The 57,671-nt window shown below is 62.6% G+C and carries 48 protein-coding genes (2 of these 48 cut by a window edge); 31 read left to right on the top strand and 17 right to left on the bottom strand.

Annotation, left to right across the window (positions count from 1 at the left end; translation table 11 throughout):
- Positions 1 to 669, bottom strand: partial view of a sensor histidine kinase gene (locus GYH35_RS03055; RefSeq protein ID WP_161827614.1) — the beginning only. It extends 678 nt beyond the left edge of the window; the window shows 669 of its 1,347 coding nt (coding positions 1–669); its start codon is at positions 667 to 669; its stop codon lies beyond the left edge, outside the window.
- A gap of 150 nt (positions 670 to 819) precedes the next feature.
- On the opposite strand from GYH35_RS03055, the gene pqqA reads away from it, so the two are divergent.
- From pqqA to pqqE, 5 genes are read left to right on the top strand one after another with little or no spacing between them, the layout of a single operon-like run.
- Complete coding sequence (pqqA, locus tag GYH35_RS35350) at positions 820 to 894, top strand: pyrroloquinoline quinone precursor peptide PqqA (protein WP_129645968.1); 75 nt, start codon at positions 820 to 822, stop codon at positions 892 to 894.
- Between the two features lie 51 nt (positions 895 to 945).
- Positions 946 to 1,854: a pyrroloquinoline quinone biosynthesis protein PqqB gene (gene pqqB / locus GYH35_RS03045; RefSeq protein WP_161827613.1), complete on the top strand. Its 909-nt coding sequence runs from the start codon at positions 946 to 948 to the stop codon at positions 1,852 to 1,854.
- The gene (gene pqqC / locus GYH35_RS03040) at positions 1,851 to 2,558 is read left to right on the top strand and encodes a pyrroloquinoline-quinone synthase PqqC (protein ID WP_161813644.1); all 708 of its coding nucleotides are present in this window, start codon (positions 1,851 to 1,853) and stop codon (positions 2,556 to 2,558) included. The genes pqqB and pqqC overlap by 4 nt, the downstream gene beginning before the upstream one ends.
- A complete protein-coding gene (pqqD, locus tag GYH35_RS03035) occupies positions 2,555 to 2,827 on the top strand; it encodes a pyrroloquinoline quinone biosynthesis peptide chaperone PqqD (RefSeq protein ID WP_161827612.1) in 273 nt (90 codons plus the stop codon). Before pqqC ends, pqqD begins: the two co-directional genes overlap by 4 nt.
- Positions 2,824 to 3,951, top strand: a complete 1,128-nt coding sequence (pqqE, locus tag GYH35_RS03030; protein ID WP_161827611.1) for a pyrroloquinoline quinone biosynthesis protein PqqE — start codon at positions 2,824 to 2,826, stop codon at positions 3,949 to 3,951. Before pqqD ends, pqqE begins: the two co-directional genes overlap by 4 nt.
- Here the strand turns inward: pqqE and GYH35_RS03025 are convergent.
- The 5 genes from GYH35_RS03025 to GYH35_RS03005 form a co-directional block, all read right to left on the bottom strand.
- Entirely contained in the window at positions 3,948 to 5,387 is a 1,440-nt protein-coding gene (locus GYH35_RS03025; RefSeq protein WP_202624046.1) for an efflux transporter outer membrane subunit, read from the bottom strand. The genes pqqE and GYH35_RS03025 overlap by 4 nt on opposite strands.
- Complete coding sequence (locus GYH35_RS03020; RefSeq protein WP_161827610.1) at positions 5,380 to 8,553, bottom strand: efflux RND transporter permease subunit; 3,174 nt, start codon at positions 8,551 to 8,553, stop codon at positions 5,380 to 5,382. The genes GYH35_RS03025 and GYH35_RS03020 overlap by 8 nt, the downstream gene beginning before the upstream one ends.
- A 3-nt stretch (positions 8,554 to 8,556) precedes the next feature.
- The gene (locus GYH35_RS03015; RefSeq protein WP_161813648.1) at positions 8,557 to 9,708 is read right to left on the bottom strand and encodes an efflux RND transporter periplasmic adaptor subunit; all 1,152 of its coding nucleotides are present in this window, start codon (positions 9,706 to 9,708) and stop codon (positions 8,557 to 8,559) included.
- A gap of 223 nt (positions 9,709 to 9,931) precedes the next feature.
- Positions 9,932 to 12,424 carry a TonB-dependent receptor gene (locus GYH35_RS03010; protein ID WP_161827609.1) on the bottom strand — a complete coding sequence of 831 codons (2,493 nt, stop codon included), beginning with the start codon at positions 12,422 to 12,424 and terminating at the stop codon, positions 9,932 to 9,934.
- 36 nt (positions 12,425 to 12,460) lie between these two features.
- Complete coding sequence (locus GYH35_RS03005) at positions 12,461 to 14,446, bottom strand: sigma-54-dependent Fis family transcriptional regulator (RefSeq protein ID WP_161813650.1); 1,986 nt, start codon at positions 14,444 to 14,446, stop codon at positions 12,461 to 12,463.
- A gap of 217 nt (positions 14,447 to 14,663) precedes the next feature.
- Between GYH35_RS03005 and GYH35_RS03000 the strand changes: the two genes are divergently transcribed.
- The gene (locus tag GYH35_RS03000) at positions 14,664 to 15,734 is read left to right on the top strand and encodes a beta-propeller fold lactonase family protein (protein WP_161827608.1); all 1,071 of its coding nucleotides are present in this window, start codon (positions 14,664 to 14,666) and stop codon (positions 15,732 to 15,734) included.
- 6 nt (positions 15,735 to 15,740) lie between these two features.
- Here GYH35_RS03000 and GYH35_RS02995 read toward each other — a convergent pair whose 3' ends face one another.
- On the bottom strand, positions 15,741 to 16,127 hold the full coding sequence (locus GYH35_RS02995; RefSeq protein ID WP_202624045.1) for a hypothetical protein: 387 nt from the start codon (positions 16,125 to 16,127) through the stop codon (positions 15,741 to 15,743).
- A gap of 104 nt (positions 16,128 to 16,231) precedes the next feature.
- Between GYH35_RS02995 and GYH35_RS02990 the strand changes: the two genes are divergently transcribed.
- From GYH35_RS02990 to gfa, 5 genes are all read left to right on the top strand, one after another.
- The gene (locus tag GYH35_RS02990; RefSeq protein ID WP_161813652.1) at positions 16,232 to 18,058 is read left to right on the top strand and encodes a methanol/ethanol family PQQ-dependent dehydrogenase; all 1,827 of its coding nucleotides are present in this window, start codon (positions 16,232 to 16,234) and stop codon (positions 18,056 to 18,058) included.
- Between the two features lie 62 nt (positions 18,059 to 18,120).
- Complete coding sequence (locus GYH35_RS02985) at positions 18,121 to 18,489, top strand: c-type cytochrome (RefSeq protein ID WP_161813653.1); 369 nt, start codon at positions 18,121 to 18,123, stop codon at positions 18,487 to 18,489.
- Complete coding sequence (locus tag GYH35_RS02980) at positions 18,449 to 19,351, top strand: quinoprotein dehydrogenase-associated putative ABC transporter substrate-binding protein (RefSeq protein ID WP_161827607.1); 903 nt, start codon at positions 18,449 to 18,451, stop codon at positions 19,349 to 19,351. The genes GYH35_RS02985 and GYH35_RS02980 overlap by 41 nt, the downstream gene beginning before the upstream one ends.
- A 19-nt stretch (positions 19,352 to 19,370) precedes the next feature.
- Positions 19,371 to 20,480: an S-(hydroxymethyl)glutathione dehydrogenase/class III alcohol dehydrogenase gene (locus GYH35_RS02975; RefSeq protein ID WP_161813655.1), complete on the top strand. Its 1,110-nt coding sequence runs from the start codon at positions 19,371 to 19,373 to the stop codon at positions 20,478 to 20,480.
- Positions 20,481 to 20,512: 32 nt separating this feature from the next.
- On the top strand, positions 20,513 to 21,091 hold the full coding sequence (gfa, locus tag GYH35_RS02970) for an S-(hydroxymethyl)glutathione synthase (protein WP_161813656.1): 579 nt from the start codon (positions 20,513 to 20,515) through the stop codon (positions 21,089 to 21,091).
- A gap of 2 nt (positions 21,092 to 21,093) precedes the next feature.
- Here gfa and GYH35_RS02965 read toward each other — a convergent pair whose 3' ends face one another.
- Entirely contained in the window at positions 21,094 to 22,086 is a 993-nt protein-coding gene (locus tag GYH35_RS02965) for an aldo/keto reductase (protein WP_161827606.1), read from the bottom strand.
- Between the two features lie 62 nt (positions 22,087 to 22,148).
- The gene (locus GYH35_RS02960; RefSeq protein WP_161827605.1) at positions 22,149 to 24,965 is read right to left on the bottom strand and encodes a CARDB domain-containing protein; all 2,817 of its coding nucleotides are present in this window, start codon (positions 24,963 to 24,965) and stop codon (positions 22,149 to 22,151) included.
- Between the two features lie 125 nt (positions 24,966 to 25,090).
- Between GYH35_RS02960 and GYH35_RS02955 the strand changes: the two genes are divergently transcribed.
- Genes GYH35_RS02955 through GYH35_RS02935 form a run of 5 tightly spaced genes read left to right on the top strand, consistent with a single transcriptional unit; the run spans position 25,091 to position 30,254 of the window.
- Positions 25,091 to 26,005, top strand: a complete 915-nt coding sequence (locus GYH35_RS02955) for a c-type cytochrome (protein ID WP_161827604.1) — start codon at positions 25,091 to 25,093, stop codon at positions 26,003 to 26,005.
- Positions 26,006 to 26,009: 4 nt separating this feature from the next.
- Entirely contained in the window at positions 26,010 to 26,375 is a 366-nt protein-coding gene (locus GYH35_RS02950) for a c-type cytochrome (protein WP_202624044.1), read from the top strand.
- A gap of 2 nt (positions 26,376 to 26,377) precedes the next feature.
- Positions 26,378 to 27,379, top strand: coding sequence for a cytochrome c oxidase subunit II (locus GYH35_RS02945; protein WP_161827603.1), 1,002 nt, complete (start codon positions 26,378 to 26,380; stop codon positions 27,377 to 27,379).
- The gene (gene ctaD, locus GYH35_RS02940) at positions 27,376 to 29,895 is read left to right on the top strand and encodes a cytochrome c oxidase subunit I (protein WP_161827602.1); all 2,520 of its coding nucleotides are present in this window, start codon (positions 27,376 to 27,378) and stop codon (positions 29,893 to 29,895) included. Before GYH35_RS02945 ends, ctaD begins: the two co-directional genes overlap by 4 nt.
- 2 nt (positions 29,896 to 29,897) lie before the next feature.
- A complete protein-coding gene (locus tag GYH35_RS02935; protein ID WP_161827601.1) occupies positions 29,898 to 30,254 on the top strand; it encodes a hypothetical protein in 357 nt (118 codons plus the stop codon).
- A gap of 13 nt (positions 30,255 to 30,267) precedes the next feature.
- On the opposite strand, the gene GYH35_RS02930 is transcribed toward GYH35_RS02935, so the two are convergent.
- From GYH35_RS02930 to GYH35_RS02915, 4 genes are all read right to left on the bottom strand, one after another.
- The gene (locus GYH35_RS02930; RefSeq protein WP_161827600.1) at positions 30,268 to 31,278 is read right to left on the bottom strand and encodes a YihY/virulence factor BrkB family protein; all 1,011 of its coding nucleotides are present in this window, start codon (positions 31,276 to 31,278) and stop codon (positions 30,268 to 30,270) included.
- Between the two features lie 72 nt (positions 31,279 to 31,350).
- Positions 31,351 to 32,775, bottom strand: a complete 1,425-nt coding sequence (locus GYH35_RS02925) for a glycosyltransferase family 39 protein (RefSeq protein ID WP_161827599.1) — start codon at positions 32,773 to 32,775, stop codon at positions 31,351 to 31,353.
- Complete coding sequence (locus tag GYH35_RS02920) at positions 32,747 to 33,523, bottom strand: D-alanyl-D-alanine carboxypeptidase family protein (RefSeq protein ID WP_161827598.1); 777 nt, start codon at positions 33,521 to 33,523, stop codon at positions 32,747 to 32,749. Before GYH35_RS02920 ends, GYH35_RS02925 begins: the two co-directional genes overlap by 29 nt.
- Before the next feature lie 55 nt (positions 33,524 to 33,578).
- On the bottom strand, positions 33,579 to 34,622 hold the full coding sequence (locus GYH35_RS02915) for a DUF3617 domain-containing protein (protein ID WP_161813666.1): 1,044 nt from the start codon (positions 34,620 to 34,622) through the stop codon (positions 33,579 to 33,581).
- Between the two features lie 199 nt (positions 34,623 to 34,821).
- On the opposite strand from GYH35_RS02915, the gene GYH35_RS02910 reads away from it, so the two are divergent.
- The 7 genes from GYH35_RS02910 (at position 34,822) to GYH35_RS02880 (ending at position 44,920) form a co-directional block, all read left to right on the top strand.
- Complete coding sequence (locus GYH35_RS02910; RefSeq protein WP_161813667.1) at positions 34,822 to 35,175, top strand: DUF1428 domain-containing protein; 354 nt, start codon at positions 34,822 to 34,824, stop codon at positions 35,173 to 35,175.
- 32 nt (positions 35,176 to 35,207) lie between these two features.
- Positions 35,208 to 35,483 (top strand): DUF2277 domain-containing protein, encoded by a 276-nt coding sequence (locus GYH35_RS02905; RefSeq protein WP_161813668.1) that lies wholly within the window; start codon positions 35,208 to 35,210, stop codon positions 35,481 to 35,483.
- Positions 35,484 to 35,721: 238 nt separating this feature from the next.
- Positions 35,722 to 37,335, top strand: a complete 1,614-nt coding sequence (locus tag GYH35_RS02900; protein ID WP_202624043.1) for a GH35 family beta-galactosidase — start codon at positions 35,722 to 35,724, stop codon at positions 37,333 to 37,335.
- 99 nt (positions 37,336 to 37,434) lie between these two features.
- The gene (locus GYH35_RS02895; RefSeq protein ID WP_161827597.1) at positions 37,435 to 40,326 is read left to right on the top strand and encodes a TonB-dependent receptor; all 2,892 of its coding nucleotides are present in this window, start codon (positions 37,435 to 37,437) and stop codon (positions 40,324 to 40,326) included.
- Positions 40,327 to 40,397: 71 nt separating this feature from the next.
- On the top strand, positions 40,398 to 42,059 hold the full coding sequence (locus GYH35_RS02890; RefSeq protein WP_161827596.1) for a glycoside hydrolase family 43 protein: 1,662 nt from the start codon (positions 40,398 to 40,400) through the stop codon (positions 42,057 to 42,059).
- Between the two features lie 70 nt (positions 42,060 to 42,129).
- The gene (locus tag GYH35_RS02885; protein WP_161827595.1) at positions 42,130 to 42,936 is read left to right on the top strand and encodes a DNA-formamidopyrimidine glycosylase family protein; all 807 of its coding nucleotides are present in this window, start codon (positions 42,130 to 42,132) and stop codon (positions 42,934 to 42,936) included.
- Between the two features lie 88 nt (positions 42,937 to 43,024).
- Positions 43,025 to 44,920, top strand: coding sequence for a SurA N-terminal domain-containing protein (locus GYH35_RS02880; protein ID WP_161813673.1), 1,896 nt, complete (start codon positions 43,025 to 43,027; stop codon positions 44,918 to 44,920).
- 79 nt (positions 44,921 to 44,999) lie between these two features.
- On the opposite strand, the gene GYH35_RS02875 is transcribed toward GYH35_RS02880, so the two are convergent.
- The 3 genes from GYH35_RS02875 to gloB form a co-directional block, all read right to left on the bottom strand.
- Entirely contained in the window at positions 45,000 to 45,788 is a 789-nt protein-coding gene (locus GYH35_RS02875) for an enoyl-ACP reductase FabI (protein ID WP_161813674.1), read from the bottom strand.
- Positions 45,789 to 45,877: 89 nt separating this feature from the next.
- Positions 45,878 to 47,560 (bottom strand): LysM peptidoglycan-binding domain-containing protein, encoded by a 1,683-nt coding sequence (locus GYH35_RS02870; RefSeq protein ID WP_161813675.1) that lies wholly within the window; start codon positions 47,558 to 47,560, stop codon positions 45,878 to 45,880.
- Positions 47,561 to 47,733: 173 nt separating this feature from the next.
- A complete protein-coding gene (gene gloB / locus GYH35_RS02865) occupies positions 47,734 to 48,513 on the bottom strand; it encodes a hydroxyacylglutathione hydrolase (RefSeq protein ID WP_161813676.1) in 780 nt (259 codons plus the stop codon).
- A gap of 189 nt (positions 48,514 to 48,702) precedes the next feature.
- Here gloB and GYH35_RS02860 point away from each other — a divergent pair, with 189 nt between their 5' ends.
- The 6 genes from GYH35_RS02860 to tviB all read left to right on the top strand — a co-directional run bounded on the left by GYH35_RS02860 (position 48,703) and on the right by tviB (position 54,805).
- Complete coding sequence (locus GYH35_RS02860) at positions 48,703 to 49,449, top strand: class I SAM-dependent methyltransferase (protein ID WP_161813677.1); 747 nt, start codon at positions 48,703 to 48,705, stop codon at positions 49,447 to 49,449.
- 20 nt (positions 49,450 to 49,469) lie between these two features.
- Positions 49,470 to 49,922: a ribonuclease HI gene (gene rnhA, locus GYH35_RS02855; RefSeq protein WP_161813678.1), complete on the top strand. Its 453-nt coding sequence runs from the start codon at positions 49,470 to 49,472 to the stop codon at positions 49,920 to 49,922.
- An 80-nt stretch (positions 49,923 to 50,002) separates the two neighbouring features.
- Positions 50,003 to 51,127 carry a DegT/DnrJ/EryC1/StrS family aminotransferase gene (locus GYH35_RS02850; RefSeq protein WP_161813679.1) on the top strand — a complete coding sequence of 375 codons (1,125 nt, stop codon included), beginning with the start codon at positions 50,003 to 50,005 and terminating at the stop codon, positions 51,125 to 51,127.
- 6 nt (positions 51,128 to 51,133) lie between these two features.
- On the top strand, positions 51,134 to 51,901 hold the full coding sequence (gene dnaQ, locus GYH35_RS02845; RefSeq protein ID WP_161813680.1) for a DNA polymerase III subunit epsilon: 768 nt from the start codon (positions 51,134 to 51,136) through the stop codon (positions 51,899 to 51,901).
- Between the two features lie 10 nt (positions 51,902 to 51,911).
- Complete coding sequence (gene nhaB, locus GYH35_RS02840; RefSeq protein WP_161813681.1) at positions 51,912 to 53,411, top strand: sodium/proton antiporter NhaB; 1,500 nt, start codon at positions 51,912 to 51,914, stop codon at positions 53,409 to 53,411.
- Positions 53,412 to 53,521: 110 nt separating this feature from the next.
- Complete coding sequence (gene tviB / locus GYH35_RS02835; protein WP_161813682.1) at positions 53,522 to 54,805, top strand: Vi polysaccharide biosynthesis UDP-N-acetylglucosamine C-6 dehydrogenase TviB; 1,284 nt, start codon at positions 53,522 to 53,524, stop codon at positions 54,803 to 54,805.
- A 7-nt stretch (positions 54,806 to 54,812) separates the two neighbouring features.
- Here tviB and GYH35_RS02830 read toward each other — a convergent pair whose 3' ends face one another.
- Complete coding sequence (locus tag GYH35_RS02830) at positions 54,813 to 55,211, bottom strand: four helix bundle protein (protein WP_161813683.1); 399 nt, start codon at positions 55,209 to 55,211, stop codon at positions 54,813 to 54,815.
- 104 nt (positions 55,212 to 55,315) lie between these two features.
- On the opposite strand from GYH35_RS02830, the gene GYH35_RS02825 reads away from it, so the two are divergent.
- Together GYH35_RS02825 and pgi are read left to right on the top strand one after the other, a co-directional pair.
- On the top strand, positions 55,316 to 56,323 hold the full coding sequence (locus GYH35_RS02825) for an NAD-dependent epimerase (RefSeq protein WP_161827594.1): 1,008 nt from the start codon (positions 55,316 to 55,318) through the stop codon (positions 56,321 to 56,323).
- Between the two features lie 101 nt (positions 56,324 to 56,424).
- On the top strand, positions 56,425 to 57,671 hold the 5' portion of the coding sequence (gene pgi / locus GYH35_RS02820) for a glucose-6-phosphate isomerase (RefSeq protein WP_161813685.1). Its footprint extends 400 nt past the window's final position; 1,247 of the gene's 1,647 nt are visible here — the first part of the coding sequence; its start codon is at positions 56,425 to 56,427; its stop codon lies beyond the right edge, outside the window.

Raw genomic sequence — 57,671 nt, 5'->3', positions numbered from 1 at the left:
GCGATCGCTGAGTTGTTTCTCTTCGAGCGAGGCTGCCATGCGGTTGAAGGTCGAGCCGATCATATTGGCTTCGTGGCCTTTCAACTCCGGCAGCCGATGCCGCAGATCGCCTTGCTCGATGCGCGTGAGTCCGTCGACGATGACCGGCCAGGGCGCAACCGCACGGCCGACCAGCCAGAACACCGCAGCGTTGAGCACCGCGAACGCGATGCCGCCGACGATCATCAAATGCACGAAATCATCCCAGCCGTCGAGCGTGGCGCGGGTCGCATTCGCCTCGATCCGAACTTCCGAGCCATTCGCGAGGGTAAAGATGTGCACCGGGGTGGTCGGCAGAATGAAAGAGGAATACCACCCCGGGGCTTCGCGTCCCGCCTTGTAGGGCGAGGGCGGGGACGCATAGATCGTTTGCCCGTTGGCGTTGCGCACCGAGATCTCGTGGGCTCGCACCCGGCCGAGGTGCTGCAGGAAGGTCAGCAACGCGTCGTTGTCGGGTTGATCGTAAGTGACCAGGATCCGCGTCAGCAGCTGGGTGGCAATGACGTTCGCTCCAGCGATTTCTTCGCGCACGGCCCGTCGGGTGCCATCGAATTGCAGCCACGCGGCCAGGATGACGAAGGCCGCGCTCAGGCTGGCGACGATCAGGTTGACGTGGGTGCGAAGTTTCAAAGTCCATCCTTCGGGTGGGGCGGGCAAATTATGGCCGACGCCGCGCTCATGAAAATCATGAGTCGCGAATCATGATTGTCGCGTAGCGGCGGGCGAGGGGATGGCGTCATGGTGCGGCTGGGACACGTTTAGTCCCTACAAGGAGTCGCCATGATCTGGGAAACCCCTGTGGCCATCGATCTGCGTCTGGGCATGGAAATCACCATGTATGCCGAGCATCGTTGATCGTTGAATGAGGGCGGGGCTGCCGGGGCGGCCCGGAGCCTCGCCTTGCCGATGCACATACGAATTCTAGGCGCTGCCGCGGGCGGTGGCTTTCCTCAATGGAACTGCAACTGCCCCAATTGTGGAGGCGTGCGTCGGGAGGAGCTGAACGCCCGCCCGCGCACCCAATCGTCCATCGCAATCCGCGGCGCGGATGAAACCGCCTGGACGCTGGTCAATGCCTCGCCGGATATCCTGGCGCAACTGCATGCCAATCCTCAATTGCAGCCGGGCCGCGCGTATCGCGATACCGGCATCCGCAATATCGTCCTGACCGACTCGCAGATCGACCACACCACCGGCCTGTACATGCTCCGCGAGGCGACCAAGCCGTGGCCGCTATGGTGTACCGATAGCGCTTTCGACGATCTGACGACGGCCAATCCCATCCTGCAGGTCTTGCGGCGCTACTGCGGTGTGGACCGGCGGCGGATCGATGTGGCAGGCGAATGGTTCGCGGTCGAAGGTAGCGAAGACTTGCGATGGCAGGCGATCGCGTTGCCCGGCAAGCCGCCGCCGTACTCGGCACGTACTCCTCAGCCGGGCGATGTTATTGGGTTGCTGGTCGAGGATCTGCGCACCGAGCGGCGGCTGTGTTACGCGCCCGGCGTCGCCCACATCGATTCGGGGCTGTTCGAGTTGATGTGCAGTTCTCAATGCGTGCTGGTGGACGGCACGTTCTGGACCGACGATGAACTCGTGAGGTTGGGCGTGTCGCACAAGCGCGCGGCCGACATGGGCCATCTGTCGCAGACCGGCGGAATGATCAAGTGGCTCGATCGGCTGCCGGCGACGACGCGTCGCGTCCTGATTCACATCAACAACACCAATCCGATTCTGGTCGAGGACTCGCCGGAGCGCGCGCTGTTGAGCTCGCACAGTATCGAAGTGGCCTACGACGGTATGGAGATCGTGCTGTGAGCAGCGACGTTGCCGCCCCTTGGAACCCGACGGAGTTCGAGCAGCAGCTGCGAGAGCAGGGGCGGGCGTATCACATCTATCACCCGTTCAATGTGATGTTGAACTCGGGCCAGGCGACGCGCGAGCAGATCCAGGGCTGGGTCGCCAATCGTTTCTATTATCAGATCAGCATCCCGCGCAAGGACGCCGCGATCATCGCGAACTGTCCGGATCGGGACGTGCGGCGCCGCTGGGTCGAGCGCATTCTGGATCACGACGGTCATGGCGACGATCCGGGCGGCATCGAGGCCTGGTTACGCCTGGCCGAAGCCGTTGGCTTGGAGCGAGCCGAAGTCGAAGGGCTGACTCGCCTGATTCCGGGCGTGCGCTTCGCCGTCGATGCGTATGTGAATTTCGCCCGTCAGGCGCCGTGGCAGGAAGCGGTGTGCTCGTCGCTCACGGAATTGTTTGCACCGGCCATTCATCGTCAACGACTTTCGTCGTGGCCCGAGCACTATCCGTGGATCGAACAGGACGGCCTGCAATACTTTCGCAGCCGCGTCTCGCTGGCCCAACGCGATGTAAATCACGGGCTCGCGGTGACGCTGGCTTATTTCAAGACTCGCGAGCAGCAGCAGCGGGCGCTGCAGGTGTTGAAGTTCAAGCTCGACATCCTGTGGGCCATGAACGACGCCATGGCCCAGCACTACGGAGTCCAGTCATGACCCAAGCGGACCGCCCTAGCATTCGCCCGGGCATCCGGCTGCAATGGGAAGCGGTGCAGAACGCGTATGTGCTGCTGTATCCGGAAGGCATGGTGAAGCTGAATACCAGCGCCGCGGAGATCCTGCGCCGGTGCGATGGCATGCGCAGCGTCGATGAGATCGTGGCGGACCTGGAGTCGACGTTCAATCGCAACGGTCTGCAAGGCGAGATCGAACACTTCCTGCAGCTGGCGCGAGCGCAAGGCTGGCTCAGTGCGGCGGAGTCATGAACGCGGCCGTCACAACATCGCCTGTGGTCGGGCCGCCGTTGTGGCTGCTGCTCGAGCTGACCTACCGTTGTCCGCTGCAATGTGTGTTCTGCTACAACCCGATCGACTTCGCGAAGGTCGAGGATGAGCTGACGACCGAAGAATGGATTCGAGTGCTGCGCGAGGCGCGGGCGCTCGGCTCGGTCCAGCTGGGTCTGTCGGGCGGCGAGCCGCTGATGCGTGACGACGTCGAGGCGATTGCGGATGAAGCGCACCGGCTCGGCTACTACACGAACTTGATCACCTCCGGCGTCGGCCTGACGCGAGAGCGTTTGAGCGAGCTGAAACGAGTGGGGCTGGATCACATTCAGCTGTCGTTTCAGGACTCGACGCGAGAGATGAATGACTTCCTGTCGCACACCAGAACGTTCGAGCTGAAGAAGCGTTGCGCGGAGTGGATCAAGGAGCACGGCTATCCGATGGTCGTGAACTGTGTGATCCACCGGCTCAACATCGACCATCTCGACACCATCATCGACATGGCTGTGCGCATGGGTGCGGATTACCTGGAGCTCGCGAACACTCAATACTATTCGTGGGCGCATCTGAATCGTGAGCACCTGTTGCCGTCGCGCGAGCAGCTGCAAAAGGCGGAGCAGACGATGCAAACGTGGCGCGAGCGGATGAAGGGGAAGATGAAGATCTTCTTCGTGGTGCCGGATTACTACGAGCAACGGCCGAAGAAATGCGTGAATGGCTGGGGCACGACGCTCGCGACCATTGCGCCGGATGGAACGGCCATGCCTTGCCACACGGCGAGGATGTTGCCTGGGTTGAGCTTCCCGAACGTTCGGGCGCGGAGCATGAAGGAGATCTGGTTCGACTCCGATGCGTTCAATCGGTTTCGCGGTCAGGGCTGGATGAAAGAGCCATGCGCGAGTTGCGAGGAGCGGGAGAAGGATTTCGGTGGATGTCGCTGCCAGGCTTATCTTCTGGCGCACGATGCAGCGGCGGCGGATCCGGTGTGTTCGAAGAGCCCGCATCATCGGGTGGTCGTCTCGGCTGTCGAGCGAGCCCAAGAAACGAGAGTGCCGGAGGCGCCGTTGGTGTTTCGACGGCCGGAGAATTCGCGCTCGTATTCCTAACGCGCTTCGATCTGGCCGCCACCCAGCGCGATATATAACGTCACCAGATTGGAGACTTCGGCGCGACGTACTTGCAGCAGCGCCTGTTCTGCCGAGAACAGATTCCGCTCCGCATCCAGCACCTCGATATAGGCGACCACGCCCTCGTTATAGCGGCGACGCGCCAGTTCGGCGAGCTGCCGCTGAGCCCGTGTGGCGCGTTCCTGAGCGCTCACTTGTTCGGCCAGGAATTTACGACCGGCAAGCGCATCCGATACTTCCTGAAAGCTCGTTTGAATCGTGCGCTCGTAGTCGGCGACCGCGATGTTCTCGCGTGCTTCGGCAACGGTCAGGTTGCCTCGGCGTGCGCCAAAGTCAAAGATCGGTAGCGAGATCGATGGGCCATAGGACCATGTGCGCCGGTCATTGCCGACCAGTTCGTCCAGCTGCGTCGACGCGAAGCCGTAGCTGCCGGTCAGTGTGATTGAAGGAAAGAACGCCGCGCGCGCCGCTCCGATGTTCGCGCGAGCGCCGCGTAGCCGATGCTCGGCGGCCACGATATCCGGTCGACTCGCCAGCAGGTCTGAAGGGACGCCTGCGGCCAATGTTTCCAATCGCGCTTGCTCTGCAAGCGGCAACGGCTCGGGCAACTCCACGGTGGCCGCGCTGCCGATGAGGGTGGCGAGCAGGTTCTCGCTCTGCGCTTTCGAGAAATGTAGCGCCGCGAGCTCCGTTTCCGCTTGAGTGAGCAGGGTTTCGGCCTGCCGGAAATCCAGAGCGGAGGTGACGCCGGCGTCCAGGCGTTTCTTCGCGATACGCAGCCCCTCGCGACGGCTGTCGACGGTGGCTTGAGCCAACTCCAGTCGCTCGCGGGCTTCCAGCGACGCGAAGTATGCGGAGGCGACATCGCGGATCAGCGAAAGTTGAAATGCTCGGGCTGCCTCGACGGTGGCGAGATAATCGGCGCGCGCGGCACGGGACAGATTGCGAACGCGACCCCAGAAGTCCAGCTCGAAGGACGCGATGCCGGCGCCCAGGAAGTATCGCTCGAAGGTTTCGCTCGTGCCGATCGGTCCCAGGCCCGACACACCGGCGGTCTCCGGGCCGGCGCCATTGCGCGTGCCTTCGGCGCTGACCGCGATCGTCGGCAGAAGCTCGGACCGCTGAATGCGATACGCGCCACGGGCTTCCTCGATCTGCGCGACCGCGATGGTCAAGTCCCGATTGTTCTTCAGCGCCGTTGCGATCAAGGCTTCCAGCCGGGGATCGGCAAAGAAATCGCGCCATCCGAGCGCGATCGCTCGTGTACCTGCGGCTGGATCATCTACGTAGCTGTCCGCGTAACGCTCTGGCGTCGGCAGTTCCGGCCGCACATGACGAGGGGCAAGTGAGCACGCACCGAGGAACATTCCGGCGATGACAAGCGATGCGGGGGCTGTGTTGGAAAGCCTAGCCATTGGCAGTCTCCAACTTCTCGTGCGGCGATCCTGGCGGACGGCGCGTCAGCCAACGTCGCACGGACATATAAAGGACCGGAATGAAGAATACGCCGAGCACCGTGGCGGCGATCATGCCGCCCATGACGCCGGTGCCCACGGCGATGCGACTGGCCGCGCCCGCACCGGCCGATAGCACCAGCGGCACCATGCCGAGGATGAAGGCGAGCGAGGTCATGATGATGGGCCGCAGGCGCAGCTTTACTGCGTTCATGGTGGCGTCGAAGGTGGATTTGCCGGCCGCTTCCTCTTCGAGCGCGAATTCGATGATCAGGATGGCGTTTTTCGCCGCGAGCCCGATGATGGCGATCAGGCCGACGTTGAAATAAACATCCGCGGGCAAGCCCCGCAGCATCGTGAACAGCACCGCGCCGAGTACGCCGAGCGGCACGATCAACAGCACCGCGAGCGGCACCGTCCAACTTTCATACAAGGCGGCCAGCAATAGGAACACGACGATCAGCGACAAGCCGAGCAGGGCGGTCACCTGTCCGCCGGCTTGTTGTTCTTCGAAGGAAATGCCGGTCCATTCGAAGTCGAAACCCTCAGGCAGTTGCCCGGCGAGTCGCGCCATTTCGTTCATCGCTTCGCCGGTAGAGCGGCCGGGCGCGGGCGAGCCCGAGATCGTCATCGCCGGATAGCCGTTGTATCGATCCAATTGCGGCGGGCCCGCGGTCCATTCGGTAGTCGTGAACGCGCCGAACGGCACCATTTCGCCCTGCGTGTTTCTCACTCTGAGCGCGAGCACGTCTTCGGGCGTCATTCGATAAGGCGCATCTGCTTGCAGCAGCACGCGCAGAATGCGCCCTTCGCGACTGAAGTCGTTGGCGTAAGCGCTGCCGAACGAGATGGCGAGTGTCGCGTTCACGTCGGCGATGGACAATCCCAACGCACGCGCTTTGACGCGATCGATGAGCACTCGCAGCTGCGGTGAGTCCGCTTGACCCTCCGGCCGGACTGCCGTGAGCAGCGGGCTCTGACTCGCGGCCATCAATATCTTATTGCGCGCGTTGAGCAGCGCTTCCTGCCCCAGACCGGCGCGATCCTGCAGCTTGAACGTGAAGCCCGCGGCCACGCCGAGCGAAGGAATGGACGGCGGATTGAGCGTGAAGATCAGCGCCTGTTTGACTTGCGAGAGCGCCGCGTTGGCCTTGCCCACGATCGTGAGAGCGTTGTTCTGCGCGCCCGGGCGCTCATCCCACGGGGTGAGTGAAACAAACGCCATGGCGTTCGACTGACCCTGGCCGAAGAAACTGAAGCCTCGGATGAAGATGATGCTTCGGGTCTGCGGTTGGCCTCGATAGAACCCTTGGACCTGGTCGATGGCTTCGTTGGTGCGATCGACCGTCGCGCCCGGCGGCGCTTGCACGACGGTGATGATCGCACCTTGATCTTCGGCGGGCAGAAAGCTGCCGGGCAGGCGCGTGAACAACAGCAGCGTGAGCCCGACCAGCAAGAGAAAGATCGCAAGAAAACGCAGCGGTCTGCCGAGAATGCCGCCGACCAGGCCTTGATAGCGATGAGTCACACGCCCGAACCAGTCGTTGAAGCCACCGAAGAAGCGCGCCGACCATCGGCTCAGCCGGGTAGGGGCTTGTTCGGAATCAGCTTTGCTATGGAGCCGCTCGGGCTTCAGCAGCGTCGCGCACAGCGCGGGCGTCAGAGTGAGGGCCAGTAACGCCGAGAACGCAATCGACAAGGTGAGTGTCAGTGAGAACTGCCGATAGATGCCGCCGGTCGAGCCTGGAAAGAACGCCATCGGCACGAACACCGCGACCAGCACCAGCGTGATGCCGATGATCGCGGAGGTGATCTGCGTCATCGCCTTCACGGTCGCTTCGCGGGGCGGCAGACCTTCCTCCGTCATGATGCGCTCGACGTTCTCGACGACCACGATGGCATCGTCCACCAGGATGCCGATCGCGAGCACCATGCCGAACAACGTCAGCACGTTGATGGAGAAGCCGAGCACCCACAGGCCCAGGCAGGCGCCGGCCAACGCGATCGGCACGACGATGGTGGGGATGAGGGTCGCACGCCAGTTCTGCAGGAACAGAAACATGACCAGGAACACCAGCACCATCGCCTCGACCAGCGTCTTCACGACTTCGTCGATGGAGATGCTGATGAACGGCGTCGTGTCATACGGCACGGCCCAGGTGATGTCCTCGGGAAAGTTGCGCTCGAGTTGCGCGAGGCGTGCCTTCACTCCGGCGGCAGTGGCAAGCGCGTTCGCGCCGGTCGAGAGCTGGATGCCCATGCCCGCGGCGGGCTTGCCGTTGAGCTCCATATCGGAAAGATAGCTTTGCGCGCCCAGCTCCACGCGTCCCACGTCGCCCAATCGCACGGTCGAGCCATCGGGGTTCGCGCGCAGGATGATCGATGCGAACTGCTCCGGAGTCGTGAACCGATTCTGAGTAAGAATTGGCGCGTTCAGCTCGGTGTGGTTCGCGAGCGGACGGTCGCCGAGCTGGCCGCCGGGCGATTGCGTGTTTTGTTCCTGTACCGCCGCCAGCACTTCGGCAGCCGAAAGACTGTAAGTAGTGAGGCGATCCGGATCGAGCCACACACGCATCGCGTACTCGGACGAGAACGAGCGAATGTCGCCGACGCCAGGCACTCGGCGCAGCTCGTCGATCACGCGCGTGGCCGCGAAGTTGCCGAGCTCGAGCGACGGCGTCGCGCCGGTTTTCGACTGCAGCGCCACGATCATCAGAAAGCTCGACGACGCCTCGTTCACCAGCACGCCCTGACGGCGAACTTCTTCAGGCAGCCGCTGTTCGATGGCGCGCAGCTTGTTCTGGACGTCCATCTGAGCGACGTCGATGTCCGTGCCGGAATCGAAGGTCACCGTGATCGAAGCGCTGCCGTTCGAGCGGCTCGTCGCGGACATATATAAGAAACCCTCGACGCCGTTCAGCTCCTGCTCGATGACCTGCGTGACGTTGGTTTCCAGCGTCGCGGCGTCCGCGCCGGGATAGGTGACGTTGATCGTCAAGGAGGGCGGGGCGATCGCGGGATATTGTTCGATCGGCAGCGAGCGCAGCGCCAGCGTGCCCGCGAGCAGGATGCCGAGCGCGATCACCCACGAGAAAATCGGGCGATCGATGAAGAAGCGGGGCGACACAGATCATTGCTCCGCAGGCTTGGCGGCGCTCGCGGCGGGCTCGTCGGCGCTGATCACACGCACGTGTGCGCCGGGCTGAACTTTCTGGATGCCGTCCACGACGACGCGATCTCCATCCTGGAGTCCTTCGAGCACGATCCATTTGTCGCCGCGTTGATCGCCCAGCTTCACCGGCCGGGGTGCGACCGTGTCGCCCTCGGCGATCGTCATCACGGTCGCGCCCGACTGGCTGAGTTGAATCGCGCGTTGCGGAATCCAGAACCCATGGGGCCGAATGCCCACCTCCACGCGTGCTCGCACGAACTGTCCCGGCAGCAGGATGCGCTCTGGATTCGGAAACTCGGCGCGCACGGCCGCGGTGCCGGTCGCTTGATCGATGGAGAGGTCGAGGAAATTCAGGTGCCCGGAATGCGGATAGGTGCTGCCGTCCTCCAGTAGCAGCGTCACCGCGACTTTGCCCAGCTCGGGTACTTTGAGCGTGCCCGCGGCCATCTCGCGCCGTATCGCCATGAGATAGGCGCTCGACTGTGAGAAATTCACATAGATCGGCTCGAGCTGCTCGATGGTGGTGAGCAAGGTCGCCGAAGCGGCGCTGACCAGCGCGCCTTCGGTGACTTGCGCGCGACCGGCGCGACCGGCGATCGGTGCGGTTACCGTCGTATAACTCAGATTGAGCTTCGCGCTCTCCAGCTGGGCCTGTGTTTGCTCCACGTCCGCATCGGCTGTGCGCAAACGCGCCATCGCGGCGTCGAACTCCTGCTGGCTGATCGCCTGTTCTTTGACCAGACCTTTGTAGCGTTCAACGTCCTGCCGCGCATTCGCAGCCGTCGCCTGAGCGCGCGTCAGCGTGGCGGCCACCGCGCTCACATTGGATCGATACTCGCGTGGGTCGATGACGAAGAGCGTCTGGCCTGCTTTGACGTCGGTTCCTTCGTCATAGAGGCGCCGCTCGACGATGCCGTCCACGCGCGCACGCACTTGCGATGTGCGGACGGCCTGCACGCGGCCAGGAACCTCAGAAATGTTTTCGATGGATTGCGCTTTCGCAGTGACCACGCGCACTTCGGGCGGCGGCGGCGCCGGAGGCGCCTTGCTACTACAGGAACACAGCAACACCAGGCAAAGGGCGCTGCCACTTCTGGCCAGCTGCAGCATGGAGTTTGTTACTCACGGGACAAGGCTTCCATGCCGCGAGATTGTTCGTGACCGACCCGTTCTCGTATAGCGCCGCAAATGTGGAAACGCAATATGGAGACGTAGTATGTAACAACTGCGCAATCCTGTTGGCCGCGAGCGCAGGCGCCACCATTCCGTTGGGTATCGCAAGCCGTAGTTGGTACATCCTGCGTCGTGAAATGCCACGATGCTTTGCCATCTCTCAGCGCTTCTGCGCTCCGCTGAATGAGAACTTCGCGCCTAGCCAATAGGTCCGCGGCGCGCCCGGCGCGAGAAACGTCGAGCCAAGCAGCGGACGCTCGTCATCGACGATCGGGTCGTCGAACGGCCGTGCGACAAATTCACCGTTGGCGTTAAAGCCTGTCGATCCCAGTTGCGCCCCTGTGTAGTACTCACGATCGAGCAGATTGTTGACCTGTGCAAACAACTGCAGTGACTGCATCGGTCGATATTCCACGCCCAGGTTCAGCACCGTGTAGCCGCCAATCTCGCCGGGTCCAAGATAGAACGGCGCCTCCGCTTCGTGCTCGTTGTTTTCATTGCCTCTCGCATACGAGCTGCCGATATTGATCACATCGAGACTGAGGGAGATCTGTTCCGTCACATCCCAGCCCGCGAAGGCTTTGAGAATGTGTCGCGGAGTGAGCGGAATGCGGTCGCCCGGTTCGACGTCGATGGTGCCTTCGAATCCGGGGCCTTCCTCGTTGGAGCTGTTGCCTTCGCCGAGCAGTTCCTCGGTGCTTCGATACGTCGCGTCCAGATAAGTGTAGTTGGCGCCGACATACAGTGGGCCGAACTGACTGCTGGCGCCGAGCTCGACGCCCTGGCGGCGGGTCTTGCCGAAGTTCTTGAAGTAGCCGAAGCCCGAGGTGTCGTCGGCCACGAAAAGAATGTCGTCGCGATTGTCGGCGCGGAACACGCCGATGTTCCATGCGAGGTGTTTGGCCACCATGCCGCGGGCGCCGATTTCCATGGTGCGCGTAACGACTTGATTGAGCGGTGGATCGCCGGCCATCGCGTTGGGCAGTCGGCAGGGGTTCTCGGGATCGGCGCAGCCCAGCTCGATTGATGAAGGAGCGCGGCTGCCTTCGGTATAGCCAACGTAAGCTGATAGTCCATCACTGGGATTGAACGTCACACCAATGGCCGGATTGAAGCGGCTGAACCGATGTTTCGCGGTGAGCGACCCCGATTCGCCGGCTGCGGTGATGTTGTCCTCGTTGTCGACGGTCGTGCGGTCATAGCGGCCCGACAAAGTAAGTTGCATCACCCGCGACAGCTCGACAGTGTCCGTGAAGTAGACGCTGCGCGTCGTCGTGTCGCCGTCGAGATCGACGCGTGAATCGAAGGCGTCTTCGGATTCCTGAGTGCCATCGGCGAAAGCGCCAGGGCCGTCGACCGCTGCGATACTGCGATCGGGCAGCACGTAACCGAACTGCGAGGACTGCCCGAACTTCGCGGCGCTCTTCAGGCCGGATACTCCGACGATCAACTGATTGTTCAGCGAAGCCATTGGCGCCGTGAAGGTCGCTTGCAGCGAGACGCCGGCGTCATGCTGCTTGGTACGAGTTCGATTGATCAGGCCGTTGCACTTCTCGTTGGGCTCTTCGTTGGTCAGCGCGTTGGCGACACAGCGCCAGAACGGGAAGGGCGTATTGGCCTGCGTTTCGCCGCTCGTTGGAAAGCCGGTGTAGCCCGCTTCCTCGAGCGCTTCGCGCTCGTCGGCGCTCGGCTGGTATAACGATTCGCCGAGCGAGTCGTCGTTGAGATCGCCGTTGAGCGTGTGGGTCTGAATGCTTCGATAATGCGCGTTGCCGGACAAGGCGACGGTGTCGGTCAGCTTGTGCGTGACCACCAGGTTCACCAGGTATGACTCGTTCTTGGTCTGGTCGGGCTTGGTGTAGACGCTCTCGTAATCCTGACTCAGCAACTGCACGTCTTGCAGACCGTTGCCCGTGAGGTCGGTGTCGGCATACGAGCCGGTGATCGATACGTCCGTGGCATCGTTGCGCCAGCCGAGTTTGCCGAAGAACTGACGTGCTTTGGTCGGAGAGTCATCGCGCCAACCGTCGTCGCGCAGCTCGTTGCCCGTTGCGAACCAATGCAAGCCATTCTCGGCGTAAGAGGCGGCGCTTGCAGCGACGCGCTGTCGATTGTATGAGCCGTAGTTCACTTCGACGCCGTAGCCCGGATAGCCGATGCCGTCCTTCGTCTGCAAAGCCAGCGCGCCGCCGAGTGTGTTGGAACCGAACACCGGATTCGATCCGGGAATCAGCGTCATGCTGGCCAGCGCCTCTTTGGGCAGCAGGTCCCAGCTCACGACGTCGCCGAACGGCTGATTGAGCCGCATGCCGTCGAGGTAGACGGAGAGGCCCTGCGGCGTGCCGAGCAGGGGCGACGCGGTGTAGCCGCGATAGTTCACGTCGGGCTGGAGCGAATTGTTCTGGATGTCGTTGACGTACACGCTGCCGACGTGGCGATTCATGTAGGACGTGAGATCCAGGGCGTGCGAGCGTTCGATCTGCTTCGAGCTCGCGGTTTGCACGGGAGCCGCGACCCGGTTGCGATCGACGAGCGAGCCTGTCAGCGGCGTGACGCCGATGACCGTGACCGTATCGATGATTTCGTCTGCGGATGCCGCCGTGGCCAGCAAGGCAAGCGTGGACCAGGCGGCAGTCGTCGTTGCCAAACGCATCCCCAGACTCCCTTCCCATCCTTGGGTGTTATCGGGTCAGATGATGCCGCGCGAGTGCTGTAATGGAATGTCCAGTCGCTTGCAGCGGCGATACAGAGTATTTCGGCTCACGCCCAGCCGTTCGGCCGCGCGTGACATGTTGCCTTCGCATTCACGGATACACTGAATCAATTCTTCGCGCTCGATCGACGGCGTCGCGTCGCCGCCATCGTCGCAGCGGCTCTGGCACAGTCGCACTTCGCTGGGCAGGTCGACCATGCGGATCACGTCGCTGTCGCAGATCGCCAGGATGGTCCGGATCACATTGCGCAGCTCGCGCACGTTGCCCGGCCAGCTGTAGTCGAGCAGGCGTTGGAACGCATCGATCTCGATTGCGACCGGGCGGCCATCGCAGCTTTCGGAGGCAAGGAATTCCCGGATCAGCCGTTCCTTGTCGGTGCGCTGGGCGAGCGGCGGCAATTCGATGGTGATGCCGTTGAGTCGATAATAGAGGTCCTCTCGAAAAGCGCCGCGCGCGATCATGGCTCGCAGGTTCTGATGCGAGGCGCACATCACGCGCAGGTCGACTTTGATCGGCGTCTCCGTTCCCAACGGCATGACCTCTTGTTCCTCCAGGACGCGCAACAGGCGGGTCTGCAAGCTCAACTGCATGTCGCCGATCTCATCGAGGAACAAGGTGCCTCCGGAGGACTGCAGGATCTTGCCTTTCATGCCTCCCTTGCGGGCCCCGGTGAATGCGCCGGCCGCATACCCGAACAGCTCGCTCTCGATGAGCGTCTCGGGAATGGCGGCGCAGTTCAGGGCCACGAAGGAGCGCGCGGCTCGATCACTGGCAGCATGCAAAGCGCGTGCAAACATCTCTTTGCCGGCGCCGGTCGGGCCTTGGATCATGACGGGCACGCGCGAGGAAGCGATGCGCCGGGCACTCCTTATATTACGTGCCATCTGCGGATCGTCGCCGGCGAGGTCCTCGAGCGAGAGCGTCGCCTTGCGGGGCACGGCTCCAGAAAGCTGCAGGATCTCTCGCGACGGCGGCGGGACATTGATGGCGCGCGTCGTGGTCGCATCCTGATCCAGGCTCAGGAAGAAATGCCGGCCGAACAGCACGTCGCGGACCGGGCGCAACGACAGCTGCGTGCGGCTCATGGGCTCGATCAGATCCGACGGGTTCACTTGGAAGATCTCGTCGATGCTGCGGCCGACCAGGGTCTCGCGATTCTTCGCTCGCAGCAGCCACAACGCGGTCTCGTCGACGGCGACTACCCGGCCGTCGCGGGCGACGGCAATTGCGCCGCTGTGCTGAAGATTCACGAATTCGGGGCGGGCGTGGAAGCGGAACACGGTCTCGCCCTGGAACTGCTGCAAGAACAGACATTTCTCGATCAGCTGCGCCGACAGACTCACCAGCGCCATCGTGTGCGCCAGGCTCGCTCGCGTGTCGCGCGCATTCAGCGTGGAAGCATCGAGAACGGCGAGCAGGTTGCCCGAGGCATCGCGGATCGGCGCGCCCGAGCAGGAGAGGCCGATGTGACAGGCGCGGAAATGTTCTTCGCGATACACGATCACCGGGCGGTTCTCGGCGATGCACGTGCCGATGCCGTTCGTGCCTTCTTCGCGCTCGCTCCAGTCGGCGCCGACCAGCAGGCCGGCGGAGCGGAATACATCGACGAGTGTGGAATCGGTTTTCTCATACAGCACGATGCCGCTGGCATCGGTGAGCACCAGCGCATAGCCGGAGCCGGCGATGTGTTCGTAGAGCCAGTCGATTTCGGCAGCGGCAATTTGTAAAAGATCGGCGTGCTGAACCAGTCGCTCGGCGAGCACCGCCGCGTCGATCACGGTGGGAGCGTAGGTGCGGCGTCCTGGGTCGATGGAATAATCGATGGCGCAGCGGCGCCAGGAGCCGGCGATCGCGGGGTGCAAGGTGAGTGGCGGCCCGACCGCGTGCGACCTCGTCTGGCCAGACTGAGGCTCGCGAACGAACTCGAGCACATTCCCCGCATGCACTGCAGTTGCGTCCATGAATTCTCCTTCATTCATCCCGATGCGGCGATGTGTCAACTGTGCCGTGACAGTGTCACGGTCTGTATCGCCCCTGACACACTCGCCCGCGGATTGATTGTCCCACCGCATCCGATGCAGTGTCTTCGCTGCCAGCGGTGTTAAGTTTAACCAAGATAATCACCGGTGGCATATCGTGTGCTAACTCAGAACGTTAATGAGTCAACGGAGCGGGATCATGAAGCATGTCGCGTGGCGGCCACTAGTAGGGGTGATGGTCTTCGGTGTATGCGGATACATATTCGAGGTCGCCGCAGCCTCCAGCAATGCGGCCACCGCCCGCGCCTATGTTTCCAATGAAGATGGCCAGTCGGTCTCGGTGCTGAACGCCGAGAGCTTCGCCAGCATCGCCACGATCGATGTCGGTAAGCGGCCGCGCGGCTTGAAGTTATCGCGCGATGGCTCGCAATTGTTCGTGGCCGTGAGCGGCTTGCCGAAATGTCCGCCCACGGTGCCGGATGAGGAGTGCGCCAAGCTCGAGCGCGACCTGAAGGCCGACGGAATTGCAGTCGTCGACACGGCTTCACGCAAGGTAATCAAGGTGCTGGCCGCCGGCTCCGACCCCGAGCAGTTTGCTATGAGCAACGATGGCAAGCGGCTCTACGTGGCGAATGAAGATGTCGGCCTGCTCTCGGTGGTCGACGTGGATGCCGGCAAAGTGATCGAGCGCATCAAGGTCGGATTGGAGCCGGAAGGCGTGGCGATGACGCCGAATGGGCGCTGGGTGCTGGTCACGAACGAGTCGGACAGCTCGGTCTCTGTCATCGATACCGCTACGCTAAAAGTTACAAAGACGGTGCCGGTGGGCAAGCGGCCGCGCGACATGGCGTTCGCGCCCGATGGCAACACCGCTTATGTGTCGGGCGAACTGGATGCCTCGTTGTATAGCATGCCGGTGACGGGCAACGAGCCCGTGCGACGGTTGTTACAACTGCGCGAGGCCACGCGGCCAATGGCGGTCGTTCAGGATTCCGCGCGTAACCGTTTGTATTTGAGCACCGGCCGGGGCGGCACCGTTGCCATCATCGATACCAAAGACGCGCCGCAGGCAATGAAGCTCATCAAGGAAGTGCCGGTCGGCAAGCGTCCGTGGGGCATCGCGCTGTCCGCCGATGGGCGGCACTTGTACACCGCGAACGGACCGTCGAACGATGTGAGTGTCGTGGATACAACGACGCTGACCGAGGTGAAACGGATCCCCGTGGGCAGTTCGCCCTGGGGCATCGTGCTCGGCCCCGCGCCGCCCTGATCCCCCTCAGGATTTGAGGCCGCAATCCCGCTGAACCTGTTTCTCCAGTTCGCGAAACCGCTTGGCGGTGGACTTGGCTTCGTCGGAATCCCGGAACACCGCGCCACCTTCGCCCGGCAGGCCGGAGTAGCGCGCGAACGTAATCGCATTGACGAACTCGTCGTAGGTCAGCACGTCGGCAATGCGATCGATGGTGCACGAGCACTGATAGACGTTCGCCAGGCTGTCGTCGTGCTTCGCGATGCATTCATTCACATACTCGACGCGCGCCTGAGTCGGGTAGTTGTGCACCGGCCCTTCGTCTTCATCGCCGCTCGCCGGCTTGCCGAATATCACCAAAGCAATCGCCATGAACCCGAGAGTGGATTGCTGGCACAGGCGTTGCATCGTCATGGTCGCCTCGCGGAGGTGGAATGAAGTTGGCGTGAGCATGATTGTGCATGCGGCGCGCCAACGGCCGCCAACAAAAAATTTCGGTCAGTCTCGGGGGATTGAACATGAAACGTCAGCATCGCTGGGTCCTGCTGGTGGCTGCCTCGTCCACCGTCACCTTGGCTTCGGCCGCGGACCTCGAAACTCATATGAGCAAGTCATCCAACTGGGCCGCCCAGGCCGGTGACTATGCGAATCATCGCTATAGTGAACTGAAGCAGATCAACGCCAGCAACGTCGGTCGCATGCAGGTGGCATGGACGATGTCCACCGGCGTGCTACGCGGCCACGAGGGTTCGCCGCTGGTGATCGGCGACACGATGTACATCCACACGCCGTTTCCGAACAACGTGTTCGCGGTGAATCTGAAGGACCAATCCTACAAGTGGAAGTATGAGCCCAAGCAGGATGCGTCGGTTGTACCGGTCATGTGCTGTGACACTGTCAACCGCGGCCTGGCCTATGGCGACGGCAAGATCCTGCTGCAACAGGCGGACACGACGCTGGTCGCGCTGGACGCCAACACCGGCAAGGTGATGTGGTCCGCGAAGAACGGCGATCCGAAGATCGGCGAGACCAACACCAACGCACCGCATGTCTTCAAGGACACGGTGATCACCGGCATCTCCGGCGGTGAGTTCGGTGTGCGCGGCCGCCTGATCGCGTACGACCTGGCCACCGGCAAGAAGAAATGGACCGCGTGGAGCACCGGCCCGGATAAGGAAGTGCTGATCGATCCGGCCAAGACCATGACCTGGACCAACGGCAAGATGGCGCCGGTCGGCGCCGACTCCTCGATCAAATCCTGGAAGGGCGATCAATGGAAGTTGGGCGGCGGCACCACCTGGGGCTGGTACGCCTACGATCCGAAGCTGAACCTCGTTTACTACGGCACGGGCAATCCGGGCACGTGGAATCCGTCGCAGCGTCCCGGCGACAACAAATGGTCCATGACCATCTTCGCCCGCGATCTGAACACGGGCATGGCGAAGTGGGCCTATCAGATGACGCCGCACGACGAATGGGACTATGACGGCATCAACGAGATGCTGCTGGTCGATCTCAACATCAAGGGCAAGCAGGTGCCGGCGGTGGTGCATTTCGACCGCAACGGCTTCGGCTACACCTTGAACCGCGATACCGGCGAGCTGCTGGTCGCAGAAAAATACGATCCGACGGTGAACTGGGCGACCAAGGTCGACATGAAGACCGGCCGGCCGGTGGTCGACAAGAAATATTCGCCCGGGACCACCGGTCCCGACGTGAATGTGAAAGATATATGCCCGGCCGCGCTCGGCACCAAGGACCAGCAGCCCGCCAGCTACGATCGCAAGAGCGGCTTGATCATGGTCCCGACCAATCACGTCTGCATGACGTATGAGCCCTTCCAGGTGGAATACACCGCCGGGCAACCGTTCGTGGGCGCGACGTTGACCATGTATCCGACGCCGGGCAGCCACGGCGGCATGGGCAACTTCATCGCGTGGGATGCGGCTCAAGGCAAGATCATGTGGTCGAAGCCGGAACGTTTCTCGGTCTGGTCGGGCGCGCTGACCACCGCCGGCGACGTGGTGTTCTACGGCACGCTGGAAGGTTATATCAAGGCGGTTTCGCCGAAGGACGGCAAGGAGCTGTGGAAGTTCAAGACCCCGTCCGGAATCATCGGCAACGTGTTCACGTATGAGTACGGCGGCAAGCAGTACGTCGGCGTGTACTCCGGCATCGGCGGCTGGGCCGGCATCGGCATGGCGGCGGGCCTGACCGAATCCACCGAAGGCCTGGGCGCGGTGGGCGGTTACAAGGATCTGGCGAAGTACACGACGCTCGGCGGCTCGTTGTTCATCTTCGGGTTGCCAGACAGCACTGGCTCGGCCACGACCGCGCTGAAGTGAGCTCACCGCAAATGGGCTCATTGAAACTGCGGGTAGCAAAGTGGTCGATCGGGTTTCTGGTCATGAGTATCGCCGCGGTGTGCACGAGTGCCAACGACGCACCCGCGGCCGATGCTCTCTACCAGGTGCAGGATGGCAACAAGGTCGATGAGAAAACATTGAAAGGCTGGAAGACGTGGCGGGCGCTCGCATGCGAGCGCTGCCACGGGGCCGAACAGGAAGGCATGGTCGGCCCGTCGCTGGTGGAGTCGATGAAGAAGCTCAGCAAAGAGGACTTCCACACCACGATCATGAACGGCCGCCCGGAGAAGGGCATGCCGCCGTTCAACACCAGCGCGATGGTGAACGAGAACTGGGAAGGCCTGTACGCCTACTTGAAAGGTCGCTCCGATGGCAAGATCCAGCCTGGCCGCCTGCAGCCGATGCAATAGATTGCGCGTGGGCGCGACCGGGCTGGCCTGTCTTCTGCTGTCATTCGCCGCAGCGGGCGTCGCTGCGGCGGATCAGTCCGAAACCATCCTCCGCGTCTGCGCCGATCCGGACAACCTGCCGTTGTCCAACCAGCGCGGCGAGGGCTATGAGAACAAGATCGCTGAGGCGCTGGCCAGCGATCTGGGCCGGCGCGTCGAATACACCTTCTTTCCACAGCGCATGGGCTTCGTCCGCAATACGTTGCGTCAACGGGACGAGGCCACGCAACAATTCAAATGCGATGTGATCATCGGCGTGCCCAAGGGTTACGAGCTCACGGCCACGACGCGGCCGTATATGCGCTCGACTTATGCGCTGCTGTTCGCGGATCCGGCCAAGTATGGAGAGGTGCGGAGCGCCGACGATCTGCTGAAGCTGCCGCCTGACAAATTATCTTCACTGCGTATCGGCGTGTTCGGACGCTCGCCGGGCGCGGACTGGTTGTTGCGTCATGGACTGCTCGAACAAGCTGTCGTGTACGCGCCGCAGAGCGGCGATGTTCACGAGAATCCCGCGCACATCATCGAGCGGGATCTGAACGAGAAAAAGATCGACGTCGCCATTCTGTGGGGGCCCATGGCGGGTTATCTGGTGCAGCGACACACGGCGTCGCCTTCGGGATCGTCCCGGTGGCACGCCGTGCCTTTTTTGCCCGACCCGCAGATCCGTTTCGATTACGAGATCGCCATGGGCGTGCGCTTTGGCGAAAAACAATGGCAGGGCGAGCTCGATAACTGGATCGGCTCGCACCAGGCCCGGATCGACGAGATCCTGTCGAGTTATCGCGTGCCGCTGCTCGATGCCAGCGGCAAGGTCAAGTAAGCCCGCCCGGGGAGCATGTATGAAAGTCAAAGCTGCAGTTGCATATGCCGCAGGCAAGCCGCTCGAAGTCACGACGGTGGATCTCGATGGGCCACGCGCCGGCGAGGTGCTGGTCGAGATCAAAGCCACCGGCATCTGTCACACCGATGAGTTCACCCGCTCCGGTGCGGATCCGGAAGGCTTGTTTCCGGTGATTTTCGGCCACGAGGGCGCCGGTGTCGTCGTGGATGTCGGCCCTGGCGTGACCACGTTGAAGAAGGGCGATCATGTCATTCCGCTGTACACGCCCGAATGCCGTCAGTGCAAATCGTGCCTGTCGCGCAAGACCAATCTCTGTACGCAGATTCGCGCCACGCAAGGCAAGGGCGTGATGCCCGACGGCACCAGTCGCTTCTCGATCGGCAAGGAGATGATCCATCACTACATGGGATGTTCCACGTTCTCGAACTTCACGGTGCTGCCGGAGATTGCGCTCGCCAAGATTCGCGAGGACGCGCCGTTCGACAAGGTTTGTTATATCGGCTGCGGCGTCACGACCGGCATCGGCGCCGTGATCAATACCGCCAAGGTCGAGCCGGGCGCGAACGTCGTCGTGTTCGGCTTGGGCGGCATCGGCTTGAATGTGATTCAAGGCGCGCGGCTCGCGGGTGCGAACAAGATCGTCGGCGTCGACATCAATCCGGGACGCGTGAAACTCGCCGAAGCGTTCGGCATGACGCATTTCGTGAATCCCAAAGAGGTCGGCGGCGACCTGGTGGCACACCTGGTGAATGTCACCGATGGCGGCGCCGATTACAGCTTCGAGTGCGTGGGCAACGTCGATCTGATGCGTCAGGCGCTGGAGTGCTGCCATCGCGGTTGGGGCGTGTCCGTGATCATCGGCGTCGCGGGCGCAGGTCAGGAGATCAAGACGCGTCCCTTCCAGCTGGTCACCGGGCGCGTGTGGAAGGGCACGGCGTTCGGCGGCGCGCGGGGCCGCACCGACGTGCCGAAGATCGTCGACTGGTACATGGACGGCAAGATCAAGATCGACGAGCTGATCACGCACCAGATGCCCATCGAGCGCATCAACGACGCGTTCGATCTGATGCACAAGGGCGAGTCGATTCGTAGCGTCGCGATCTTCTGAAGATCGATCAACAACGATTGAGGGTAACAACCATGAGCGCTTTGAAAATTCATCCGTCGGTGGATGGCGGCGTCAAGGCCGGCAAGTCGGGTTTCTCCGGCGGCACCTTGACCTGCAAGTGCAAGGACAACCAGGTGACGGTGCAGCTGGCGGGCGACGTCGCTTTCAATCACGTCTGCGGCTGCACCAAGTGCTGGAAGCCGGAAGGCTCGCTGTTCTCGATGGTCGCGGTCATTCCGCGCGACAAGCTGCAAGTCACGGCCAACGCGCAGAAGCTGAAGATCGTCGATGAGTCGGCGGCGATCCAGCGTTATGCGTGCACCGGCTGCGGCGTGCACATGTACGGCCGCATCGAAAACAAGAACCATCCGTTCTATGGCTTCGACTTCGTGCACACCGAGCTGTCGAGCGATCAGGGCTGGGCGGCGCCGGAGTTCGCGGCGTTCGTGTCGTCCATCATCGAGTCAGGCGCGAATCCGCAGAACATGGGAGCGGTCCGCTCGCGCCTGAGCGAGTTGGGCTTGACGCCCTACGACTGTCTGTCGCCGCCGTTGATGGATCTGATCGCGACTCACACCGCGAAAGCCAAAGGCGTCGTGGCGGCGGCTTGAGATCACCACCGATGGTGAACGTGGCGGGCGATCTGCTGCTCGTATATCGAGCGGATCGCTTGCATTGTTCCTGGGGACAATGACGCAAGCTCGCTTGCGGCCGCGTTCGCCAGCGCCTGGGCCGGCGATTTCGCACCTGGAATCGCCACCGACACAGCGTCTTCCATGAGAATCCAGCGCAGGGCGAAGGCGGCCATCGATACGCCCTGCGGCACCAGCGGACGAATCGTTTCCACGGCTTCCAGAGCAACGTCGTAGGGCACACCCGCGAACGTCTCACCCACGTCGAATGCTTCGCCGTGACGGTTGAAATTCCGATGATCGTCGGCCGCGAACTGCGAACTGCGCGTCAACTTGCCAGTCAATAACCCGCTGGCCAACGGCACGCGCGCAATGATCGCCACCTTGCGAGCCTTGGCCTCGCGAAACAACAGCTCGGCCGGTCGTTGGCGGAAAATGTTGTAAATGATCTGCACGGATTCGACGCCGGGATACTCGATGGCCTTGAGTGCTTCCTCGACTTTCTCCACCGACACGCCGTAGTGCTGGAGCTTGCCGGCGGCGACCAGCGCATCGAGCGCTTCGAACACTTCAGGGCGGTAATACACCTCGGTCGGCGGACAATGCAGTTGCACGAGATCGAGTGTCTCGACGCCGAGGTTCTGCAGGCTGCGATCGATGAATGCTTCGAGGTTCTTGCGGTTGTAGCCGTCGGCGACATGCGGCGACAAACGCCGACCGGCCTTGGTCGCGACGATGGGGCGCGGGCCCTGCCAATCTTTCAACACATCGCGAATGATGCGTTCGGAGCGACCGTCGCCGTACACATCGGCGGTGTCGATGAAATTTGTTCCCGCTTCCAGCGCCGCGCGCAGCGCGTCGCGCGCCTGAGCTTCATCGACATCGCCCCAGGAGCCGCCGATTGCCCACGCGCCAAAACCAATGTCGGCGAGATTCCAGCCGGTGCGGCCGAACGGGCGGAGATGCAAGGTCATGAGCTAACTCCCGGAACGGAACGACCGGGAATTCTGGCAGCTCGATGCGATCGCGGCGAGAGTTATATCGACGGCTTCGACCGGCGGTTGGCCAACAGCAGCAACAGCCCGCCAAGCAGCGTCAGGATATCCATCGCGCCGCCGCCACCCCCGCCACCGCGACCGCCGCCACCGCCGCCGCCACTGGGAGCAGGAACCGTTGCGGTCACGGAGCTGGTCGCCTTGTTGTCGGCCGGATTGATATCGGCCATGGTCGGGCCGAAGGCCACGTTGGCCGTGGCTTCAACCGAGCCTGCATTGGTTGCCACCGCCCTGAAGGAGAATGCTCGCATCGCGCCCGGCGCAAGCGTGCCCAGGGTGCAAGAGGCGCCGCCGGTGGCCGAGCTGCAACCGTCAGGCACGGAACCGAGCGTGAAGCTCGAGCCCAGTTGAAATCCGACGGTGCCGTCGCCCGCCGACGTGGTGCCGCGATTTGTTACGGTCACGGTGTAAGTGACGTCGCTTCCCTGCGTGACGCTGGTGGCAGAAGGCGTGAGGGCGATGCCGAGATCGCCGGGATCGCCCGTGACGGCTGATGCCTGCGCGGAGTTGTCGCCTGGGACCGAGTCGTTCTCATGCGCGGCGACGGTCGCTGTCACGGGAATAAAAAGAGCGGAGGCGGGCGTTGTGTATCTCACGACGGCGTTCACTGCTTCACCGACGCGCAGCACCGGAATCGTGCAGCTCGTTGTCGCGCAAGTGCCGCGGTCCGTAGTGATGCTCACGTTCGTCAGTTCCGCAGGCAACACGGCTGAGAGCTTCACTGCCGTTGCGTGATACGGGCCTTTGTTCACGGCTCGCATGTTGAACGTGGATTCGTAGCCTCTGGGACGAGTGCCGCTGTGATCGTCGATCTCCACATGCAAATCCGGCGACACTTCGAACGCCGCCGCGCCACGCACGCCGGTGCCGGCGTGAATCAACGATGGATGACCGGGGTCGAGCACGAGCTGACCGACGTACCAGGGACCGCCGTCATCCGATGCAGCGCGCAGCACTTCCCAAGTCGCACCGGCGTCCACCGAGCGCAGGATCGACGACGAGCGCTGGATGCCGAACGCATAACCCGGATCGAGGCTCGCGGCGTAAATCGTCGTCGGCACGACCGGATCGACGACCACCGCGCTCGCCGCGTCGTTGGCGATGATGGCGAATTGATTGTTCGCGATGAACGAGTCGCCGCCGTCGTCGCTGACCTGCAGGCCGCTCTCGGTCGCGACGTAGACGCGCGAGCTGTTCGACGGATCGATGGCGATCTTGTGCACGTCCTGGCCCACGAACCATTGGCCCCAGGTCAGGCCGCGATCGAGCGAGCGATACAAGCCTCCCGGCGTGCCGGGAAAGAAACCTTGGTAGACCGCTAGAAACATTCGCTCCGGATCGGCGGGATCGACCTGCATGTCCCTGCCGAACAGCGTTGGAGGCAGAGTGCTGCTGTGGGGCAGCCAGGTGGCACCGCCGTCGATGCTCCGATAAATGCCTGCTGCCGGCGTCGACGTCACCTCGTAGACGTTCACATACATCGTGTTCGCATCCTGCGGATCGAACGCGAACGCCTGGGGCGAGAAGCCATTGAGGTCCAGGTTGGGCGCGATCCATGACTCACCGCCGTCGAGCGAGCGGAATACGCCTCGACCGAACGCGCCAAAGAAAATCGAGTCCGGCGAGCCCGGCCTGACAGCGAGGCTGGCCTGGCCGAATTCGGCGCCGGGGTACAGCGCTTGCGCGGCGGCCAGATTCAGGCGCTGCCAATCGGCGTCGCCGCTGGTGGCGAACAATCCGCTGCCGCCACCGGTGGTGTACGTGTAGATCCTGGAGTTGGCGGCGAGCGTCGTGGCGAACTGCGTCGGGTTGGAGGCGATCGGCGAGAGTGCCGCTTCGGTCCAGCTCTGCGCGTCGTTGTTCGAATAGAGCGCGCCTTGCTGTCCCAACGCAACGATGCGTGTCGGCACGGCGGCATCGAAGCTCACGCCTTCGTACCTGATCGTCGGCAGCCCACCGAATGTCGACCAGGTCGCGCCGTAGTCCGTTGTCACCTGCAGCGGAGCAATGCCCCTGGTGGCGGCGATTGCACGGCCGGGCGTGGATGGATCAACGGAGACGGAAGCGAACGAGCCGCCGCTCTTCTGGTTCCAGCTGACGCCGCGATCGTTCGAGATCCACAAGCCGTCGTTGCATGCCACGATGAATTGTGTGGCCGTCAGCTGTGCAATGTCATAGCACCATGTATGGCTGGCGGTGTCGGGATTGACTCGCGTGTCCGACCAGGTGATGCCGCCGTCCGTGCTGCGGATCGCTATGGGGCCGCTGAAAGAGTAGACGACATCGCTATTTTGCGGATCCACGAGGATCCGCGTCAGCGTCTGCGGCGCGGTGCTGGGCGCCGACCAGGTCTGGCCGCGATCGTTGCTGCGATAGACTCGATTGCTCATCGCGTAATAGACCGTCGCGCCATTGGTGCCGACGCCCCACAGGCCGGCGCCGGCCGGCGCGACCTGAACGAAACTTTGTCCGCGATCGTCGGAACGAAACAGACCGTGATCCAATGCTGTGACGTACAGGCGGTTGCCGTCGGTGGGATCGACCGCGACGCTGTTCACCTGGCTCGCGAAGTTCTTCAGGGTGGTCCAGGTGACGCCGCCATCGGTCGAGCGATGCACGCTGCGGCTGTAAATCGCGTAGAACACGCCCGAGTCGGTCGAGCTCGCCCGCACGCCCTGAAAAATCCCGCCGGGCGGGCCTTTGATGGTCCAACTGTTGACCCCGGCACCGCTCGCGTCGGCCAGCAGCGCCAGCGCGGCGCCCAGCGACACCACGCCGAATCGACGATAGGAGCTCACCCGCTTTCCTTCTTATGCATCGTTATCGAAGCGGGGCAAGCATAGCAGGTTGTACACACTCCCCGCGTGTCGGGGAACTCCGACGGCCGACGGCAGATTAGGGGTTGGGCAGCTCCAGCACATCCATGTGCTCGCTGCATCAGGGCGTCCCTGCCCAAGCCGAGCTCCATCCGTGGGAAGTTGCCGTGCCGAAGGGCCAGATCGCGCATCGTCACAAGGCTTTGTTTATAGGCATTGGCGCCGTTGCACTGCTTCTGGTCGGCGCGGGCGCCGGCGTAGTGCTGTTGTTATCCGGGGCCTACAGCACCGCCGCCACCAAGCAGCATTTCGGTATTACATATCGCATCCTGGAGCTGGGCTTGCGCTATTCCGTGGCCAGCAATGCCGAAGACATCGTCGTCCCCGATCTCGGGCGCGTGGCCAATGTGAATATAGGTTATGCGTGCTACCGCAGGTATTGCGTGCAATGTCACGGCGCCCCCGGCGTCGCTCGCGACCCGCTCGGCCGCGGACAACTTCCTTCACCGAGCAGTTTGTCGGAATCCGCTCGGGACTGGCCCGCCGCGCATCTTTTTTATGTCACGCAGCAGGGCGTGCGCATGTCGGGCATGCCGGCTTGGGAATACCGGATATCGAGCGAAGGATTGTGGTCGACGGTGGCGTACTTGAAGGCCATGCCGTTCATGACGGTGGCCCAGCATCGTGAGTTGGATGAATCGAGTGCCGATGAAACATGTCCCGCGCCGACCGCTGCTGCTGCTTACACACGAGAGCGAACGCAGATCATGTTTCGGCAGTACGCGTGCGACAACTGTCACATCATCGGTGGCATGGTCGGGCCGAAGACGCACGTCGGGCCGTCGTTGAAAGGCTGGCGCGAGCGCAAGTACATCGCGGGCGTTCTGCCCAACACACGCGAGAACTTGGTGCGTTGGATCGTTGCGCCACAGGACTTCAGTCCGCACACTATGATGCCGGATCTCGATGTGATCGAGCCGCACGCTCGCCAGATGGCGCGTTATCTGATGACGGAAGAGTAGTGAGATGATGCGCCAACTCTCGCTGTTCATTTTGCTGCCGCTGCTGTTTGCTTGTGCTCCCGAGCGTGACTATGTGCCGAGAGTGGTCGATGGCGACGCGGATCGGGGTCGTGAAGCGTTGGCGCGCTATGAGTGCGGTGTGTGCCATGTGATTCCGGGTGTCGCGGACGCCGTTGGGAAGGTCGGGCCGGCGCTGGATCATTACTCACGTCGCTCCTATGTCGCGGGAAAATTCCCAAACGAGCCGGACATGCTGGTGCGCTGGATCGTCGATGCCCCGGCGATGGCGCCGCAGACCGCGATGCCCGCCATCTCGATGTCGGAGCAGGACGCTCGTGACATGGCCGCCTATTTATATGAGTCCGACTGATCATGCGGCCGCCTCATCCTGCGTCGGCTTTGGATCCCGCGTCGGGCAGCGGCGCCGAGTTGATCGATCAGCTCGGCACGGCGTTGTATGTCGGCAGCGGTCTGATTTTCCTGGTCGTGATGGCGCTCGTCATCTATGCAGTCCTTACAAAAGGAAGGCCGGTCAACGCGCGCTACTGGATTCTCGGCGGCGGTCTCGCGTTTCCTGCGTTCACGCTGACTGTGCTGTTGATGTATTCGCTGGCCGTCGGCAATGGCTTGAACGCGATCGGATCGAGCAGCGCTCTGCAACTGTTTCTGGATTGTTTTGGCCTCGGCGATGCGCGTGCGCGGACAACGGTCGACGATGTTCTCAGGATTCACGTGGTCGGCAAGCAATGGTGGTGGGAAGTTCGTTACGAGCGGGCGGGGCAGAGCGAGCCGGTCGTGCTAGCGAACGAGATCCGCATGCCGACCCACCAGGCGGTGGAACTGGTGCTCTCGACGACCGATGTGATTCACAGCTTTTGGGCGCCGTCGCTGGCGGGCAAGGTGGACATGATTCCTGGACGAACGACTCACTTGCGTCTGCAGACGAGCGAGGAAGGAACATTTCGTGCGCTATGCGCCGAGTATTGCGGCGGGCAGCATGCGTTGATGGCGCTGTTCGTCGTTACGCAGAACGGGGATGACTTCGATGCTTGGCTGGCGCGTCAACAAACGTCCGTTGTAGAGCCTGTCGATCCCTTTTTGAAAATCGGCTACGACGCCTTCTTTCGTGGCGAGTGTCATAGCTGTCACACGATCAGAGGGACGCCCGCGGATGGCACGTCGGGCCCGGATCTGACGCACGTCGGTGGCCGAAAGTCGCTTGCCGCCGGCACGCTCAATAATCACATCGGCACTATGGCGGGCTGGATTGCCGGCGCCCAGGATGTGAAGCCGGGGAACAAGATGCCGTCGTCGCTTGCGTACTCGGGTGTTGAACTGCGCGCGCTGTCGGCGTGGTTGGGGAGTCTGCAGTGAGCTCGGGCGCATCGCCTGAGCTGCCGAACTCGCTGCCGCGTCCCGCTGGTGAGTTCGACCGATTGCGCGCTGTCTGGGAACGGCCGAAAGGCTGGCGCGTACTGACGCAAGTCAACAACACAGCGATCGGTCTCTGGTACATCGGCGCGGCGCTGTTGTTTCTGGTGCTCGGTGGCATTCTGGCGCTGATCATGCGCACTCAGCTGGCGGTGCCGGGAAACAACCTGGTCGATGCCGATCTGTACAACCAGCTGTTCACGATGCACGGCTCGGTGATGATGTTTCTGTTCGCCGTGCCGGTGGTCGAGGCGATCGGCATTCTGTTGTTGCCGGCGATGCAGGGAGCGCGAGACCTGCCGTTCCCTCGGCTGTCGGCCTATGCGTTCTGGGCGTATTTCGTCGGCGGGCTGGTGTTCTTCACCACCATCTTCTTCGACCTTGCCCCCGACGGCGGCTGGTTCATGTATCCGCCGCTCACCAGCTACGAGTTCTCGCCCGGGCTGCGCACGGACTTCTGGCTGCTCGGCATCGGGTTCATCGAGATCTCGGCCATCGCCGGCGCGATCGAGATCGTCGTGGGCATCTTGCGAACGCGGCCGCCGGGCATGACGCTCGACAAGATGCCCATCTATCTGTGGGCGATGCTCATCGTCGGCGCGATGATCATCTTCGGCTTTCCGCCAGTGATTCTCGCGACGGCGCTGCTCGAGCTCGAGCGCGCGTTCCACTGGCCGTTCTTCCTGGCCGAGCGGGGCGGCGATCCGTTGCTCTGGCAGCATCTGTTCTGGCTGTTCGGACATCCGGATGTCTACATCATTTTCCTGCCGGCGGCGGGCCTGGTGTCGATGATGGTCGCGACCATGGCGCAGGCGCCGTTGATCGGATATCGCTGGATCGTGGTCGCGATGCTGGCGACGGGGACCATCTCCTTTGCATTGTGGGTGCATCACATGTTTGCGACCGGCATGCCGCACCTGTCGCTCAGCTTCTTCTCCGCGGCGAGCATGGCGGTGGCGATTCCGGCCGGGCTGCAAGTGTTTTCGTGGATCGCCACGCTGTGGCGAGGCAACGTGCAGCGCGCGACGCCGACTTACTTCCTGCTCGGCTTCTTCGGTGTATTCGTGCTGGGTGGATTGACTGGCGTCATGCTCGCGGTCGTGCCTTACGACTGGCAGGCGCACGATACATATTTCGTCGTGGCTCACCTGCACTACGTGCTGATCGGCGGCATGTTGTTTCCTGTGTTCGCGGGCATCTATTACTGGGCGCCGATGATCAGTGGCCGGCACCTGTCGGAGCGCATGGGGAAGTGGGCCTGCGCCATCATGTTCATTGGCGTGAACCTGGCTTTCTTCCCCATGCATATTGCCGGGCTGCTGGGCATGCCACGCCGCGTCTGGACGTACGCGGAGGGTTATGGCCTGGAGCCTTACAACTTGCTCTCGACGATCGGAGCATTCTTGTTTGCGGCAGGTATCGGCATCGTGTTGCTGGATCTGATGTTGCACTTCCGGCCCGCTGGGAAAGTGGATACCAATCCCTGGAACGCGGGCACGCTCGAATGGCTGCCGCAGGATGAGTATGCGATTCGCAGCGTGCCTTTCATCGACAGCCGCGAGCCGCTGTGGAATCGAGCGGCGCTGCGACAGGAAGTGGACGCAGGTCAGCACTATCTGCCCGGCACGATGACGGGCGGTCGAGAGAGCATTGTCACCAGTCCCGTCGATGCGCGACCCGAGTATCTATTGCGTCTGCCGGGATCGAGCTGGTTGCCGATGCTGGCTGGCGTCGGCACGGCGGTCTTCTTTCTCGCGCTCACGGTCAAGTGGATGATCGTCGCGATTGCCGGAGCGCTGGTCGCACTGGGCAGCATTCTCATGTGGTTGTGGGACAGCGACCCCGCGCCCTCGGGAAAGCTGTTCGATGTCGGCGGCGGGCTCAGTCTGCCGGATTACATGAGTGGTAGCCGCTCGCATTCGTGGTGGTCGGTGGTCGTGTTGATGCTCGTGGATGGCAGCATCTTCGCGTGTTTGATCTTTTCGTTTCTTTATCTATGGACGGTGACGTTGTCCGGCTTTCCCCCGGAGAGTCTGGATATGCCACTGGTGGGAAGCTCCGTGGCGGCGCTCATTGCCTGGCTCGTCGTTGCCGGGGCCTTGTTCGCGGCGAATCGGGCGCTGGGGGCGAGCCGGCGTCGCGGCGTGATCGTCGCTCTGTTGATTGCGCTGGTGGCGATATGGCTCGCATTTGGAGCGAGCTTGCATGCGTTGATGGGAACGAATCTTCGCCCCCACTTGCATGGTTATGCATCGACGGCTTACACGATGGTGGCCTGGCAGGGGCTGCATGCCGTGTTGCTGACGTTGATGGTCGGCTTCTCCGTGGCGCGACTGTCGCTCGGCATGATCGACTCGGTGCGTCGGAATGTTTTCGATAACACCCGCATCATGAGCTACTACTGCGCGGCGCAGGGAGTCGTCGCGCTGGTCGTGATGCATTCGCCTCGGCTGGGGTGATCATGCGACATCCCTTCACGAGAACCACGTTTTTGATTCTGGGCGGGCTGCTCGTCTGGATGGCGGATTTCGCCTTCGTGTATGTATTCGCGGCGGTTGCGTGTGCGCGGGGCTTTGCCGATGTGAGCTGGTTCGGTGTGCCCATCGTCACGCTGATGACGCTGCTCGCGTCGCTGATCGCCGGCGCGGCCACCGTGGCGGTCGTACGTCGCGGTTATCGTTTACAGCGAGACGCAGCGATCGACGAGCATTCGCGTTTCATCGGTTTCGTGACTTTGGCGAGCGGCGGGATTGCACTGATCGCCTTGGTGTTGCTGGTTCTGCCAGCGCTGGTGGTCAGCGCGTGCCCGCGGTTGTGAACGCGGCCGACCCTCAGTGTTTAGCCGCCCGTTTCCAGTGCCAACCCCGCGGGCCGACCGTGTCCGCCGAGAACGCGCCGCGCTCGCCGAGCGGCTTTACCGGTCCGATCGTCGTGTCATTCAGTGTCTGTCGCTCGAGCTCGGAGTTGATCTCCGCGCCAAGGATCACGACGTAGGCGGACACATAGAACCACATCAACATCACGACTACGCCGCCGATCGCACCATACGCTTCGCCGAACGAATTGAAGTTACGCACATAGATCGCGAACAGCACGCCGCCCAGCAGCCACAACGTCGCGGCGATGACGGAGCCGGCGTTGACCCATTCCCAGCGCGGATGCGTTCGATGCGGAGCGAATCGATACAAGGCCGAGAGCGCGAAGACCGCAATCACCCACAGCAGCGCCCATCGAATAATGAGCAATACCCATTGCGTGGCCGTGCCCAATGGAATGAATGCGAGCACGATGGGCACCGCCACACCGATCAGCACCATCACCACGAAGCCGACGACGCCGCAAACCGTGAACGTGAACGAGAGCAACATCCGTTGCAGGAATGAGCGGCGATCGTGCTCGTTGTATGCGACGTTCACCGCGGTGATCAACGCCACCATGCCCTTGCGCGCGCTCCACATCGCGACCAGGATGCCGATCACGACGCCGATGCTGAGTGTTTCATTCCTCTGGTTGACCAGGTTTTGCAGCTGGCTCTGCAGAATCTGCAGGGTCGCGGCCGGCAGCATCTCGCTGAATGCCTGAATCTGCGCGGCGATCGCTTCGGGCGAAGCCACCAGGCCGTAGATGGCGACGGCGGCGGCGAGACTCGGGAACACGGCCAGCAGTGCGAACAAGGCAAGCCCGCCGGCAACGATGGACACGTTGTCGGCATCGAGCTGAGTCTGGACCCGCCAGATCACATCCCACCAGCCGCGCCAGGTGATATCCACCGGCCGGTGGGCGAGGCGTCCCCGATTCGTTTCGGTGTGTGCGATCTCGTTGGGATCGACGGTCGGAGGCATTGCAACACCTTGCTCGGCGCGCTCGTGGACAGAGCAATGACGCAGCACGAGGCGGGATGTTCCGAGGCTCGATCAGTTGTAGGTCGCGTGCCGGCAGCGCTTCGGATCCACGCCGGGCAGCAGGCCCTTGCGCAGCAGGATCAGGTTGATGCGTGAGTAATAGTCGTCGCCGCTCAATGCGATGGCGCGCTTGAATGCGGTCTCCGCGTCCCCGAGCCGGCACTCGATGGCGTAGGCCATCCCAAGATTGTTCGCGGCTCGGGAATTTTCGGGATTGCGAGCGGCGGTGTCTTCCCAGAAGGCGACTTCGGTCTCGTACACGAGGTTGCGTTGATACGTAGCCCAGCTCAGCGCGACCAGAATCAAAGCACCAGCAACTGGGCGCAGCGCGGCTCGAGTGGGGTGCCAAGTGACGAGATGCACCGCCAGCCACCAGGCGGGACCGATCAGTGCCAGATACAACTGACGATCGTTGGCAACGTCGAGGCGGGGCAGCAGTGAGTTCGTCGGCGCGAGCCATAGCATGAACCACAACACTGCGAAGGCAGCCAGCGGCCTGCGTCGGATGTTGAGCAGCGCCCAAAGCAGCGTGTTGGCTAAGGCGAACGCGGAGAGCGCGGCGTTCCAGTTCAATGCATCGATCACCGGCAGCTGCGGATCGGCGTTGCCGTTCGAGATGCGCAGCAACTGGCCTGCCAGATAGAAGATTGCGTGCGATTGTGTCAGCAGATTCTCGCCGATGGTGCGCGTGTCGAGACTCACTGCGAGCAAGCGCCGGTAGGTCGGCAGGCTGAGCGCGACCGCCAGCATCAGCGCCATGAGCAGGAACAATGGCGTCAGTCGCTGCAACGTTTGCGACAACGGACGATCGGTGGAGTAGAGCAGCAGCGCGAGCGGCAGTATCAAGGCTGTCTCTTTGGTCGCGACGGCCAATCCAAAACAAACGCAGCACGCCAGCAGCCACGCGGCGCTTCGCTCGCTGGCTTCGCTGCGAACCCAGCAATAGAGGCTCAACAAACAGAAGCACGCCGCGAGCGAGCTGGAGCGGCCGGAGATGTAGGTGACGGCTTCGGTTTGCACCGGATGAAGCGCGAACAGCAGCGCTGTGAACAAAGCCGCGTGGGAGGCTTTCACTTCAGACAGCCCGGCACGAAGCGCGCGTGTCCGAAGCAGCAACCCTACGAGCGTCGCGTTCAGCGCATGAATGAGGATGTTTACAACACGAAAGCCGGTCGGACTGGGATCGAGCGAAAAATTCAATGCGTAGCTGAGCTTCAGCAACGGGCGAATTCCCGGCATCGAGTGCCACCACGCGGCAAGCGAATGGACGCGGGGCTCGTTGACGATGACGTTCCAATCGTCGAATTGGAAGCTGGCGCAGAGCGAAGGCCACCAGAGCACAATCACGGCGAAGGCTGGCAGCGCCGGTAGCAACGCCGTCGTCCAGGAAACTCCTGCTGCGGAGGTTTCAGTTTGCAAGGATGGAGCCGAACGCATCTTCGATCATTCCATGCGCCAGCCACCAGCGTTCGGTGCCGCCCAGCATGATGAGCCAGACGTCATGATTCTGCCGCCGTACGTACGCGATCAAACATTGCCCGGCCTGCGAGGTGTTGCCGGTTTTCAATCCTTCCGTGCCGGCCAGCCGTCCGAGCAGCGCGTTGGTGCTCATGAATTTGATCGTGCGTCCGGCGCGCGTGGTGAGCTGCGCTTCGGGAAGAGCTGCGAGGTGCGAGATGAGAGGCACCGTTCGAGCTGCCTGCGCGAGCTTCAGCAAATCCGTGGCGGTCGTGTATTGGCCGGCGGCATCGAAACCACAGGGATCGACGAAGTTCGATTCGCGCATGCCGAGTCGCACGGCGCGCGCGTTCATGCGTGCTCTGAATTCTGTGAGGTCGGGCGTGACACTTTCGACGAGTGCACGGCACGCATCGTTAGCGGAGCGGATCAGCATCGCGGCCAGCGCCGAGCCGGCCGTAATTTCTTCGCCGGCTTTCAGCCCAAGGCGAGAAGGGGGAACGCTCGCGGCATACTTGCTGACGGTTAGCCAGCGCTCAGCGTTCCAGTTGGAGTCTAGGGCGACGAGCGCTGTAAGTAACTTTGCGAGCGAGGCGGGCTGGAGACGAAGCGTCGGCGCTCGTTGCCACAGCAGCTGATCGTCGAGAACGACCAGGTAGCTGCGAGCCGCCGAAGGATAAGGATCCGGCGCCTCCGCGTGCAGAGGCGAGATGAGCGTCAACAGCAACGCGCCGATCGTGGAGGCAGCGGCCTGCCTCCACGATCGGCGCGCGATGTGACGATTAGTTCGAGAACAGACCACCCAGCGCCTTCTTGCCCTTGTTGAACAGACCCTTGGCCTTGTCGCCGGTGGTCTGAGGCTGCTCCTGCTGCGCGTCTTGCGGCTGATCCTGTCCAGTGCTGCCGTCGTACGTCGATGCAGCCCCGGCACTCTGCTGGCGCTGCTCTTCGTCCTGGTTGCTCGCGTACTCGGAGCAGAAACTGCGGTAACGCTCGGCAATGGCGGTGTAGCGGCGGCCGGCACATTGGGCGGCGGCGACGCCGGCGGCCTGAATCGGACACTCCGTCGCGATGAAGTTCAAATCGTTCTTCTGCTCGGCGACCTTACACAACGCCTCGCGTTCCTGTTCGAGCCCGAAGCCGCAGATGCGGGCCGACTCGGTCAGCGGCTTGGCGCCCGGATTGTTGGCGGCGTATGCGTTGCGAGTGTTCCGGCGCTCCTGCTGGGCGAGACGACGGAAGTTCTCAGGCTTGCGCACGGCTTCGCAATAGGTGCGCTTATCCGCGGGGTCCTTACACTGCATCAGGAAGAACGGGTCCTCCGCTTTGGCGGCCAAATCGTGGCAGCGCTGGATCATCTGTTGTTCGGCGAGCTTCTGCTGGCGCTCGGCATCCGCCAGGATTTTCTTGGCCACGAAGTTCGCTTCGGTGCCGTCGCACTGGCCCAGCTTCTTGCCTTCGTAGTTCATGACCATGGTCTCGCCGCCGGTGGTCATTTCCATCCGGCCCTTGTAGTGGTCGGCGCTGATGTAGGTGAGCTGCGCCGAGCCTTCGACCTTGTCCTCGCCGTCGCAACGCATTTTGAAGCTCTGCACATTGCCACTGCGTTTCATGTCGTAGATCTGGCAGTTGTCGTCGGTCCGGATCGGCGGCTGCTCGGCATCCGCGTCGGGCTGCTTGCAGATCTCCGAGGTCTGGCCGGGCATGGACATGCCGCCCATCTGCATGGTGTTGGTGACCTTCCACTTTTCGCCTTCGATGCCCTGGGCCAGCGCCAGCGACGTGCCGGCACAGGTGAGCAGCAGCAATGCGCACACGTTTTTCATGGAGTTTCCCGCACTGTTAGCCAGTATTATTTAACCGGGCCGCAGGCTCGCACGCGGCCTCCTTGTGGTCTATGCGCCGTCATGGCAGTTGACTTTTGGCCGACAAAAGCGTGCGGCAGAACGAATTTTCGCAGCCGTTGTCGGAATCGGTCGGGCAGGTGCGTCCTTGCGACGAGATTCACGCAACAGGAGAGCGCAAATGGCCTATGTAGATGGTTTCGTCGTGCCCGTGCCCAAGGACAAGTTGCAGGTCTACAAGGAAAAGGCGCGCATCTGCGGCGAGGTGTGGAAGAGTCATGGCGCACTGAGTTACGTCGAATGCGCCGCCGACGATGTTCCTTATGGCGAGCTCACCTCGTTTCCCCGCGCCGTGCAGGTCAAGCCGGATGAGGTCGTCATCTTCGCCTGGATCACTTATGAATCGCGCCAGCAGCGCGACGCGATCAATGCGAAAGTGATGGCAGATGAGCGCATGAAGGCGATGTTCAATGAGATGCCCATCGACGGAAAGCGCATGATTTTCGGCGGTTTCGAGATGCTGTTCAGTTTGTGAGCCGGGCCCGCGGCGTGCTGACGGAGTGAGTCATGTGTCGGAACATCAAGACATTGTTCAATTTCGAGCCGCCGGCGACGGACACGGAGATTCACGACGCGTCGCTGCAGTTCGTTCGCAAGCTCAGCGGGTTCACGATTCCCTCGAAGGCCAATGAAGCGGCCTTCGAGCGCGCGGTGGAGGAGGTGGCCGCCGCCGCGCGTACCTTGATCAGCTCGATGTCCACCAACGCCGAGCCCAAGAATCGAGAAGTCGAAGCCGAGCGGGCGCGAGCGCGCAACGCCGTGAGGTTCGGCGTGAAGGCGTAAAAAGTCTTAAGAATCGCGAAATTGGACGGCGCCAATGCAGCTTTGCGGAGGCGCCAGTTTGACAAGCCGCGCTCGACCGTTGAATACTAAACTCATACAAAATCTGTCTTCGGTCGAGTCGTCGAGAGAGTAGATGGTGAGTGTCCAGCGCGCGCGGCGCGTTTTTTTTCAGCCGCGGCTGTTAGCGCTATCAGGAGGCTCTCCAAAGCGGCGGAGTAGCCGTGTCATGGCGTTCGTCATGACCCTTCTCGCTGCGTTTACCTTCGTCACAGCACAAGCCGCCACTCCGCGTCTGGAACGACAGGGCAGCACGATGCGCCTGATCGTCAACGACGAGCCGCTGCTGCTGCTCGGCGGCGAGCTCGGCAATTCCAGCGCTTCCAGCGCCGCGTACATGGCGCCGTACTGGCCCAAGCTCAAACAAATGAACCTGAACACCGTGCTCGCGCCGGTGTCGTGGGAACTGGTCGAGCCGGTCGAAGGCCAGTTCGACTGGCGCTCGTTCGATCAACTGCTCAAGGACGCGCGCGCTCATGACATGAAGCTCGTGCTGCTTTGGTTCGGCGCGTGGAAGAACAGCATGTCCACGTATGTGCCGTCGTGGGTGAAGCGCGATCAGGCGCGATTCCCCCGCGTGCAATTGCCGAACGGTCAAAGCACCGAAATCCTTTCTGCATTTTCGACCGCGACCCGTGACGCCGATGCGCGTGCCTTCGCTGCTTTGCTGAGCCACATCAAAGCGGTCGACGCGAAACAGAGCACCGTCGTGATGGTGCAAGTGGAGAACGAGATCGGCATGTTGCCGGTGGCGCGTGAGTACGGCGCTGAGGCGAATCGTCTGTTTGCCGATCGCGTGCCGGCCGAATTGATGCGTCATCTCGATGCTTCGCGCGTCCATCAAACCGGGCTGCACAAGCTGTGGGCCGAGCAGGGCGGTAAGAGCGAAGGTACGTGGACCGAAGTGTTCGGTGAAGGCGATGCGTCGGCAGAAGCGTTCACGGCGTGGCATTACTCACGTTTCGTCGAAGCGCTGGTGGTTGCGGGCAAGGCCGCGTATCCGCTGCCGATGTATGTAAACGCGGCGCTCAATCGCATGAACAAGGCGCCGGGCGAATATCCGAGCGGTGGGCCGCTGCCGCATCTGCTGGATGTCTGGAAAGCAGGCGCGCCGTCGCTGGATCTGCTGGCGCCGGATATTTATTTTCCGAACTTCGTCGATCTGGCCGCGCGCTTCCGTCGCGCCGACAATGCGGTGTTCATTCCAGAGGCGAACAATTCAGACAAGCCCGAAGTCCCGGCGAACGCGTTCTATGCGTTCGGCAAGCTGGACGCGATCGGCTTCTCGCCGTTCTCCATCGAATCCATCGCGGACCGCAAACCCAACCCCTTGGCTGACGCCTATGCCGTGCTGAGGCAACTCAGCCCGGCAATTCTTTCCGCCCAGGGGCTGAACCGCATGTCCGGTTTCAGGCCGCGCATTCTCGAAGACGAAACCGTCATCGACATGCCGGTGACCGAAGACATCGGCAATTATAGTTTCACGGTGTCGTTCATCGATCCGTGGACGCCGGAGGCGGAGCAGCGCACTGCGACCCACGGCGGACTGATCATTCAGACCGGCCCCGAAGATTATTTGATCGCGGGGCAGGGAATCGTCGTCACCGCCAAGCCCATCGGCACAGGGCCGCCGCTGGCGGGCATCGACCATGCCTGGGAGGGCAGGTTCGACCAGCAAGGACGGTGGATCTCTGGACGCCTGCTGAATGGCGACCAGACCCATCAGGGGCGCCACGTGCGCCTGGCGCCCGGCCAATTCCAGATTCAGCAAGTACGGTTCTATCGCTATCGATGAGCTCGCCCGCCCGGGCGCAGCGAGTGCGCGAGCCGGATTGATAGCGGTACCACGTTGAGATGAGTTGATTCAGCACCTGGTGCTGTGAGGAGAGGGGATATGAGTTTCAGCAAGCGATTCATTCTGCGCACGGTCTTGATTCCGTCCGCGACCGTTCTTGGGCTGGCTTCCGCAGCCGTGCTCGCCCAAGAGGCGCCACAGCCGGCGCAGAACACCGCACCCGTGACGAGCGAAGTCGAAGAAGTGGTGGTCACCGGCATTCGACAGAGTCTCGAGAGCGCCACCGAAGCGAAGCGCGCGTCGGTCGCGTTCGGCGATTCGATCTACGCCGAAGACATCGGCAAGCTGCCGGCGACCAACCTCGCCGAAACGCTGAACCGCATCCCGGGCGTCAAGTTGAACCGCGACATCAACGGCGAAGGCGTGCAGATCTCGGTGCGCGGCCTGGGCCCGAGCTTCTCGAAGGTCCTGTTGAACGGCTCGCAGATCGCGGTGGCCTCCGACGGCGGCACCAATGGCGGCAGCGCCAACCGCGAAGTCGACCTGGATTTCTTTCCTTCCGAATTGTTCACCCGCCTCGACGTGGCCAAGACGCCGGTCGCTTCCACGCTGGAAGGCGGCATCGCCGGCACGGTGAACCTGCGAAATGCGCGTCCGTTCGATAAGGAAGGCACGCATCTGACCGTTATCGGGCAGAGCCAATACACCGACAGCAATGACGAGGTGAGCCCGCGCGGCGCCCTCATCGGCAGCCAGACCTGGGACAAGTTCGGCATCCTGGTCGGCATCTCCGGCGTGAAGACCAAGACGCGCATCGACGGCTTCGAGTCGATCGGCTGGACCGACGGCAACCTGAGCTCGCTCGGCGTTGCGGATAGCAACAATGGCAACGGCTTCCAGTACGCGCCGGTCATGCCGAACAACGTTCGCAACTACACGCCGGGCACGACTCTGGATGCGGCGGCGGTGGCGAACCTGGCAGGCGTGTCCGCCGACGTTCTGAAGACTGCGTTGTTGCCGCGCCTCGGCCGCAACAGCTACACCATCGGCGATCGCTCGCGCGTGTCCGGTTTGATTTCGATGGAATATCGCGCGAGCGACGACTTGAAGTTCGCGCTCGACACGATGTACGCCGAATCGAATCGCGACTATCAGCGCCTGAACATGAACTGGTATGTGCGCAACTCCGGTCCGGGCACGGCGCCGACCTCGACCGGCGGCATGGTGCCCATCGATCTGACCGTGGATGGCAACGGCGTCGTCACCGACGGCACCTTCGCCAACTCGAGCTTCTTCCTCGAGAACGACATTTTCGATCAGGAAACCGAGTTCTATAACATCAACCCGAACATGGAGTGGCAGGTTGCGGACAACGTGCGCGTGAACGCACAGGTGAACTACAGCCACAGCGAGTTCTTCCGCGAACAGCCGCAGTTCGACTTCCAGACGCCGCGTGAATCGGGCGTCGAGGTCTATTTGCGCAATGGCGGCAGCGACCAGCCCATCATCACCACCAATGTCGATCTGAACAATCGCTTCCTCGGCTGGCAGTGGTACCGCGTCAACGTGCAGAACGTGAAGCGCGAGACCGAAACGCAGGGCGCGCATGTGGACACGCTCATCGGCGATGACGATTCGAACATCAAAGTCGGTGTCGCGTACGACAAGGCCGAGCGTTCGATTCGTGCGTACGACAACAGCGCGGCTTTCCAGCAGGCGGTATGCGGCGCGCAGTGCGCCGGTGTCACGGGCTCGATTCCGAACTCGCAGGTTGCGCGGTATCTGCGTCCGATGGACACGGGTGACTTCGGTCATCTCGCCGGCGGCAGCGTCGGTTACTCGCGCTTCATCATGACGCAGCTCGCAGCGCTCCAGCGGGACACGAACTACGCCTACTATCGCGATACCGCGCCCGAGGCGATCGGTGCAGTGACGGGCGGCGCGACGGGCGATATCGGCGAGAAGACCGGCGGCGCCTATCTCGAGGCCAATCATCTGTTGGTGGTGTTCGATCGCGATCTGCGCTTGAACGCCGGCCTGCGTTATTTCCACACGGATCAGACGGTGACCAGCCCGGTGCAGGCCGGTTCGGGCATCTTCGATCAGACGCTCGACAGCACGTACGATGACTTCCTGCCGTCGTTCAACGCGGCTTACGATGTCACCGATCGATTGAAAGTGCGTTTCTCTGCCTCGCGCAGCATGACTCGCGCGGATGCCGGACAGATCCTGCCGGGCACGACGTTCAGCGATCCGTCGGGTCAGATTGCCAGCGTCGGCAATCCGGATCTGGAGCCGTACTTCTCCGATAACTTCGATCTCGGCGGTGAGTTCTACACCGGCGGTCTCGGTTACATCGGCGTCGCATTGTTCCGCAAGGACGTGGATGGCTTCACCGATATCCAGCAGTCGCAGGTGCCGTTCACCAGCCTCGGCATCCCGTACAGCAGCCTGACCGACACACAGCGTGCCGCGATGGAGCAGCGTGGCGGCGTGAATGCGCTGGTCACGGTGAACCGTCCGGTCAATCTGGACAAGTTGAAGCTCGAAGGCGCCGAAATCACCTGGGTGCAGCCGCTGGACTTCGTCGCCGAAGGCCTGGGCTTCTCGGCCAACGGCACCAAGATCAATCAGAGCTCGTCCACGGGTTTGTTTGCTGCCGGCATCGCGCCGTACAGCTACAACCTGCAGGCGTTCTATGAGAACTACGGTCTGTCGGTCAGCCTGAACTACGTCTGGAACGACGAGTCGATCGCGGCCAACGCTCCGCAGAACAACGTCCAGGTGCCGCTGCGTGCCGATGAGCGCGGCCAGCTCGACTTGTCCGCGGGCTACACGTTGCCGTTCCTCAACGAGTCGATGCGCGTGACGCTGGACGCGTTGAACCTCACCAACGAACCGTTGCGCACTCAGTTCGGCTTCGACAACTCGCCGTACTCGGTGTACTACCCGGGCCGGCAGGTGTTGCTCGGACTGCGAGCCACGTTCTGATGGGTTTGTTGTGATGTAATAGCGGGCGCCTGGTCCAGCCAGGCGCCCGTTTTTTTTATAAGAGCAAACGGATGAAGAAGCAGTTATCGCTCGCGGCCCTCTTGCTCGCTCCCTGGCTGCTCGCACGGGCAGCGCCGACCGTTTCATTCGACTGGTTCGAATACACGGGCAAGGACGAGGTATTTGCAACGCCGCTGCCGGCAGGCAGCTATCGCAATCCCATTCTCGCCGGCTTCTATCCCGATCCCAGCGTCACTCGCGCCGGCGACAAGTTCTATCTGGTGAACTCGACGTTCGCCTATTTTCCGGGCATTCCGGTATTTGAAAGCAGCGACCTGGTGCACTGGCGCCTGCTCGGGCACGTGCTCGATCGTCCTTCGCAGCTGCCTTTCGATGGCCTGGATATCTCGCGCGGCGTGTTTGCACCGGCGATTCATCATCACGATGGCGTGTTCTATGTCCTGAACACGCTCGTGGACAGCGGCGGCAATTTCATCAGCACCGCGAAGAATCCCGCCGGCCCCTGGTCGGACCCGGTGTGGCTGCCGGAAATCGACGGCATCGATCCATCGTTGTTCATCGACGCCGATGGCAAAGCCTACGTGCTGAACAACGGTGCGCCGGATGAGAAGCCGAGATACGAAGGTCATCGCGCCATCTGGATGCAGGAATTCGATTTGCAGCGATTGAAGCTGGTCGGTCCGCGTCGGGTGCTGTTGAACGGCGGCGTCGATATTTCCAAGCAGCCCATCTGGATCGAAGGGCCGCATGTGTTCAAGAAAGGCGAGTGGTACTACCTGATGTGCGCGGAAGGCGGCACGGGGCCCAATCATTCCGAAGTGATCCTGCGCTCGAAGTCGGTGTGGGGGCCTTACCAGCCTTACCAGGACAATCCGATTCTGACGCAGCGGGAGCTGGCGAAAGATCGCGCCAATCCGATTACGAATGCAGGCCATGCCGACCTGGTGGAAGCGCCCGATGGAACGTGGTGGGCGACCTTTCTGGGCTCACGTCCCTATGACGGCGTGAACTATCACACCGGTCGCGAAACCTATCTGTTGCCCGTGACCTGGCAGAACGATTGGCCCGTGATTCTCGAGCGAGGCAAAGCCATTCCTTACGTCGCGCCGGCGCCGAAGTTATCGAATGACCATCGCGACGTCATGCCACTCACAGGCAACTTCACCTGGCGCGACGAGTTCGATCGGCGGGAGTTGAATTCGGCATGGCTGCAGGTCCGTGCGCCGAAACAAAACTGGTTCGATCTCGCGGCTACGCCGGGCCGGCTCAACATCACGGCCTCTGCCGAAGGATTGGATGGTAAGAGCAATCCCGCCTATCTGGGACGGCGCCAGCAACATCTCACGTTCGATGCGAGCACCTCGCTGCGGTTGCCGAAGGAGTCCGGCGTTGCGGCGGGTCTCGCGGCATTTCAGAACGGGCAGCACTGGTACTTCTTGGGCGCGCGGCGCTCGGGTGAGGCGGTGCAGGTCTTTCTGGAAAAGAAGAGCGGGGCGACAGTGAAACAAGTTGCGACCGCCACGCTGAAGCAGGCGACCGATGCGGAGATCAAATTGAAAATTTCTGGCAAAGGCCGCGACTACTCGTTCTACTACGACGCGGCCGGCTGGCAGCCGCTGCTGGAGAATGACGACGGCTCCATCCTGAGCACCGAAGTGGCAGGAGGCTTCGTCGGCGCGACGCTCGGTCCGCACGCACGCCTGGAGCAGTAACAGCACGCGCTCGTTGCGGCAGTCCGCAACGAGCGGAACCTTGGCGTGCTCGATCGATTATTCAGGGGTCATGCCTGAAGGTCCGTCGCTGGTCATCCTGCGCGAGCAGGCGCAGATATTCGCAGGCAAGCGAGTGCTTGCCGCCGAAGGCAACTCGAAGATCGACAAGTCGCGTGTCGTGGGTCAGCGCATCGTGTCGCTGCGCACCTGGGGCAAACATTTTCTGATCGAGTTCCCCGAGTTCACGGTCCGCATACATCTATTGATGTTCGGCCGTTACTGCATCAACGAGCGCAAGCCGGACAAGCCCATTCGCTTCGGCCTGCGCTTCGCCCGCGGGCAGGAGCTGAACTTCTACGCGTGCTCGGTCCGCTATCTCGAAGGCAGTCTCGACAGCACCTACGATTGGAGCGGCGATGTGATGTCCGATACATGGAACGCCGCGGCCGCCCGCAAGAAGCTGCGCGCCATGCCGGACATATTGGTCTGCGATGCGCTGTTGGATCAGAACGTGTTCGCCGGTGTCGGCAATATCATCAAGAACGAAGTCCTGTATCGAATCCGAGTGCATCCGTGCTCGAAGGTCGGCGCGCTGCCGCCGGCCAAGCTGCGCCAGCTGGTGGAGGAGGCGAGGACCTACAGTTTTCAGTTCCTGGAATGGAAACGTGCGTTCGTGCTGAGGAAGCACTGGCTGGTCCATAACAAAGGCGTCTGTCCACGCTGTGAGATCAAGCTCCAGCGCGCCTACCTGGGCACGACCGACCGGCGCACTTTCTATTGCGAACGATGTCAGATCCGCTATTCGCCGGCGCCCGCGCGGCGGGCCCGAGTTGCCCCGGGCAAGCGCCCCCGAGCTGCAAGTCCCGCCTATAAATAGGTACGTGTTACTATCGCGGCCCCGGCCGCATGGCGCGCCCGGCAAGTCGTTCGGAATCAATCGTTTAGGGACATTTACCGCCCGTCACATGCTGCAAACCATCCGCGACAAGATCACCGGCTGGGTCGCCGGTCTGTTCCTCGGCGCCATTGGCGTGGTGTTCGTGTTCTGGGGCATCGATTTCCAGTCCTCCGCCGCCGCGTTCGCGGCCAAGGTGGATGGCGAGCGCATCCCGGTCGAGACCGTGCGCCAGGCCTGGCAGCGCCGCCAGTCCCAGTTGCAGCAGATGCTGCGTAACGAGCTGCCGCCGGAAATGGCCAAGGCTCAGCAGCAGGCCATCCTCGACCAGTACATCCAGCAGACGCTGCTGACCCGGCGCGCCAACGAGCTGGGCTACAAGGTGAGCGACGAGGAGCTGGCCCGGCGCATCATGGAAATTCCCGACTTCCAGGTCGACGGCAAGTTCTCGGCGGACCGGTACAACGGCCTGCTGCGGCAGAACGGCCTGACCGAGGCTCGTTTCGAGTCGCAGATGCAGGGCGATCTGTTGCTCGAGCAGTTACAGCGCGGCGTGGTCGACTCGGCGTTCGCGCTGCCTCACGAGCTGGACCGTCGTTTCGAGCTGGAGAAGCAGCAGCGCGAAGTCGACTACGTGCTGATCGCGGCGAACGACTTCCTGCCCTCGATAACCGTGACCGACGAGCAGATCCAGAAATACTACGAGGCGAACAGCAAGGACTTCCTGCTGCCCGAGACGGTGGATCTGCAGTACATCGAGCTGACCCGCGAGCAGGCGGAATCGAAGGTCGATGTCAGCGAGCAGGCGTTGAAGGAGTATTTCGATCAGGTGAAGGAGCGCTTCACCTCTGCCGAACAGCGCAAGGGCCGGCACATTCTGATCACCGCGACCGATGGCCTCGATGACGCGGCTGCCCAGAAAAAGGCGCAGGAGCTGACCGACAAGGCCAAGGCCGGCGCCGATTTCGCGCAGCTCGCCAAGGAAAACTCCAAGGATCCGGGTTCGGCCGTGCAAGGCGGCGATCTGGGCTGGGCGCAGCGGGGCATGTTCGTCGGTCCGTTCGAAGACGCGTTGTTCAGCATGCAGTCCGGCGAGATCCGCGGTCCGGTGAAGACCCAGTTCGGCTATCACGTGCTGAAGCTGGAGGAGATCCAGGCGGGCCATCAGAAGACGTTCGACGAGGCCCGCGCCGACATCGAAGCCGAGTACCGCAAGGACAAGGCGCAGACGGGCTTCTACGATGAATCGCAAAAAATGGCCGACGCGGCGTTCGCCGCGCTCACCGAGCTCGACACGGTGGCGAAGTCGATGAACCTGCAGGTGCATGAGGTCAAGGGCTTCACGCGCGAAGGCGGCGGTGAGTTCGGCGCCGACCAGGGCGTGATCGATGCGGCGTTCAGCGAAGATGTGCTCGAGCGTCGTCAGAACAGCCCGCTGGTTGCCGTTGGCGATGACAAGGCGGTGGTCTTGCGTGTCACCGGTCACACGCCCGCCGAGCCGCGTCCGCTCGCGGAAGTTCGCGGTCAGATCGAAACGCGTCTTCGTGCGCAGGCCGCTCGCGACGCCGCGGCGGCGAAGGGCGCGGATGCCGTGGCTCGTTTGCAGAAGGGGGAGACTTGGGACTCGCTCAACGCTTTGGGAATGAAGCCGGTGGGCCGTCGCTTCGTCACTCGCGACGACTCGATCGCTCCGCCCGCAGTGCTGCGCTCGGCGTTCCAGGCATCGAAGTCCGAGATTTCCGAAGCCAAGCCGTACGTGGCGGGCGTGACGACGGACGATGGCAACTACGCCGTGCTGGCCGTCACGCAGATTCGCAGCGGCGAAGCGGGCAGCGAGCCTGAGCAGGCGCGTACTGCGCGTCGTCGTCAGGCCGAAGTGCGTGCCGGCAATGAGGAACTGACGGCGTACGTCGAAGAAGCCCAGCGCAACGCCGACATCGTTCGCAACGACAAGGTCTTCGAATAACGCCAGCTGCGTTATTTCACGAGGCAAAAAAAACGCCGCGGTCTTCGTCAGAAGCCGCGGCGTTTTTCATTGGGGTCGATCAATCGCCTTCGGGGAACGACATGCCGACGGTGTTGAAGCCGCCGTCGACGTAGATGATCTCGCCGGTAATGCCGGCCGAGAGATCGGAAGCGAGGAACGCGGCGGTGTTGCCGACGTCTTCGACCGTGACGTTACGGCGCAGCGGCGCGATCGACGCGACATGGCTCAGCATCTTGCGGAAGCCACCGATGCCGGCAGCCGCCAGCGTCTTGATCGGTCCCGCGGAAATGCCGTTGACGCGAATGCCCTTGGGGCCGAGATCGGCGGCGAGGAAACGCACGCCAGCTTCCAGGCTCGCCTTCGCCAGACCCATCACGTTGTAGCTCGGCAGCGAACGCACCGCGCCGAGGTAGGTGAGGGTGAGGATGGAGCCCGCGCGGCCTTCGAGCATCGGCTCGGCGGCTTTGATCACAGCGGTCAGGCTGTAGCTGGAGATGTCGTGCGCGATGCGGAAATTTTCGCGCGTCGTCGATTCGACGAAGCCGCCGCGAATCGCATCGGAAGGCGCGAACGCCACGGCGTGGACGATGATGTCGAGCTTGTCCCAGCTCTTCTTGAGCGTCTCGAAACCGGTGGCGATGCTGTCGTCGTTGGCCACGTCCATTTCGAACACGGCGGCCGCGCCGAACTCCTTGCCCATGCCTTCGACGCGATCCTTGAAGCGCTCCTGATAGCTGAACGCCAGTTCCGCGCCTTCACGCTTCATCGCCTGGGCGATGCCGTAGGCGATGGAACGCTCGGTCGCCAGTCCGATGATGAGGGCGCGCTTGCCTGCCAGAAATGCCATGAACCGCTCCAGTGATTAAAGCTGGAGGGTAGTTTAGCGGATCGAAGGCAAACGGAGGTCCGCGGCCGCGGACCTCCCAGGGAAAGGGCTTAGATTCCGGCGCGGCGCCGGTCGTCGATGTACATCACCAGGCGCTGGCCGGGCTTGATCACGCTGCGCTTGGTCAAGTTGTTCCAGCCGAGCAGGTCGGTGAGGCGGACGCGGAACTTGGTGGCGATGGTGGACAGCGAATCGCCACGACGGACCACGTAAGTGCTCGAACGCGCCACGGTGCTGCTGTCGGTCGCGGCGAGCCTGGCGGTGCCCGGGATCGCCAGCACCTGACCGATGGACAGCGTGTCGTCGCTATCCAGGCCGTTGCTGTTGGCCAGGCGGTTCATGCTCACGCCGTGAGTCTTGGCGATGCTCCACAGCGTGTCGCCACGGCGCACGATGTGCTTGTCCGAAGGCGCCCGGCTGCGGGCCGGCGATTCTTCTTCGTAGGAAGCGAGCTGAGCTTCGCTCGGCAACTGCACGCCTTTCGGCGCCGCTGCGATCAGCAGCTCCTGACCCGGATGGATCATGCTGCCGCGAATCTTGTTCGCGTTCTTGATCGCCGCGACCGAGATGCCGTACTTGTCGGCGATCTCGCCAAGCGTGTCGCCGCGACGCACGCGGTGATACACGACGCGAACGCGCTCGGACGGCGGCAGGGCAGCGATGCCTTCCTTGAAGCGGTCGTTACGATCGATCGGCACCAGGATGTGATGCGGGCCGTCCGGATCGGTGATCCAGTGATTGAACGCCGGGTTCAGCGCCAGGATCTCTTCCTTCGACAGGTCGGCGAGCTCGGCGGCGACGTGCAGGTCGAGCTGGCCGCCGACATCGACTTTGACGAAGTAGGGCGCGTTCGCAATCGGCGCGAACGCCAGGCCATGGCTGGTCGGATCGCCGACAATGCGGCGCATGGCGAGCAGCTTCGGCACATACGCGCGGGTCTCGCGCGGCAGCTTCAGGCTGAAGTAATCGGTCGGTTTGCCGGCGCGGGCGTTCTTCGCCACTTCGCGAGCGACGCGCGCTTCACCGCAGTTGTATGCAGCGACGGCGAGCAGCCAGTCGCCATCGAATTCGTCGTGCAGGAACTGCAGGTAATCCAGTGCGGCGCTGGTGGACGCGATCACGTCGCGGCGACCGTCGTAATACCAGTTCTGTTTCAGGCCGTAGCGCCGGCCGGTCTCGGAAATGAATTGCCACAGGCCCGAAGCGCGGGCGCGCGAATAGGCGACGGGATTGAAGGCGCTCTCGACCACCGGCAGCAAGGCCAGCTCGAGCGGCATGTTGCGGGCTTCCAGCTCGCCGACGATGTGGTGCAGGTAGCGCTCGCCGCGCTTGAAGGTGCGGTCCAGGTAATCGGGATGCTTGACGAACCAGCGCAGCTCCATCTCGACCGACGGATGATCGATGTCGCTGAGCGTGTAGCCTTTGCGGATGCGCTCGAACAGGTCGCCGCCTTCGGGCAGCGCCGCGCCGTCCTGGCCCAGCTCGCGCACCAGGCGCGGACCGGTCTGGTCGAGGGCTTCGATGGCTTCCTCGATCTGCTCGGGACCGGACACGCCGATCGCCGCTTCATCGAGCTTGGTGATCGCGGGATCGAGCTCCACGAATTCGACCGGATCTTCGTCGTCGGCGTCGCTGTCGTCGTTCGAGCCGAGGTGGCTGCAGCCAGCCGTCAGGACCACCAGGGTGGTTGCTAGAATTGCTGGCAGCGCGGTCGCTGGTCGCCACTGAAACATCTGATCCCTCCACCTGCCTTGCCCTTTATCGAATTCGCGAAAGGCAGGCGCAAAACTGAAAAACGGTCGGCCCTTGATACTCGGCGTTCGCCGAGCCGGCGGGCGACTCCCATCACGCTCCGGTGCTCATGCACCTTGCTAGAAAAAACTGCCGTGCCCGTTGGCCGGGCAACTCAGCGAAAACTGTCCTTCCACTGCCGGATGACAGCGAATACTTCAGGTTGACTAGGTAACCTGCGACCGGCATAGGCTTCAGCGGCCTGTTTCACAGTCTGATCGTCACAGCGCAAGAAAGGGTTCACATTCCTCTCTCGCCTCATGTCCGATGGAATCGTCGCCTCATCCCGGGCCCGCAATTCCTGGCAATGCGCCAGATAGCTCGCCGCGGCCGCATTGTGAGGCTCCACCGCCTGGCCGAATTTCAAATTGCTGAGCGTGTACTCGTGGGCGCAGTACACCAAAGTTTCGGCAGGCAGGGCCGCAAGCTTGGACAGCGAATGGTGCATTTGTTCCGCCGTGCCCTCGAACAGCCGGCCGCAGCCGGCGCTGAACAGGGTGTCGCCGCAGAACACGACGCCGTGACCCACGTACGCGATGTGACCTGCGGTGTGCCCGGGGACGTCTAGCACGTCGAATGCCAGTCCGAGCTCGGGGAAGAGGGCGCGATCGCCTTCACGCAACCGCTGCGGATTGCCGGGAACGGTTTCGGTCGCCGGCCCGTAGATCGGAATTCCCCGGCGATCTTGCAGCAGCTGCTCGACCCCGCCGACGTGATCGGCGTGGTGATGCGTGATCAAGAGTCCTGCGAGCGTGAGATTGCGAGCGGCGAGCGCGCGTTCGACCGGCCTGGCGTCGCCCGGATCGACGACCACGACCCGCGCGGGGTCGCGTGGCGAATGAATCAGCCAGATGTAATTGTCAGAAAATGCCCGAACCGGGGTCACTTGTAGCATCGTTGTCGACTGACCCCGGCAAGCACCGAACCTGGGGGTATTTAACATCCCATGTCGCTGAGCGGCAAGCATTAATCAAGGCTAAAAGCGTCGCATTCTGGGGTCGGTTCCATTGGCACTGCTTGTCAGGGCAAACTTGAGACTCGATGCGCCGAACCCGCGGCCGCGCCGATCCGTTATCCTTGCGTTATGCCCGAGCCCACCGCCCTCGACCTGCATGCCTGGCTGCGCTCGCCGCTCGGTCAGCGCGTCTATGCGCTCGAGCGCAAGCTCGCGGGCGAGGCGCTCGCTCAGGTGTTCGGTTGGCAGCTGCTGCAGATCGGACAGTGGGGCGACGACGATGGTTTGATGTCCGAGGCGCGCACTCAGCGCAAATCGGTGTTGGCGTGGCACGGCGCACGCCTGCCGGGGGCATCCTCCATTCGCTCCCGCACCGATGCGCTCGCGATCCAGTCCGACTCGGTCGATGCAGTTTTGTTGCCGCACACCCTGGAGTACGAGCCCGAGCCGCACGAGATCGTGCGCGAGGTCGGGCGCATCCTGTCCGCGGAAGGTCATTTGATCGTGTTCGGCTTCCGGCCGTTTTCCAGCTGGGGCCTGCGGCATTGGTTCGCGAAGAGCGGCTTCCCGCCCGGCACCGAGCGGCTGATCGGCGAGGGCCGGCTGCGTGACTGGCTCAAGCTGCTCGGCTTCGAGGTCGTCGATTCGCGCCGTTATCTGTTCAGCCTGCCGTTCAGCGCGAGCTCGCCTTCGTCACAACGCTTCTTCGAGCGCAGCGGCAATTATCTCTGGCCGATGTTCGCCGGCGGCTATCTGATCAAGGCTCGCAAGCGCGTGTACACCCTGACGCCGATTCGTCCGCGCTGGCGCCTGCGCCCCAAGGTGGTTGGCGGGCTCATCGAGCCGTCCACGCCGCGCAACGCGAATCGCATGTGATTCACCACCCATATCGATAAATGGCCGCAGTCGAGATCTACACCGACGGCGCCTGCCGCGGCAATCCGGGGCCAGGCGGATGGGGCGCGATCCTGCGCTCGGGCGACCATGAAAAAGAGCTCAAGGGCGCCGAGGCGCTCACCACCAACAATCGGATGGAGCTGACGGCGGCGATCCAGGCGCTGGCGGCGTTGAAGCGCGGCTGCGACGTGGTGCTGTACACCGACTCGCAGTACGTGCGCAAAGGCATCCTCGAATGGATGGCGCAATGGAAGCTGCGCGACTGGCGCACAGCCGACAAGAAGCCGGTAAAGAATGTCGATCTGTGGCAGGCGCTGGAGCGCGAGATCGCGCGGCACAAGATCGAATGGCATTGGGTGAAGGGCCACGCCGGCGTGCCCGGCAACGAGCGCGCCGATCGACTGGCGAACCAAGCGATCGACGAGATGCTGGCGCGACTGCCGGTCGGCTGATCCCGGCTCACTCCAGATCAGCAAGCGAGCGGGCATGCGCTATCATGCGCGCCAGCTTGCGATCATCACCGGGCTTTTCCATGGACTTCATCGATCTCAAAACTCAGTACCGCCGCGTGCAGGACTCGGTCAATGCGCGCATTCGCACGGTGCTGGAGCATGGCCAGTACATCCTGGGCGCGGAGACCGTCGAGCTGGAGAACAAGCTCGCCGAGTACGTCGGTGCGAAACATTGCATCGGTGCGTCGAGCGGCACGGACACGTTGCTGATCGCGCTGATGGCGTACGGCATCGGTCAGGGCGACGAAGTCATCACCTCGCCGTTCACGTTCATCGCGACCGGCGAAATGATCGCGCTCGCCGGCGCCAAGCCGGTGTACGTCGACATCGATGCGCGCACTTACAACCTCGATCCGAAGCTGATCGAAAAAGCGATCACGCCGCGCACCAAGGCCATCATGCCGGTATCGCTGTATGGTCAGTGCGCCGACATGGACGCGATCAATGCGATCGCCCGCAAGCATGGCATTCCGGTCATCGAAGATGCCGCGCAGAGTTTCGGCGCGACCTACAAGGGCAAGCGCTCCTGCGCCGTGTCCGAAGTCGGCTCGACCTCGTTCTTTCCTTCCAAGCCGCTCGGCGCCTATGGCGACGGCGGCGCGTTGTTCACCGACGACGACGCTCTGGCCAAGGTGATGCGCGAGATTCGCGTGCACGGCCAGGACCGTCGCTATCATCATCCGCGGCTGGGCATCAACGGCCGCCTGGACACGCTGCAGGCCGCGGTATTGCTGGCGAAGATGGAAATCTTCCCGGATGAGGTCGAGGCTCGTATCAGGATTGGCGCTCGTTACTCGCAGCTCATCAACGAAGCGTTCGCGAAAGAGACCGATCCCGCGCGCAAGGTCGTCACGCCGTACATCGCGCCGGATTGCACGAGCGTGTATGCGCAGTACACCGTCGAAGTCGCCGATCGAGCCAAGGTGGAGCAGGGCATGAAGGCTCGCGGGGTGCCGACAGCCGTGCATTATCCGGTGCCGCTGCACTTGCAGCCGGTGTTTGCGAACCTCGGCCAGGGGGTTGGCAGCTTCCCGATTTCCGAATCGGTCGGTAATCGCGTCATCAGCCTGCCCATGCATCCGTATCTGACCGAGGCGCACCAGGCGCAGGTCGTCGCTGCCCTGAAGGAATCGGTGCAGGGCTGACGACTGATGCGGCAAATCATCCTCGACACCGAAACCACCGGCCTCGAGCCCGAGCAGGGTCATCGCATCATCGAAATCGGCTGCGTCGAGATGGTGAACCGGCGCAAGTCCGGCCGCACTTTCCATCGCTATTTGCGGCCGGATCGCGAAGTGGACCGCGGCGCCATCCAGGTGCACGGCCTCACCAACGAATTCCTGGCGCAGCAGCCGCGCTTCGCCGATGTCGTCGAGGAACTGCTCGAGTTCATCAGCGGCGCCGAGCTGATCATTCACAACGCGGCGTTCGACCTGGCCTTCCTCGATGCCGAGCTGAAGCGCCTGCCGGGGCCACTGCGGCAGACGCGCAATCTCTGCAAAGTCATCGACACGTTGCCGCTCGCGCGCCAGATGCACCCGGGCCAGCGCAACAGCCTGGACGCGCTCTGCAAACGCTACGACATCGACAACTCGCATCGCGAGCTGCACGGCGCGTTGCTCGACGCGCAGATCCTGCTCGAAGTCTATCTGGCGATGACCGGCGGCCAGACGGCGCTGATTCTGGGCGAGACGACGGAAGCCAGTAAGGATGTCGGGTTCGAGCCGGTGGCCACCATCATGCGTCCGCGCGGCGTGCTGCGGATTCTGCGGGCGAGCGAGGAAGAACTGGTCGCTCACGAGCGCATGCTGGCCGCGATCGACAAGAGCAGCGGCGGCAAGACGATATTCAAACAATTGGTGCTGCCGTCGATGACTCCGGAGCCAGCGCCGATGGCGGCACAAGCAGCACTCGCCTGATCCGCGGCTCATGCTGCACGCGTTTCGCAATCTGTTTCTCGGACATGCGCCGCGCTGGTACAAGCTGACCATCCTCGGGTTTCTGCTGCTGAACCCGCTGGTGTTGTTCCTGGGTGGTGCGCACGGCGCGACGATCGCGGCGTGGTGCATCGTGCTGCAGTTCATCTTCACGCTGGCGATGGCGCTGAAGTGTTATCCATTGCAGCCGGGCGGCCTGCTGGCGCTGGAAGCGGTGCTGCTGGGGCTCACTCATCCCGCCTCGGTGTATCAGCACACACTCACCGCGTTCCCCATCCTGCTGCTGCTGATCTTCATGGTCGCCGGCATTTTCTTTTTGAAAGAAATGCTGGTGTTCTGTTTCACCAAGCTGTTGCTGAAGGTGCGCTCGAATCTGTTGCTGGCGTTCCTGTTCTGCGGCGTGTCCGCGGTGCTCGCGGCATTTCTCGATGCGCTCACCGTGCTGGCGGTGATCATCACCGTGGCGATGGGCTTCTACGAGGTTTATCACAAGGTCGCGTCGGGCAAAGCCCATCAAGAGCCGCACGACAGCTCGGTCGATGAGCACGTTGGCGAGCTGCATCGTTCGGATCTCGATGCGTTTCGCGCGGTGCTGCGCGGCCTGTTGATGCATGCCGGCGCCGGCACCGTGATCGGCGGCGTGATGACGCCGGTGGGACAGCCGCAAAACGTGCTCATCGCCGAGCAGGCCGGTTGGAATTTTGCGGAGTTCTTCTGGCAGGTCGCGCCGGTGACGCTGCCGGTGTTCGTCGTGGGCATCGTTACCTGCCTCATCGTCGAGCGCTTGCAATGGTTCGGTTACGGCGCGCGCTTGCCGGACGCGGTCCGCAATGTCCTCGAAGCTTACGATCGGCAACAGCAGGCGCAGCGCACGCAGCGCGATGTCGCGATCATCGTCGTGCAGGCCATCACCGCGTTGATCCTGGTGTTCGCATTGGCGTTGCACCTGGCCGAAGTGGGCCTGGTCGGTCTGCTGGTGATCGTGCTGGCGACGGCGTTCACCGGCATCACCGAAGAGCATCGTCTCGGCAAGGCATTCGAGGCGGCGCTGCCATTTACCGCGCTGATCGTGGTGTTCTTCGTGATCGTGGCGCAGATCCACGACCAGCATCTGTTCGAGCCGGTGGTCGGCTGGGCCCTGCAGGAGAGCGGGCAGGGGCGGGCGGCGATCTTCTATCTGGCGAGCGGCCTGTTGTCCTCGGTCAGCGACAATGTTTTCGTCGCCACGATCTACATCACGGAAGTGAAGGCGGCGCTGCTGGAGGGCGCGATCACGACCTCCGAGTTCGGCCGGCTCGCCGTGGCCATCAACACCGGCACCAACATTCCCAGCATCGCCACCCCGAACGGCCAGGCGGCGCTGCTGTTTCTGCTGACTTCGGCGGTCGCGCCGCTGATCCGCCTGTCCTACGGCAGAATGGTCTGGATGGCGTTGCCATACACCATCACCTTGACGTTGAGCGGTCTTTGGGCCGTCCTCTTCCTGCTTTGACCGGCCCCGCCGCCAGCGATGTCCTTTAGAGCTATGTCTCTATTTCGAGGCCGCTTCTGTGGCATTCTTGCGCCCTTTGCATTAACCCTCGGCTATCAACCCGGACAGTTATGTCTCAATTCAGTCTGCGCGAATGCAAGCTCGGCGTGATCGGTCTCGGCTATGTCGGACTGCCGCTGGCCGTGGAGTTCGGCAAGTCCTTCCACACGGTCGGCTTCGACATCAAGGCGGCCCGCGTCGCCGAGTTGAAGAAGGGCAAGGACAGCACGCTCGAAGTGGAGCCGGCGGAGCTCAAGGCCGCCAAGCGCCTCAGTTACACCACCAATTTGAAAGATCTGCGCCCGTGCCAGGTTTACATCGTCACGGTGCCGACGCCGATCGACAGCTACAAGCGACCGGATCTGACGCCGATCGAGCGCGCCAGCGAGCTGATCGGCCAGGTGCTGAAGAAGGGCGACATCGTGGTGTTCGAATCCACCGTGTATCCGGGCTGCACCGAAGAAGTCGCGGTGCCCATCCTGGAGCGGCTCTCCGGCCTGACCTTCAACAAGGATTTCTTCGCCGGCTACAGCCCCGAGCGCATCAATCCGGGCGACAAGCAGCACCGCTTGACCTCGATCAAGAAAATCACGTCGGGCTCGACGCCGGAAGTGGCCAGCTTCGTCGATGCGCTCTACGGCAGCATCGTCAAGGCGGGCACGCACAAGGCTTCCAGCATCCGCGTCGCCGAGGCCGCCAAGGTGATCGAGAACACGCAGCGCGACGTGAACATCGCGCTGATCAACGAACTGGCGCTGATCTTCAACCGTCTCGGCATCGACACCGAGGAAGTGCTCGAAGCGGCCGGCACCAAGTGGAACTTCCTGCCGTTCCGTCCGGGCCTGGTCGGCGGCCACTGCATCGGCGTGGATCCGTATTACCTGACGCACAAGGCGCAGGAGATCGGCTATCACCCCGAGATGATCCTGGCGGGCCGTCGCATCAACGACAACATGGCGATTTACGTCGCCGAGCGCATCGCGCAGCTGATGATCAAGAAGCGCATCCACGTGAACGGCTCGCGCATCCTGATGATGGGCCTGACGTTCAAGGAGAACTGCCCGGACCTGCGTAATTCCAAGGTCGCGGACGTGGTGCTGGAGCTGAAGAAGTACGGCGCGAAGGTGGACGTGTTCGATCCCTGGATCGACGCCGAGGAGTGCGAGCACGAGTACGGCATCAAACCGATCCGCCGGCCCGGCGCAGGCAAGTACGACGCCATCGTGATGGCGGTGGCGCACAAGCAGTTCCGCGAGATGGGCATCGACGAGATCCGCACGTTCGCGAAGAAGCCGCACGTGCTGTACGACATCAAGTATGTGTTCGACGCCGACGACGTGGACGGCCGCCTGTAATCGGCTGTCAGCGCTGCGGGGCGCAGGCTTTGGCGTGCGCCGCGCGGCTCGATGAAACCAAACTGCGTATCAGGCCGTTAAGCAGTCTGCCAACTTCGGCAATCTCTTCCAGTCTGGCCGAGGTGTCGTTGCTCGGAGCGAGCCGGCTTGCGATTTCGTACAAAGTTTCCAGTTCGGATAGTGAGCACCGCGATGCGCGGAGGAACTGGACGAATTGAGTACGGCTTGGGCTTGCCGAGCCCTCTGCGATGCGGCTTGCGACGGCCACGGCGGTACGCCGCAGCTGTCGCTGCAGGCCGAAACGCCCGTCTCTGGGCAGTGAGCGGCTCGCGGCGTAGACTTTGCACGCCAGAGCGACGGCTTTTTGCCAGACGACCAGGTCCTTGTGGCTGACGATTCTGTCCATGCGGCAGCATTGTTCCGTGCATCGAGGCTCGAAGTTGCGCGGAAAGTGGCTTGTCCACCGAGTTATTTGCTGACTTTCAATCACGGATATCGGCTAAGCGTCCTATGAAATTGCTTCTCACCGGCGCCGCCGGCTTCATCGGCTTTCACACCGCTCAGATTCTGCTCGCTCGCGGCGACGAGGTCGTCGGCCTCGACAACCTCAACGACTATTACGACGTTTCGCTGAAACAGGCGCGCCTCGGCATCCTGCAGAAGTTCCCGAACTTCCGCTTCGTGAAGCTGGACGTGGCGGATCGCGAGGGCATGGCGGCGCTGTTCAAGCAGGAGAAGTTCCAGCGCGTGATCCATCTGGCCGCGCAGGCCGGGGTGCGCTATTCGATCCAGAATCCGCTGGCCTACATCGACAGCAACGTGGTCGGCTTCGCGAACATCCTGGAAGGCTGCCGGCACAACGGCGCCGGGCATCTGGTGTATGCGTCGACCAGCTCGGTGTACGGAGCGAATACGAAGATGCCGTTCTCGGTGCATCAGAACGTCGACCATCCGCTGTCGTTCTACGCCGCCACCAAGAAGGCCAACGAGCTGATGGCGCACACCTACGCGCATTTGTATCAGCTGCCGGTCACCGGTCTGCGCTTCTTCACCGTGTACGGCCCGTGGGGCCGGCCGGACATGGCGTTGTTTCTTTTCACGAAGAACATCCTGGCGGGCAAGCCCATCGACGTCTTCAACTACGGCAACCATCGTCGCGACTTCACGTACGTCGACGACATCGCGCAGGGCGTGGTGCGGGCCGTGGACCGGCCGGCGCAGTCGAACGCGGACTGGAACAGCGATGAGCCGGATCCGGCGACCAGCAAGGCGCCGTACCGGCTCTACAACATCGGCAACAACTCGCCGGTGGAGCTGATGAAGTACATCGAGTGCATCGAACAGAACCTCGGCAAGAAGGCGCAGAAGAATCTGCTGCCGCTGCAGGCGGGCGACGTGCCGGACACTTCCGCGGACGTGGACGATCTGGTGCGGGACGTGGGTTACAGGCCCGCCACGCCGGTGGAAGAAGGCGTGCGTCGCTTCATCGAGTGGTACGTCGGCTACTACGGCAAGTAAGCGAGCATAGTAGTACTCGCAAAAGCTTCACGCTGCGCCGTCGGTGAGGTAGCCTCCGGCACCATTCCAGTGCCGATGAGCTAATCACAGGAGGTTTTCCCATGACGCCAGCGAACACGACGCCTGAGTGGCAGGCGCTCGAGGCACACGCTGCGAGCATGCGAGGCCGGCATCTGCGGGACTTGTTCGCGAACGATCCGCAGCGCGCCGTGAGTTTCTCTCGGACCTCCGGGCTCAACCTGCTGCTCGATTTTTCGAGGCAGCGCGTCGATGCTGAAACGATGCGTCTGCTGCTCGCCCTGGCGAACGCGCGCGATCTGCGCGGTCGCATCGACGCCATGTTCAGTGGCGAAAAAATCAACACGACCGAGAATCGCGCGGTGCTGCACACGGCCCTGCGCAATCGCACCGAGCGGCCGGTGCTGGTCGACGGCCAGGATGTGATGCCCGAAGTGCGTGCGAGCCTGCAGAAGATGCGCACGTTCGTCGAAGGGATTCACGGCGGCCGCATTCACGGCCACACCGGCAAGACCTTCACCGACATCGTCAACATCGGCATCGGCGGCTCGGATCTGGGCATCGTGATGGCGACCGAGGCGCTCGCGAAATATCGCAATCGGAATCTGCGTCTGCACTGCGTATCGAACATCGACGGCGTGCAGCTCGGGGACGTGCTGGAGAAAGTCGACGCGGCCCGTACGCTATTCGTCGTCTGTTCGAAAACATTCTCGACGTTGGAAACGCTCACCAACGCGAAGCTGGCGCGCCAGTGGATCGTCGACCGCCTGGGCGAGGGCGCGCCGGCGCGGCACTTCGCCGCGGTCTCGACCAACGCCAAGGCGATGGATGCTTTCTTAATTCCGCCACAAAACCGCTTTACGATGTGGGACTGGGTGGGCGGTCGCTACTCGGTGTGGTCGGCAGTGGGATTGTCGGTGGCGCTGGCGCTCGGCATGGATCAGTTCGAGCTCATGCTGGAAGGCGGCCACGAGATGGACGAGCACTTCCGCACCACGCCGTTCGAGAACAACCTGCCGGTGCTGATGGGATTGCTGGGCGTCTGGAATCGGAATTTCCTCGGCCTGGATTCGCTCGCGGTGCTGCCCTATGACCAGCGGCTGCACCGCTTCCCCGCGTATCTGCAGCAGCTGGAGATGGAATCCAACGGCAAGAGCGTGACCCTGGCGGGCACGCCGTTGCAGTACGACAGCGGCGCGGTGCTGTGGGGCGAGCCGGGCTCGAATGCCCAGCACTCGTTCTTCCAGCTGTTGCACCAGGGCACGGCGCGGGTGGCGCTGGATTTTCTCGCGCCGGTGAATGCGTCGAGTCCGTTCCAGCAACAGCAGAA

It is taken from the genome of Steroidobacter agaridevorans (assembly GCF_009932555.1).
Lineage (GTDB): Bacteria > Pseudomonadota > Gammaproteobacteria > Steroidobacterales > Steroidobacteraceae > Steroidobacter > Steroidobacter agaridevorans.
The sequence above is the reverse complement of the archived record's forward strand: the minus strand, read 5'-3'. Positions and strand labels throughout refer to the sequence as shown.

What these genes read in the sequence shown, in the direction of transcription:
- pqqB (WP_161827613.1), top strand. Translation starts at nt 946, where the DNA reads ATGCACATACGAATTCTAGGCGCTGCCGCGGGCGGTGGCTTTCCTCAA.
- pqqD (WP_161827612.1), top strand. Translation starts at nt 2,555, where the DNA reads ATGACCCAAGCGGACCGCCCTAGCATTCGCCCGGGCATCCGGCTGCAA.
- pqqE (WP_161827611.1), top strand. Translation starts at nt 2,824, where the DNA reads ATGAACGCGGCCGTCACAACATCGCCTGTGGTCGGGCCGCCGTTGTGG.
- GYH35_RS03025 (WP_202624046.1), bottom strand. Translation starts at nt 5,387, where the DNA reads ATGGCTAGGCTTTCCAACACAGCCCCCGCATCGCTTGTCATCGCCGGA.
- GYH35_RS03015 (WP_161813648.1), bottom strand. Translation starts at nt 9,708, where the DNA reads ATGCTGCAGCTGGCCAGAAGTGGCAGCGCCCTTTGCCTGGTGTTGCTG.
- GYH35_RS03010 (WP_161827609.1), bottom strand. Translation starts at nt 12,424, where the DNA reads ATGCGTTTGGCAACGACGACTGCCGCCTGGTCCACGCTTGCCTTGCTG.
- GYH35_RS03005 (WP_161813650.1), bottom strand. Translation starts at nt 14,446, where the DNA reads ATGGACGCAACTGCAGTGCATGCGGGGAATGTGCTCGAGTTCGTTCGC.
- GYH35_RS03000 (WP_161827608.1), top strand. Translation starts at nt 14,664, where the DNA reads ATGAAGCATGTCGCGTGGCGGCCACTAGTAGGGGTGATGGTCTTCGGT.
- GYH35_RS02995 (WP_202624045.1), bottom strand. Translation starts at nt 16,127, where the DNA reads ATGACGATGCAACGCCTGTGCCAGCAATCCACTCTCGGGTTCATGGCG.
- GYH35_RS02990 (WP_161813652.1), top strand. Translation starts at nt 16,232, where the DNA reads ATGAAACGTCAGCATCGCTGGGTCCTGCTGGTGGCTGCCTCGTCCACC.
- GYH35_RS02985 (WP_161813653.1), top strand. Translation starts at nt 18,121, where the DNA reads ATGAGTATCGCCGCGGTGTGCACGAGTGCCAACGACGCACCCGCGGCC.
- GYH35_RS02980 (WP_161827607.1), top strand. Translation starts at nt 18,449, where the DNA reads ATGGCAAGATCCAGCCTGGCCGCCTGCAGCCGATGCAATAGATTGCGC.
- GYH35_RS02975 (WP_161813655.1), top strand. Translation starts at nt 19,371, where the DNA reads ATGAAAGTCAAAGCTGCAGTTGCATATGCCGCAGGCAAGCCGCTCGAA.
- gfa (WP_161813656.1), top strand. Translation starts at nt 20,513, where the DNA reads ATGAGCGCTTTGAAAATTCATCCGTCGGTGGATGGCGGCGTCAAGGCC.
- GYH35_RS02965 (WP_161827606.1), bottom strand. Translation starts at nt 22,086, where the DNA reads ATGACCTTGCATCTCCGCCCGTTCGGCCGCACCGGCTGGAATCTCGCC.
- GYH35_RS02955 (WP_161827604.1), top strand. Translation starts at nt 25,091, where the DNA reads ATGTGCTCGCTGCATCAGGGCGTCCCTGCCCAAGCCGAGCTCCATCCG.
- GYH35_RS02950 (WP_202624044.1), top strand. Translation starts at nt 26,010, where the DNA reads ATGATGCGCCAACTCTCGCTGTTCATTTTGCTGCCGCTGCTGTTTGCT.
- GYH35_RS02945 (WP_161827603.1), top strand. Translation starts at nt 26,378, where the DNA reads ATGCGGCCGCCTCATCCTGCGTCGGCTTTGGATCCCGCGTCGGGCAGC.
- GYH35_RS02935 (WP_161827601.1), top strand. Translation starts at nt 29,898, where the DNA reads ATGCGACATCCCTTCACGAGAACCACGTTTTTGATTCTGGGCGGGCTG.
- GYH35_RS02930 (WP_161827600.1), bottom strand. Translation starts at nt 31,278, where the DNA reads ATGCCTCCGACCGTCGATCCCAACGAGATCGCACACACCGAAACGAAT.
- GYH35_RS02925 (WP_161827599.1), bottom strand. Translation starts at nt 32,775, where the DNA reads ATGCGTTCGGCTCCATCCTTGCAAACTGAAACCTCCGCAGCAGGAGTT.
- GYH35_RS02915 (WP_161813666.1), bottom strand. Translation starts at nt 34,622, where the DNA reads ATGAAAAACGTGTGCGCATTGCTGCTGCTCACCTGTGCCGGCACGTCG.
- GYH35_RS02910 (WP_161813667.1), top strand. Translation starts at nt 34,822, where the DNA reads ATGGCCTATGTAGATGGTTTCGTCGTGCCCGTGCCCAAGGACAAGTTG.
- GYH35_RS02905 (WP_161813668.1), top strand. Translation starts at nt 35,208, where the DNA reads ATGTGTCGGAACATCAAGACATTGTTCAATTTCGAGCCGCCGGCGACG.
- GYH35_RS02900 (WP_202624043.1), top strand. Translation starts at nt 35,722, where the DNA reads ATGACCCTTCTCGCTGCGTTTACCTTCGTCACAGCACAAGCCGCCACT.
- GYH35_RS02895 (WP_161827597.1), top strand. Translation starts at nt 37,435, where the DNA reads ATGAGTTTCAGCAAGCGATTCATTCTGCGCACGGTCTTGATTCCGTCC.
- GYH35_RS02890 (WP_161827596.1), top strand. Translation starts at nt 40,398, where the DNA reads ATGAAGAAGCAGTTATCGCTCGCGGCCCTCTTGCTCGCTCCCTGGCTG.
- GYH35_RS02885 (WP_161827595.1), top strand. Translation starts at nt 42,130, where the DNA reads ATGCCTGAAGGTCCGTCGCTGGTCATCCTGCGCGAGCAGGCGCAGATA.
- GYH35_RS02880 (WP_161813673.1), top strand. Translation starts at nt 43,025, where the DNA reads ATGCTGCAAACCATCCGCGACAAGATCACCGGCTGGGTCGCCGGTCTG.
- GYH35_RS02875 (WP_161813674.1), bottom strand. Translation starts at nt 45,788, where the DNA reads ATGGCATTTCTGGCAGGCAAGCGCGCCCTCATCATCGGACTGGCGACC.
- GYH35_RS02870 (WP_161813675.1), bottom strand. Translation starts at nt 47,560, where the DNA reads ATGTTTCAGTGGCGACCAGCGACCGCGCTGCCAGCAATTCTAGCAACC.
- gloB (WP_161813676.1), bottom strand. Translation starts at nt 48,513, where the DNA reads ATGCTACAAGTGACCCCGGTTCGGGCATTTTCTGACAATTACATCTGG.
- GYH35_RS02860 (WP_161813677.1), top strand. Translation starts at nt 48,703, where the DNA reads ATGCCCGAGCCCACCGCCCTCGACCTGCATGCCTGGCTGCGCTCGCCG.
- rnhA (WP_161813678.1), top strand. Translation starts at nt 49,470, where the DNA reads ATGGCCGCAGTCGAGATCTACACCGACGGCGCCTGCCGCGGCAATCCG.
- GYH35_RS02850 (WP_161813679.1), top strand. Translation starts at nt 50,003, where the DNA reads ATGGACTTCATCGATCTCAAAACTCAGTACCGCCGCGTGCAGGACTCG.
- dnaQ (WP_161813680.1), top strand. Translation starts at nt 51,134, where the DNA reads ATGCGGCAAATCATCCTCGACACCGAAACCACCGGCCTCGAGCCCGAG.
- nhaB (WP_161813681.1), top strand. Translation starts at nt 51,912, where the DNA reads ATGCTGCACGCGTTTCGCAATCTGTTTCTCGGACATGCGCCGCGCTGG.
- tviB (WP_161813682.1), top strand. Translation starts at nt 53,522, where the DNA reads ATGTCTCAATTCAGTCTGCGCGAATGCAAGCTCGGCGTGATCGGTCTC.
- GYH35_RS02830 (WP_161813683.1), bottom strand. Translation starts at nt 55,211, where the DNA reads ATGGACAGAATCGTCAGCCACAAGGACCTGGTCGTCTGGCAAAAAGCC.
- GYH35_RS02825 (WP_161827594.1), top strand. Translation starts at nt 55,316, where the DNA reads ATGAAATTGCTTCTCACCGGCGCCGCCGGCTTCATCGGCTTTCACACC.